This window comes from Acinetobacter thutiue, assembly GCF_030385805.1.
GTDB classification, from domain to species: Bacteria; Pseudomonadota; Gammaproteobacteria; order Pseudomonadales; family Moraxellaceae; genus Acinetobacter; species Acinetobacter corruptisaponis.
The window spans coordinates 1-57671 of sequence record NZ_JAUDZE010000006.1 but is presented as its reverse complement, the minus strand read 5'-3'; the positions used below and the strand labels follow the sequence as shown (position 1 = coordinate 57671).

Genomic DNA, 57671 nt, shown 5'->3' with positions numbered 1-57671 from the left:
GCATGGATGCAGGACCTGAATGGAGAAGATAACGCAACGGCTTCAGGCCATCACCAACTGGAAAAACTGAACCAGCAATTCAATGATCACCATGCCAGTCAGGCTAAATACTTTAAGGCCTATAGCAGTGTGCGTGACACACAGGTTGGGTATTGGTTTAGCTTGCATGACCACCCTGAAATCGGCCAGCACGAGGGGGCTGATCAGGAGTTTCTGATTACAGGTAAGCATTTCTATAACCAGAATAATTTACCCAAGGACCTCCAGCAACAGGTTGGTCAGCTTTTGACTCAAAGTCGTTGGGATAAACATGGCGATAATGATGTTGAGCGACAGGGCAATGAACTGATCCTGATTCGCCGCTACATCAAGACAGTGCCTGAATATGATCCACAGCAGCATCGTCCAGTTGTCTATCCCCAGCGTGCCAAGGTGGTGGGCCCAGAGGGCGAAACCATCCATGTGGATGAATGGGGGAGAATCAAGGTGCGTTTCTTATTCACCCGAGTCGATGATCATGGGCATGATGGTGGAGCAGGCAGCAATGACAACGACACAGATTCAGCATGGATCGATGTGCTGACTCCTTGGGCGGGTGAGGGCTATGGCGCACGCTTCCTACCGCGTATTGGTGAGGTTGTGGTCATCGACTTTTTTGATGGCAACATTGACCGTCCTTTTGTTACGGGTCGAATCCATGAGGCACAACGCTCTCCGACTAAATTTGATGTGAAAGGACAACTGCCAGACACCAAAAAACTCAGTGGCATCCGCAGTCAGGAGGTCAATGGCAGTGGTTTTAACCAACTACGATTTGACGATACCACAGGCCAGATCAGTACCCAACTGCAAAGCAGCCATGCGGCAACACAGCTGAACCTGGGCAACCTTAGCCATCCCAAGGAACAGGCAACCAGTAATGGTCGTGGTGAGGGCTTTGAGCTTAGAACCGATGCTTGGGGGGCGGTGCGGGCTGGTAAGGGAATGCTGATTAGTACTTATGCGCAGGAACAGGCCATTGCTGACCATCTGGAGGCAGCCCAGGCGCAGTCTCTACTGTCACAGGGTTACGAGAGTATGAAAATGCTGAGTGAGATCGCTGCAAAACAGCAGACTGATGCATTAAATGTGATTAACCGCTTGCCGAAATTTATCCAGTCACTTGAATTAAAAACCACAGGACAGGCATTGGACAGCACGCTGAATCTGTTTAAAGAAAGCGTGAATAAAGATCCAATCCATGCCTTAAAGGATTGTGGGGGTTTTATTGAGGATATTGGTGCACTGGGGGGAGATGCGAAAGGAATCGCGGACGAGTTCAATGCCTTTTTTAATAATGCCAAGGATGCGGTTGAGAACCTGAAAGAGTTTATCGAAAACGTTGAAGAACACGGCACAGATACTGTCAAGGGCAAGCTTGCAAGTATCAAGGATCGAATCTTCCAAAATCCGTTTGAAAGCATTAAGGAAGTTGGAAAAGTTCTGGCCAATGTGGAAATTAAAGACTTTGACTTGATGAGTTCGTGTGGAACGTTTAACAAGGGAAATAAATTAGAGGTTACCCCCTCAAAAGCGTTGAGTTCTCTACAGGGATTTATGGAGGGATATACACAAGGTCTGGAAAACAGCTCAGATACCAAGCAGCAAGAACAGGGTAAAATCTTTAGACAGGCCCTGATGCTTTTGGCATCACCAAATGGGATTGCATTGACCACACCTGAGAATATCATCTTGCAGGCCTCACAGGACATCGCGGAAAGTGCCAGCGGTTCGATTAACCTGAGTGCGCAAAAGAATATCATAGGCCATGCCCAGGACAAGATTAGTCTGTTCGCCGCCCAAAAGGGTTTAAGGGCTTATGCGGCAAAAGGGAAGTTAGAGTTCCAGGCACAGGATGATGCCATTGAAGCAATTGCCAGAAAAGTGATTAAACTCATATCTACTGAAGAAAAGATTGAAATCACCAGTCCAAAAGAGATTGTGTTAACTGCTGGTGGTTCTCAGCTCAAGATTAATGCAGAGGGCGTATTTTCAACAACAGGTGGTAAGTTTGAAAGTAAGGCAGGGCAGCATTTGTTTACTGCGGGGGCAAAAGTTTCATATGAGGTGCCCGAATTGCCTAATACTCCAACTTTTAGTAATCGTTTAGACATTTACGATTTATTTTGGGAAAGTGATTTCAGTCAGCTTAGCTATAAAGTTTTTATTCCTGAAACGAATTCATTTACCTCTGGAACAATAGATGAGCATGGTCGTACAGGAAAAATTAGCACATCAGACCCAACGAAAGTCCAAGTTCTGGTTGGCTCTGATGATGAATGGGGATTGGTAATTGACAGTTTTGATGAAGATGACTTTTTAGAAGATAAAAATGTTGGAAGTAGAGAGTTGAAAATTGATAATAATATAGAAGACAAGGGTTAAAAATGAATAAAAAATCATTAGTTACAATACAAATCCTAGATTTATTTGGTAGCCCAATCTCAAAAGCACAATATGAAGTAAAAAACCAGAGAACTGGTCAAGTTATTGCTGCTGGAGCAACCAACTCTTCTGGGTGTATTGTTGAAATTAGTCGAGATAAGGGCACCACCTTAGATGTTTATATTAAAAGTATGTTTAATGGTTTGATGGTCAAGGTACAAAGTTTTGTAATGTCCAAAGACTGCATGCTGGTAAAAATTACAAGCCCAAAAGTTCTTTTAGATTTAAAAACATTAACAACTCAAGGTAATAATGGGCAATATCAAAGAAAAACTCATGTTGTAAAAAAGGGTGAAACCCTTTTTGGAATAGCTCAAAAAAATCATACAACTGTTCGAGCATTAGAGCGTTTGAATAAAATAGATGACCCAAACAAGATTGGTATTGGGCAAGTTATTAAATTACCAGTGAATATTCCTGCTATAGGAAATAACTCACATCAAGAAAAATCAAAGCCGAAGCTAGAAAATAAACAACCAAAACAAACAGGAGTTACTCCACAAGGCTCTAAAAAACCATTAGCTACAACACAAACAGAAAAAAAGAATGAAGGAATTTTAGGAACAATACAAGAATACGGCAATAAAGCTTTAGATCAAGCAAATGACTTATATGAAGAAGCTAAAAAAGCATTAAATGAAGCAACAGCTACAAAAATAGCTACCGTAGAAGACCGTAGTCAAGAGGGTGGGACTCCTAAAGTAGATACGCCGAATTTATGTAAAACCAATCCACAATGCATTTCAAGCGGAAAGAGTGAGTTAATCCGAGAGATTAATATCCGTTTAGCAGGATTTGGAGGGGCTTTGCCAACTGATGATTTTACAGAGTTGACTGCAAAATGCATTAAGCAGTTTCAACGAGATTATATGGGTGTACCAGAGACGGGGAAAATTTGTGGGTCTGTATTGGTAGCTTTAGATAAGTTTTATGAAGAATACCCTATTGCTAGTTTTATGGGGAAAGCTGCTTGTAATTGTGGCAAATGTTCGGGTTTTGGTAATGGTAAGATGGGGATTGCATCTGGTTCAAACAAAGCAAATGAATATCCAGGACTGCATCGAAGTTTAATATGGATATTAAAGGCTATAAATTTCTATTTAAAAAAAGAATTCAAGGAAAAGAAAATAGAAGTGGCTTATATAGAATCTGGTTATAGATGTATTGAAAATAATAAAGCACATGGAAGAACATCGGTTAATCATATGGGGTTAGCTCTGGATATTCATTTTAATAAGAATGGGAGTAGAACTCGTGAAGTCAATGATATGGAGTTTATCAGAAAAGAGATTATGGCTAAAAAAATGGGAGCATCTGAACAAAGGACAACTAATAAAATTTATTTAGAACCAAAGATTTTTAATAGTGGAGCATCAGGAGCAACTACATGGGTACATTTTGATGTTACAGCATTTGCAGATATATATCTGAATAATGAAAAATTTAAGAAAACTATAGTAGAGTTAAATGGTATTAAATTAGTTGCTCTTGTAAATAGTTTGAAAATTTCTAATATTCTAAGTTGTAGTGGTGTGGTTTCAATACCAAAACTACAAAATAATCTAGTAGATGAATTAGTACTAAGTAATGATGATATTATAGATATTATGAAAGTAACTGAAACTGAAGTGATAAAATTTAAAACAGAGAAATATTTTACCGATCAAGCTGCTGGTGTTGTAGATACTATTATGAATAGAGCCAAGTCAGGTGTATGGGGAAACAGTGTCAGAAGTGTAGTTAATGCTGATAGGCAGTTTTCTAAAATTACAGGTCCTAAAAGTTTAGACCCTTATGGTAGTGTTGAGAAGATGCCAATTTCGGCTATAAGTAATAGAATTAGGAATTTTGTTAATAATTATCTTATCGAGAGAGCGAATGGTAAATCCTCTATCATTGGGGAAAATCTAAACTATGCAAATAAATATTATTCAGATGCAAAAAATAGAAAGGCATGGGTAGATAAATTTCATGATGAAGCAGTAAAAAAAGGTATGATACTTGGTAATGGAACAGCTATACACGCTCATGGTACTACGACTGAACTCAAAAGTAAAATGCCAAAATCTTTTAAAATTGTTCTCCCTAAAAACTTCAAAGGAATTTAATATGTTTAGTAAATATATAGTTAGTACAGGATTGCTATTATTGACATTTGGTTTAACAATATCAGCATGTGCGGATAGTTCATCAGTAAATTGTAATAAAAATACTGTTTATGAAAGTATACAATGTATAGAAAAGGAGAATAAAAAATTAATTATTAAACTTGATAATGAAAAAAATAGAGAAAAAAATGATTATAATGAATGGGTGAAAAAAATAAAAAATAATTGTGAAAGGAAAATAAATTATGTGGCTGGGGAGGGTGCAGGTCTAATTAGAAATCAATGTTATAGAGATGAATATTTATCCAGATTGTCATTTTTAACCACTGGGAAAATAACAAAGGAAGAAAGAAATGTTCATGGTTTGGCAGTAACATATTTACCCTACAATTCAGTTGATCATCTTAAATGCCTTTTGAACAAAGATAAAAATATTTGTTCTAAATTTCATTTGGTGAGTTCATCTGATCTACTTGAATATTATTCGTCTATTTCTCGAAGTTATGGAGATAGTATTATTCTTCCTGAAACAGAAAATGGTAAACAAATTATTATTTCTCCATTTGAAGATAATGAGAATGAGGGTCCAAAACTTGCTATTACAATCATTAATGCTTTTGGTGTGGTGGAAAACAAATTTATTCCAGCAAATAAAAATGTATTAATTGATAAAAATTATAATTTAATTTATATGGAAAATAATAAAGAGAAGCGAGTATCATTAAAATAATAATTTTAGTGAAATACCCGTAATACTCTTTGATAATAAAGATAGTAGTGAGCAAACGGACGTATTATTGGGTGACCAAGTAGTATATGACTCAAAAAAGGGGTAGTATATATATCTTACAAATATTAAAACTTATAAGGATGGAAAAGTTTCTCCATTCCAAGCTGTTTTGAATGTTGATCTAAAATGTATTTCATCGACCTTAGGTTGTGAGAAGACAGTATTTTGATCTGCTGTTAAGAGTAAACCAAGTTCATTTAAAAAGCTCGGCCATAGCCGAGCTTTTTGCTTTAGGTCTCAACAATTCCATCGAGGTCTTCGAAAGTATAATTGTGTGGTACATTCACCATATGTGTTTGAACGCCTTCTTCAATCACTTCACCCACTTCAGGGTATAGCCAGCGGGTAATCTGTTCCGCAACACTGGAATGATACTGAATTTCAAAGTGATTCAGTCCATAAAACACAGCTTTATGTGTTTCGGGTAATTTAAGCTGGAAACGAGGGTTTGGATGTTCTCCCAAAGCACTCTTGACACTGACCAGTGAATCTCCAATCACCTTGAGTGCCTTGTTGCGCAACTTCTCAAACTCCAGTGTTCCCGCGATTAGGAATGTGTTGATATGAGACGGTAATGGTGCAGGTTTGCGGTTGTCGTCCGCAAACCCGATACGTGCGTTATTATGTTCCCAGTCGTCATCACGGACACTACCATAGCGTAGATCCAGAATACCGTTACTACGGATATTGACCAACTGACCAATCAGGTTAATAAAAGGAAATGCGCCAAGTTTATCCTGTAATACAAAACCGAAACGCTCAAGCGCTGCGCCATGGTGAGGTGAACCAATGCAGACCAGATTCTCAACCATATGAACCCATTGATACAGGTTCTGTTTGCCATAGAACAGCGCGCTGCGTGAAACCAGCCCACCCATACTGTGACCAATCAGGTCGATACTGGTGATACGTGGATTGCGTTGCACCAGATCTTCAAGCGTATTGGCAAAACTACGGCCATTGGCGGAAATGCGTCGTCCTGTATTGTAGTTCAGGTACAGCATGGTGTTGTTATCACGCTGTGCCAGTAACCGCTCACCAATGCCGCCATAACGCTGGTTTGACCAGGTTAAATGGTTCATGCACAGACCGTGGGCCAAAATCACCACACGCCCAGTCAACTCACCTTGCTGTAGTGATCCATAATGGTCATACAGCACCATCGGCAAAGCCATTGGATTATGCTGCTTAAGGAAAAAATCCCCAAAGATCCCATTCAGCGCCCCCACCACGAAATGTAGGGTCGGGGTCAGTGGTTTGTCATGTAGGACTGGGAATCGCTCAATGATGCGGCGCAGACTTGGTGCAAGAAAACAGCGACCATATTTCTGGATGGCATCATAGGAAAAATGATAAAACTTTTGTAATTGTGGAAGTTTTTGTAAATTTCTGGCTTTTTGTGCACTTAAACCGAGCGTAGTCCGTAACACTTCAGTTTGTACCAACTGCACCAATTCATGAACCCCACTCAAACTGGTGCTCACAAGTTGTGCCAAACCTTCCAAAACATCTGCCTGACTTGGGGGTGTACGATCCCACTTACAGTAGGTTTCATGCAGAGGTGTTAAACTTGGCATATTAATTTCCCCATCCTTTTGTATATACCGAAGGTTTGATGTTATTCAGTTTAATACTGTTTAGATAAACTACAACAAACGCTTACATCTTATGTCTTTCATAAGTAATTTTTTTAGAATACTGATGAACGGAATACAGTATCGTTTTTTGTGTCCGACAATATGAAGCTTATATGTAATTTATATTGTTATTTGATTAACTGTTGTGCTTAATAATGTGATTTATTTCACTATAAGTCAAGCTGCTGTCTATTTTGGTGCATATGCAAATTATCTATCTACATGGTTTCCGTAGCAACCCCATGTCTAAAAAAGGGCAGCAATTGAGACAATATTGTGCAAACCACGATCAGTCTCAGGTGCATTTACCTGATCTGAACCTATCACCTGATGAAGTGCTGCAAAAAATCTCTGGGTTGATCGTAAGTCTGCCACGTGACCAAGTGGTATTGGTTGGAAGCAGTTTGGGGGGATTTTATGCGACATATTTTGTCGCAAAATATGGATGTCCTGCTGTACTGATCAATCCAGCCATGCAACCATGGCAACTGTTTCAGGATTTGTTTGGAATTGAGCAAATCCCACTCAAGGTGACTGAATCATGGACACTTGATACTGATCAATTGCAGCAACTACAATCAATTGCCAACACCAGACTCAATCATGCTGATAAAATTCTGGTGCTGTTGCAACAAGGCGATGAAGTCTTGGATTATCGTCAGGCACAACGCTATTATAGTGCAGCACAGCCATCCTCGTTGATTCTAACCGACATGGGTGGCAATCATGCAATGGATGATTTTGAAGAAAAACTACCCTTAGTCCTCGAATTTTTATCGGCAGCCCTCCAATAAGGAAGTCAGACCAAGTGACACAATACACGGCACAATCCCTTGAAGTTCTTTCTGGTTTAGACCCAGTTCGTCGTCGTCCAGGCATGTATACCGATACCTCGCGTCCGAACCATTTGGCGCAGGAGGTGATTGATAATGCGGTGGATGAAGCGCTTGCAGGACATGCCAACCAGATCTGTGTCACGGTATATGAAGATGGTTCCCTGTCAGTTGAGGATAATGGCCGTGGCATGCCTGTCGATATCCATCCTGAATATGGACAAAGCGGGATCGAGATTATCCTGACCAAGCTGCATGCGGGCGGAAAGTTCAGTACCGATAACTACCAATTTTCTGGTGGTCTGCATGGTGTAGGTATTTCCGTGGTCAATGCCTTATCCACACGGGTTGAGGTGGCGGTACAACGTCAGGGCAATCTGTATCAGATGGTGTTTGAGCAGGGTGAACCTGTGGCACCTTTATCGGTACTAGAGGGGAAAGTGGCAAAACGTGCCACAGGCACAACCGTTCGCTTTTGGCCAGAAGCCAAGTATTTTGACAGTCCGAAGTTTGCCTTAAAAGCCCTGAAGCATAATTTAAAAGCCAAAGCGGTGTTGGCGGCAGGTTTAAAAATTATTTATATCGATCAAATTAATAATGAAAAGATTGAATGGCAGTTTGAGAATGGTCTAGTCGACTATCTGATGGATGAACTGGAGGATCGGGAGATTTTGCCTGATCCAGCTTTTGTTAGCAGTGGTCAGGCTGAACGTGCAGCCTGTGAGTTTGCGATCTGCTGGAATGTTGAGGGTGGTGAGTCGATTCAGGAAAGTTATGTCAACCTGATTCCAACCGCGCAGGGTGGAACCCATGTCAATGGTTTACGTTCGGGTGTGACTGAGGCCTTGCGTGAGTTCTGTGAGTTACGCAATTTATTACCGCGTAATATGAAACTTTCTGCCGAAGATGTCTGGGATGGGGTGAATTTCATCCTGTCGCTGAAATTTCAGGAGCCGCAATTTTCAGGGCAAACCAAAGAACGTTTGTCCAGCCGTGAAGCATCCAATATCGTGCTGAATATTGCCAAGGATGCATTTGCGCTATGGCTCAACCAGCATGCTGAAATTGCCACGCAACTGGCTGAAATGGCAATTGCCAAGGCTGGACGTCGTTTAAAGGCTGCGAAAAAGGTTGAGCGTAAAAAGATTGTGGCAGGCCCAGCATTACCTGGCAAACTGGCGGATTGTGTGGGTTTGACCCGTGAAGAAAGTGAATTGTTTATTGTCGAGGGTGATTCTGCAGGCGGTAGTGCTAAACAGGCACGTGATAAGAATTTTCAGGCGATTATGCCAATTCGAGGCAAAATCCTAAATACGTGGGAAGTGTCTTCGGATGAAGTGTTGGCTTCACAGGAAGTCCATGATATTGCGATTGCGATTGGGGTTGATCCTGGCAGTGATGATTTATCCGAGTTGCGTTATGGCAAGATTTGTATCCTTGCCGATGCAGATTCGGATGGCCTCCATATTGCGACCTTGCTGTGTGCATTATTCGTAAAGCATTTTCCTGCTTTGGTGGAAGATGGGCATCTGTTTGTGGCAATGCCACCGCTTTATCGTATTGATATTGGTAAGGATGTACATTACGCGCTGGATGATGATGAGCTTGAAACGATTTTGAAAAAGGTCAAGGGCAATAAGAATCCGCAGATCACCCGATTCAAGGGACTGGGTGAGATGAATGCCAGCCAGTTGCGTGAAACCACGATGGACCCAAATACGCGCCGTTTGGTGCAACTCGATCTGGATGATGCACATTTAACAGCAGGTTTGCTGGATAAGTTGCTTGCGAAAAAACGTGCGGCTGACCGTAAGCATTGGTTAGAGCAGAAAGGAAATCTGGCGGATATAGCGGTTTAAATGATTAGTTTAATGGATTAGTCAGCCAAGCTTGCATGCTTGGCTTTTCTTTATCTAGGGTCTAGCTCTATTTAGGATAAATTAATGTGCATCATTTTAGTTCACCACGTATTTTTTGTATGCAATGTTGTATACAAGATGCTGTGATTGTCGAACAATTTTAAATAAAATATAAGTAAAACAATATGTTGAATTGTTGGCATAGAAATTGAATAACTCCACTCAGTAAAAATCACAATATCCATGTGTGGGGAGAAACAAGATGCAAAATAAATTATCAATGTCCGTTCTTATGGCAGCCATGATGGGGGTAGGTCTGGCAGGTTGTTCTAAACCAGCCGAAAAAACAGAAGCAGCAAAAACAGAAACCAAGGCGGCAGCACCAGCCGCAAGCGGTGACACGATTAAGGTGGGGATTCTACATTCACTGTCAGGCACGATGGCGATTTCTGAAACTTCATTAAAAGATACCGCCTTGATGACCATTAATGAAATCAATGCCAATGGTGGGGTACTAGGTAAGAAACTGGAACCTGTGATCGTTGATCCAGCTTCGGATTGGCCGTTGTTTGCAGAGAAAGCGCGTCAGTTGATTACCCAGGATAAAGTCGCGGTGATTTTCGGTTGCTGGACTTCAGTATCACGTAAATCAGTGCTTCCTGTGGTGGAAGAGCTCAATGGCCTATTGTTCTATCCAGTGCAGTATGAGGGTCAGGAACAGTCTAAAAATATTTTCTATACAGGTGCAGCACCGAACCAGCAAGCGATTCCTGCGGTGGAATATTTAATGGGTGATGAGGGTGGCAAGGCACAACGTTTTGTGTTGCTCGGTACTGATTATGTTTATCCACGTACCACCAATAAAATCTTGCGTGCATTCCTGAAATCTAAAGGTGTTGCCGATGCAGACATCATGGAAGAATACACACCATTTGGTCATAGCAACTATCAAACCATCGTTTCCAATATTAAAAAATTCTCTGCGGGTAAAAAGACTGCGGTGATCTCCACCATCAACGGTGATTCAAACGTGCCGTTCTATCGTGAGTTGGGCAATCAGGGTATCAAAGCCTCTGATATTCCTGTGATGGCATTCTCGGTGGGCGAAGAAGAACTACGTGGTATTGATACCAAGCCACTGGTGGGGCATTTGGCGGCATGGAACTATTTCATGTCAGTGAAGAATCCGAAAAATACCGATTTTATTAATAAATTCAAGCAATATGCGGTGGAATACAAACTTCCGAATGCCGACAAGGTTGTGACCAATGATCCGATGGAAGCCACCTATGTCGGTATCAATATGTGGAAGCAGGCGGTTGAAAAAGCAGGTTCGACAGAGGTTGATAAAGTCCGCGATGCTATGGCAGGTCAGACTTTTGCTGCGCCATCGGGTTATACCCTGAAAATGGATGAAACTAATCACCACTTACATAAACCTGTGATGATCGGGCAAATCCGTGGTGATGGCCAATTCGATGTGGTTTACAAAACACCTGAAACGATTAAAGCAGAGCCTTGGAGCCCTTATATTCCTAAATAACTTGCGCATACAACCTGCTGTTTCGGCAGCAGGTTTTTCTTGGTTTTATTTTTTTGATTGATTTAAATAGAAAATATAAGGGGAGTCCTATGGCGAAACACTATGTTTTGGCACTGCTCTGCATCATGGCACAGATGATTTTGAGTCCTGCATGGGCAGAAGCCACATCCGCAACAACCGTGACGTCTACAACTTCTCAGGATGCGATTCAAACTTTTGTAAAATCTGACTTTGCCGCTCGTCGTGCCATGCTGAATCAATGGCCTGCCAGTATTGAACAACTGGATCAGTTGGTGGCGTATTTTGACCAAAATGAGTTATATACCGATGGTTCAGGCAATACCTATATCTTAAAAAACGATGAAAAACTATTAAGTTACCCACAACAACAAGTTTTGGAAACCTGGCCATCAGATTTGTCTCAAGTAACCTTGGTCAATACCTTGCGTAAGGCGCTGAATTTTGGACAGGCCAAAGCCAAACTCAATTCAGATGATGCTTCGCAGCGTTTGGCTGCGGTGGATATTTTAGAAAACAATCTGGATGAGCTGGATGTTGCAACGGTAAAACAGTTGTATCTCAATGAAAAGAGTGAAGCGGTCAAAGCACGTCTCGCACAACTGAAAGCCCGTTTGGATTTTAATAGCCCAGATGAATTTACCAAAATCGAAGCGGTGAAAGTGTTGGCGGATTCCAACCGTCCCGATGTATTGGCATTGATCAATCAAAGTCTGGAACAACCCCAAAACAATGCGACATTAAAAGCGGCTTTGGTCGAAGCACAAAACAAAATTAAAACCCGCATTCAAATCAGTGAGTGGTCTGGGCATATCTTTTCAGGGCTCAGTACCGCCAGTATTTTACTTTTAGCAGCGCTTGGTCTTGCGATTACCTACGGTTTGCTTGGGGTCATCAATATGGCCCATGGTGAGCTGATCATGATCGGGGCATATACCACCTATATGGTGCAAAGCTTTTTTAAAACCCATTTTGCTGGCGTGGTGGATTGGTATTTACTGGCAGCAATTCCAGCGGCATTCCTAGTCAGTGCCTTAATTGGCATGTTGATTGAACGTACAGTGATTCGTCCATTGTATGGTCGCCAACTGGAAACTTTATTAGCCACTTTTGGGGTGAGCTTGATCCTCATGCAAGCGGTTCGCATGATGTTTGGGGCACAAAACGTTGAGGTGTCCAATGTGGCATGGTTGAGTGGCGGGATTGCGATTACACCAAGCCTGATGCTGCCGTATAACCGTATCGCAATTATTGGCTTTACCATTGCGGTGCTGTTGCTGTTGGTATTCTTGCTCAATAAAACACGATTTGGTTTGTTTGTCCGTGCGGTGACGCAAAACCGTCAAATGGCGCGTGCAGTGGGGATTCGTTCGGCACGTATCGATATGCTGGCATTTGGTTTGGGTTCTGGCTTGGCTGGACTGGCAGGCTGTGCCTTGGCGCAGGTGGGTAATGTTGGCCCCGACCTTGGACAAAACTACATTATTGATGCTTTCCTTGTTGTTGTGGTGGGCGGTGTGGGTCAGGTGTGGGGTGCGGTACTTGCAGCATTAGGACTGGGCATCAGCGGTACAGTGTTGGAGATTGGTTTAGGTGCGGTTTTAGCCAAAATTATTCTGTTGGTTCTTGTGATTTTGTTTATCCAAAAGCGTCCACAAGGTTTGTTTGCCATCAAAGGTCGTTTTGTGGAGTAAGCCAATGAAAATCACTTCTTTATTTGCAGATAAGCCCTATAGCGCAATCGCCATTGCAATTTGTTTTGCAGTGTTGCTGACTTTGCCGTGGTTGCATTTGTTATCGCCTGATTCGGCATTTTATCTGTCAGCGTATTGGATTACCCTGATCGGCAAGATCATGTGTCTGGCGTTGGTTGCGCTGGCACTGGATTTGGTCTGGGGCTATGCAGGTATTTTAAGTTTGGGGCATGGTCTATATTTTGCCTTGGGCGGTTATGCCTTTGGCATGTATCTGATGCGCCAATCCGCAGGTGATGGACTGCCTGATTTTATGCGCTTCCTGAGTTGGACGGAATTGCCGTGGTATTGGGTCGGGACTGAACATTTTGCCTGGGCAATGGTTTTGGTGTTACTCATCCCTGCATTAGTTGCCTTTATTTTTGGTTTCTTTGCCTTTCGCTCAAAAATCAAGGGCGTGTATTTCTCGATTATTACCCAAGCCATGACCTTTGCTGCGGCACTGTTGTTTTTCCGCAATGAAACAGGTTTTGGTGGCAATAATGGTTTTACAGGCTTTAAAACGCTGTTGGGCTTTGACATCACTTCTGCACCAATGCGTGCAACACTTTGTTTTGTTACGGCATTAACGTTGATGCTGTGTTTTATCGGTTTGCGTCAATTGATGAACCGTCCTTATGGTCGGGTGCTTGGCGCAATTCGTGACAGCGAAAACCGTTTGCAATATTTGGGTTATCGCACGCTGTGGTACAAGCTATCAGCGTGGGTATTATCTGCCGTGATTGCGGGTATTGCAGGTGCGTTGTATGTGCCACAGGTTGGCATTATCAACCCAAGTGAAATGAATCCAGTCAACTCGATTGAAATGGCGGTGTGGGTTGCCGCAGGGGGGCGTGGCACCTTGATTGGACCGATTCTCGGTGCAGGTTTGATTAATGCGGTGAAAACCTATTTTACCGTGGCAGCACCAGAAGCATGGTTATTGATCTTGGGCGCATTATTTATTGTGGTGACCTTGTTCCTACCGAAAGGTGTAATTGGTGTGTTTGACCGTTTTAAAAAGGAGCGCAGCGAATGAGTGATTTATTAACCAACTCAGCTCAACATGGCGGTCAACTTGGTGAGGGTTATGGGCGGGCCAAAACACAGGGCGCGGATTTTAGTCATGGCATTGCCTTGTATCTGGAAAAAGTCAGTGTCTGGTTTGATTCTTTCCGCGCATTGAATGATTTATCGCTGTATATCGCAGAGGGTGAATTACGTTGCATCATTGGACCAAATGGTGCAGGGAAAACCACGCTCATGGATGTGATTACAGGCAAAACCCGCCCAACCACGGGCACAGCATTTTTTGGGCAGAATTACGATCTTGCCAAAATGAGTACCGAACAAATTGCCGAAGCGGGTATTGGGCGTAAATTCCAAAAACCAACGGTATTTGAAAATTTCAGCGTAATGGAAAATTTACTGTTGGCTGCACCCAGAGATAAACGAGTCAAGAAAAGCTTATTTTCTCGTTTAGACCCAGAAGCACAGTTGGCACTGGATGAAACACTGGAACAAATTCGGTTAAAGGAATTTGTGCAAAAACCAGCAGGATTATTGTCACATGGTCAAAAGCAGTGGCTGGAAATTGGCATGTTGTTGATGCAACGTCCGAAACTGATTTTACTGGATGAACCTGTGGCAGGCATGACCGATGCGGAAACCGAACGTACGGCTGAACTATGTTTGGAACTCAAGAAAAATCATACCCTTGTGGTGGTGGAACATGACATGAGCTTTATTGACACCATCAGCGAAAAGGTCACGGTGTTGGCACAGGGCGCAATCTTGGCAGAGGGCACATTGGCAGAGGTGCAGGCCAATGAAGATGTGATTGAAAAGTATTTAGGACGCTAGGAGACTGCCATGTTAGAAGTGAAAGAAATTAACCAGTTTTATGGTGGCAGTCATATTCTGCGTGACGTGTCTTTATCTGCGCCTGTAGGGGAATGCAGCGTTGTTTTAGGACGTAATGGCGTAGGTAAAACCACATTGCTGAAATGCTTGATGGGGATTTTACCGATTAAGTCAGGACAGATTTTGTTAGACGGCAAAGATATTGCCAAGATGTCTCCTGAGCAACGAGTACGTGCAGGATTGGCCTATGTACCGCAAGGACGAGATATTTTTTCAACTTTGACGGTAGAGGAAAACATCCTGATTGGCATGGCAAAATTTTCAGGCGCAAAAACCCGAAAAGTACCGAGTCATCTCTACGAAATTTTTCCTGTACTTGATGAAATGAAACATCGCCGTGGTGGGGATTTATCGGGTGGTCAGCAGCAGCAGCTTGCGATTGCCCGAGCGTTGGCTTCTGAGCCTAGTGTCTTGATTTTAGATGAACCAACGGAGGGTATTCAGCCCTCGATTATTAAAGATATTGGTCGGGTCATTCGTAAATTAGCAGATCAAGGGGAAATGGCGATAGTCTTGGTAGAGCAGTTTTATGATTTTGCTGAGGAATTAGCAGATAACTATACGGTAATGGCGCGTGGGCAGGTGATTGCACAGGGGCAAGGGGTAGAAATGCCTGAAAAGGGGATTCGGGAGTTGGTGGCGATTTAGTATTACTCATCCTTAGCCATTAAATTAAGATTTATGTAAGGGCTGATCTTAATCAGCCTATTGAGATTAAAGTTTTCATTTTTTCCATTTTGGTATTACTAGAGCGCCAATAATTGGTAGCCATGGTAAAGTTAGTATTGCTGTGTTCCATGTATAAATTCGAATTGGAATAGAGTCTTCCGAGTAGAATCCTTTCCACCAAATAAGTTCTAAAATGCCAATCATAATTAAAGTGGTGAATACAATACTAAATATATAATTAGCATGATAACCATAAATTTTTGAAATGATTAAATCAAGCATCATAAATATTGCAAGAAAGAATACATGACCTATTAAGAACCCAATGATGATAAAAATAGGTGAAATAAATGTTATTAAAGCTATTCCCAATGCATATGAACCACTTGCATTATTAGGCATATGAGGATGACTCAGGTCTTTAATGAATATGAAACAAATGAAAGGGAGAAGATAAACACAAATCCAGAAGCTACGTTTCATAAATGTCTGAATTTTGGAGTTGTTGTATTTTTTGTCGAATGAAGTTTTAATGAAAATCATAAAACCCAAAATGATTGCCAAAATAAAAATTGTTGTAATCAAAGTTTTTCCTCATTATTTGCCAGTATTTTTGTTTTTTGGCGATTAAAAAATAATAAAATAAAATCCTTTATTTTATTATTTTAGACCTATTTCTTCTCCACTTTATAGAATGTCCCACCAGCATAAACATTGTGTCCAAAGCCACAAGAAGATTCGCCATTGTTCTGTTCCACCTCAATTTTTTGACCTAGATTAGGGTCATTAGCAAATTGGAGTTTGATCTGACAGTCTTCATAACGGTAGTTTGCCTGTTTTGCAATGATTGGCATGCTGGTTTCGAACTGCCCCATATTTGGACCATAGATCAGGCCTCTAAGTCCAAAGTAATAGCCATCAAAAGCGATCTGATACTTATTTTGCTTTTTACTGACCTTAATGTAATCCCATTGCCCAAAATCATTGGCTCGAACATAAGTGCCTTGTAGGTCTTTAGATATTTGGGGCTTTGCTAGCTGTTTCAGGTTGTATTGGCTAGTTTTAGAGTCTTTATCTCTTAAAAACCAAACTCTTGCCCATTGGGGTTTGCCTAACTTTGCATAACTCAATCCCACATTATTATTGGCAATTTCAATGTCTCGGTCAGTCACCTGAATACCACTTTCGTCAGCATTCATTTGGCAGAACTGAGCCCATGCAGCTTGATCTTCAAATTGTTTTACTGCTTTGGCATATTGCTTTTGATCGTAAAACTTTTTGCCTGCTTGGGCATATTGTTTCACTTTGGCACAGCCTTGTTGTAATTCTTGTTCAAATGAATCTTCAGCAAAAGTTGAGGCTGAGCCAATTGCTGTCATAACCATCAGGCAAAGTTGAGTTGTTCTCATCATTTTCGATATTTCTAAAGCTGCTTGATATTCATTTTAAACAATCATTGGAAATATATGCTGTGATCTAATTGTTAGCTTGAGAGTTTCAACTGCATCCAGAGCAAATCACGCCATTGACCAAACTTCTGCCCAACCTGTGGCATATAGCCTGTCTGGATAAAGCCAAGCTGTTCATGCAGGACAATAGAACCTGTATTTTCGCTATCAATCGCAGCCACCATGATATGCATGTTTTGTTGTGCTGCGAGATGGATCAACTGCTGCATCAGGGCCTTACCCAAACCTTGGCGTGCATGGCCTGGGACAATAAAAACAGAATGCTCGATACTTTGACGATAACCGCTAATCGCCCGAAAGGCTGAGTAATAGGCATAACCAGCAACTTTGTTATTGAGTTGATCTTCAACCACAATCATTGGAAATTGCTGTTGTTGCATGCTTTGAAAGCGTTGTTGGTATTGTTCTAGACTCACTGCCTGATCATTCCAGTTGGCTGTCCCTGTGAGGATTTCATGATTATAGATCGCGAGAATCTGTGCTAAATCATCCACTGTGGCAAAACGAATCTGATAACGGGGATTCAAGGAGTGTGCTGCAAGCTTAAGACCGAATGACATGAGAAAATAAAAGAAAGTTCACATATTCCGAATATGCGTGATTACAAAAAAAACAGCAAGACGGAGCTTGCTGTTTTTAAACATATTGACTGTTTAGAAGTGGTATTTAACCAAGGCGCTGACATTGTTTTCGTCGCTGCCTTTAATACCAAACTTGTTATTCCAAACCGAGTGTTCAATACCGAGGTACAAACGTGTTTCAGGTGAAATGTGTTTACCGACATTCCACTTATATTGCGTTGTCCAGTTCAGTTCACTGGCATGATCTTTCTCGCCTGTAGACCAGTCAAGGAAACCATCTACGAGGAAATCTTCATTTGATAGTTTAAATGGCAATGCATAAGCAATGGTCATTTGATAGTCATCAGTGGTGTTTTCGTTGTTGGCACGGTAGAAGTTGATGTTCGCATACTGGAAATATGGAATAGCAAGATCGAAGCCTACACCATATAAGAAGTTGTCAAAACTAGAAAAGTCATCGTTATTGCTTTCCCACGTTGTTGAGATCAACACATCTTTAATTGGACCAAAAGCAAGTTTTTGACCCGAAACTTCACCCAGGCTTAAACGTGGAGAGAGTTCGAAATAGGTGCTTTTATGGTCGTCGCCACCGCGCATGCGGTCCATAAAGAAAAATACATCGGCATATTTTACTTTTGCCGCATATTCAACGGTTACAGTTGTCTGTTGCTCATCAACAACTTCATAATTTTCACCGTATAAACCCGTCAGGCTGAAATCCTGCCAGATCGGCTTCGCTTGGGCGAACGCCGCTGTAGATACCAATAAACATGCCGCTGTAAGTTGCTTCAATTGCATTTAAAAATCTCCCCCCAAAAAGGCGTGTAAAGCATACAGGGTATTAAGCAAAAATAAAGCCAAATTTGACCAAATGCTCAAAAGATTTGTATGGAACGGCAAATCAGGAATGAGATGGTATTAGGCCGCTTTTTGATCAGGTTTTCATCAAAATGTCAAAAATCAGCTTGCATATTTGTGATGAAAGACAGATATTGGAATGATAGAAGATCTTCTCCACGACTAAAATGCAACCGATGCAAAGCAAGGAGACCACAGGCATTTACATAATCAGAATATACAACTGCACTGAATGAATGCATGCTCAAAGTGTGCCAGATAACAAAGTTTTGTAGCACCGTCTCACTAGAAAAGAGAGGAAGATATTTATGAATATTGAAATCCGTACAGATAAGAACATTCATGGTAGCGAACGTTTAATCAGTTATGTCCGTGCAGAACTTACGCAAGAATTCCAACGTTATAGCGAACGTATTACACATTTTTCGGTTCATATTAGTGATGAAAATGGGGAGAAATCGGGCGATCATGACAAGCGTTGCATGATCGAGGCTCGTCCAGCAGGCCTAAAACCTGTTGCGGTAACGCATAAAGCGACCAATATTGATGCATCCATTCATGGTGCGATTGATAAGCTGAAACGCAGTCTGGAACATTTATATGAGAAAAAAGACCACCACCGTGGTGGCTTGCCAGAATATGTTGATGTCGATGATGACATAGACCTCAAAGAAGCATAGGCAGATATGCATAAAAAAAGCCCAAAGTGGGCTTTTTTTATGTGTGTATCAAATTTATACATGATTTTTGGGCTGTTTTATAAAATCCTGTTGGGATATTCGGCATAATAGAGCCATTCAAATATTGTGAGAGCTGGTCATGTTAAGTAAGCAACAGCAGGCCTTGGTGCAAGCCATACAACAACTCGATCTGGACCAGGTGCAGTCTTTACTTGCTGATGGGCTTGACCCGAACTTTATTGACCCAGAGCATGGATTTCCTGTTTCCATTTTATGTGATGGTCTGTTTGTCTGGTGGGAGAATGTCTGTGAGGCCTACGAGGCTGGCAAACCGTTTACTGATGCAGAGAAGCAACATCAGCTGAAAGTTTATCTGGAGATTTTAGAGGCGCTGATTCAGGCCAAGGCAAACCTGCATTTATGGGATGCCGAGGAATTTTATGGACCACTGTGGGATGCGGCAAGCTCGGCCTGTGTGCCTGTGGTACAGCGTCTACTGGATGAAAAGGTTGATCCGAATACCCGTGATGAAGAGGGCCTCACCATTTTGTCATCCATTAGCCAGTTATTCTTTGACTGCGATTTTGATGAAATTGACTGGTCGGAGTCCTTGCAGGAAGAGCGCGAAACACTAGAATTACTACGTCGCCATGGCGCAAAAATGTCAAAAGAGTTAACGGCATAAGCCTAGCCAGTAGAATGAAAAAGGGGAGAATGATGAAAACACTTCAAACATTGGGCTTTATTGCAGCCTCAATGATGGTCAGTACAACTTTTGCGGCGGATTTTTCTTTTGATCGCCCTGGGGCTGGCATGGGCACGGGGATTACACCAGTGGGCCATCTGGCCTGGGAACAGGGATTGCCCTCTGTCAGCTATCAGCAGGACAATGTCGCTGGGGCAAAAGACAAAACCCTGACACTCAATGCTGACATGCTGTTGCGCACAGGTTTAACCGATGGCCTTGAACTCCAGTTGGGCTGGCAGGGACCTGTCTGGCAGCAAAACAAATATGCGGGCATGAAAAAGGAAACCCATGGTTTGGGTGATGTCAGCATTGGCTTGAAAAAGGCTATTGACCTCAAGGATGACCGTTTAAGCATGGCCTTGCTGGCTGAGGCGGTTATTGCAACGGGCAATGACGAGTTCACTGCACATGACGACATCTATAGCCTGACTTCGGCAGTGGCGTATGAGCTGAGTGACTTGGTTGGTACCTCCATTACCATGCGTTATGAGGCGCAGAACAGTGATTGGGCAGTCACCGCCGTTCCGACCATTGACTATAAAATTGCAGGTAAATTGTCTGGTTTCTCAGAATTTATCTACCGTAAGGCGGAAAGCCAGGACTATGAATATGGTTTAGGCACGGGTCTGGTTTATGCCATCAATGACCGTGCCCAGCTGGATGCCAGTGTCGGGGTCGATTTAAATGGCAGTGGCAAAAGCTACAACGGTGGTTTTGGCGTTTCGGTCCTATTCTAATCAAACCTCTCTCCATGTGCCTCCCTTGAATTCCTGTTGACCTCATAGGGAGTGCTGGAGAGACAGCAGAGAAAACATAATGAAAAAGTGTGTTCAGGGCGGCTACAGTTTCCAGCTGATCCGTTATTTTCTTGGCAGTTTACTGTTGTTATGTGGGACGGTCATCCATGCCCAAGACAATGTTTCAGCGCCATTGCTCAGCCCAGAACAGGCATTTACATTTTCGGTTGAATCGACCAAAAACAATGAAGCGCGTCTGCACTGGACCATTCAGCCCAACTATTATTTGTATCAACACAAATTTGAAGTTCAGCAGGGCAATAAAGCGGTCGCCTTGAATTTACCCAAGGCGGTTGACCAGTATGATGAGAATTTTGGTCATACCCAAGTGTATTACCAGCAGGTTGAATTCAGTATTGCTACACAGGCATCGCAACATTATCGGGTGAGCTGGCAAGGCTGTGCCAAAGACCGTATCTGCTATCCACCGCAAAACATTGAGTTCCAGACCGATGCTGATGGTTTGGTCAGCGTGGAAAATACAGGTTTAAACTCACAAAAACGCTTTCTGGATGTCGCCCGTTCCGCCAATGCCTTAAATGCCCAGACAGCCGCAAATGACAGGGTGGAAACATCAGATGCTACCGTGTCTGTATCTTCCAACAATTCAACTGGCATGGCGCAAGACCAGAAATGGTCAAGCACGCTGGAACAACATTCCCTTGCCTATAGCCTGTTGTTGTTTCTGGGTTTGGGTATTTTACTGGCGTTTACACCGTGTTCGTTGCCGATGCTGCCGATTCTCACCTCATTGATTATCCGTGAGCATAAAGGGGTGAAGGCATGGACAATTGCACTGACCTTTGTGGTGAGTATGGCGATGGTCTATGCGGTGCTTGGCCTGATCGCCTCGGCGGCTGGACTGAACTTTCAGCGCTGGTTGCAGCAGCCTGCCACACTGGTGGCCTTTAGCCTGTTGTTTGTACTGTTCGCCTTAAACCTGTTTGGCCTGTTTGAGATCAAGCTACCGCAAAAACTGCTTAATCGGCTGGACCATATGCAGTCGGTACAGCAGGGTGGAACCCTGATTGGCGCCAGTGTCATGGGCATGATCTCTGCCTTGCTGGTCGGGCCGTGTATGACCGCACCCTTGGCAGGAACACTCCTGTTTATTTCCCAGACCCAAAACCAGTGGCAGGGCGCATTATTGCTGTTTACGCTGGGTTTTGGCATGGGGATTCCACTGTTGCTTGCCAGCGTGTTAGGTGCGAAAGCCTTGCCGAAAGCGGGGGAGTGGATGCATCAGATTAAGGTGATTTTCGCCTTTCTGATGCTGGCACTGAGTATTTATTTTATTCGTCCCTTGTTGCCAGAGTTGGCAATTCAGGTAATTAGTCTGATTTTAGGTTTGGCCTTTATTGGTTATGCTGTGTACCGTCTCTTTGTGAAAAAGGGACAATTGCAGTGGTTGTATGCATTGCTGCTCATCATTGCAATTCCGTTTCTTGCCTTTAACCAATATCAGCATATGCAAAACCTGAGCACAGTGCAGGCAGAGAAACTGGCGGAATGGCATGTGGCACAAACCGCCGATGAATTTCAGCAGATACTGGCCAATGCGCCAAAAGATCGCGGTATGATTATTGACGTGTATGCCGACTGGTGTGTGGCATGTCAGCCGATTGAACATCGCATCTTAAAGGATGCTGAGGTGCAACAGGCTTTAGCTCCTTACTATTTGATTAAACTGGATTTAAGCCATTATGATGCCTCACATCAGGCACTGCTCAATCAATGGGATATTTTAGGTCCACCGACCTATCTATTCCTGAATCTGCAACAACAGGAAATCCGCCCGCTCCGTTTGACAGGCGCATTTAAAAAGAACGAATTATTACAACAACTCACGGCATTTAAAGGAAAATTATAAGCATGTATACCTTATTGATTGGCAATAAAAACTATTCAACCTGGTCAATGCGTCCATGGATTTTATTGAAGCAGGCGGGTATTTCCTTTCAGGAGCATTGGGTTCAATTCGACAGCTTTGAAGCGGATAGCCAGTTTAAGACAGAAATTTTAAAGCTGAACCCAACAGGTAAGGTTCCCGTGCTGGTGGATGGGGAACTGGTGGTTTGGGACAGTCTGGCCATCTGTGAATATGTGGCTGAGCAACACCCCGAAAAGGCGCTGTTACCGCAGGATAAAACATTACGGGCAAAGGCGCGTTGCATCAGTGCTGAGATGCACAGCAGTTTCCAGACCTTACGCAATCTTTGTCCAATGAATGTTGAGGCGGATTTGGCACATATTGGCAGGCAGCTTTGGGTGGACAATGCCCAGCTCCGTGCAGATGTGGCACGGATTGAGCAAATCTGGTCTGAACGTCCAGCTGAGGACAGCTTTTTATGTGGTGAGTTTAGCCTTGCCGATGCGTTTTATGTACCTGTGGTGATGCGCTTTGAGTGTTTTAAGCTGCCATTATCGGCGTCAAGCCAAGCCTATATGCAAAAGATATTGTCTTTGGCATCCGTGCAGCAATGGATTGCGGAAGCCAGACAGGAGCAGATGTTTGTGGCGTTTGATGAGCCTTATCGAAAACGTCGTGGTGAATATCTAAAGCCCTAGAAATCTGGAAAGATTGATAAATAAAATTCATAAGTCATGCTGGACTATTTATATTATGGTACTCGCTCTCGCCATATAGAGGGGTATTGTGTTGGTGTTTTTAGCAATATATAAAGAAATATGGAACGCATCGAACAGATTTTATAATAATTCAAAACAACATTTATTGGTGATCATTGGCTTGGTCTGTGTAGTGAGTTTAATCAATTCGCTGTTACCCTATCTGATTAAACTGATTATTGATGGCACACAACATGGCAAGGGCATCCATTATATTTATATTCTGGTTGTTTCGTATTGCTTCGCCTGGCTGTTGTCCCAGATTCTTGAGTGGACCAGAAATTTCTTTCATGTTGTGGTCATGTCTAGACTGGAGTCTTCCGTTCTGATTACTGGACTGGAAAATTATTTAAAAATAGAGAAGTTACAACAGGACAAGATTGATACGGGCGTATTCAATTCTGAGGCAATGCGCGCCAGCAGCTCGTTTTCGTCACTAACCCTTTCGCTATTATTTGTATTTCTACCCGCAATCTTTCAACTGTTTTTTATTAGCTACATTTTATATATCAATATTAATGCGTTTTTTGCATTGGGTTTTATTGGGACGGCATTACTTATGTTTGCCATTTCCTATTTTATTACCCGAAAAAGCAAGGAATATTATGAACCCCTGTATTCTGTAAAAAGTATCCTGAACAGTAAGTTTCTGGAAAAAGTGAATAACAGCTATGAAATTAAGGCGAATAACGCGGTTGATTTTGAGGTGAATCGCTTTGAGCGCAATGTCAAAAGCTATATTGGGCAAATGTCGCATAGCCACATGAAGATCGCCAGCCTTATGGTATTGCAAATCATTTTAATTTTTGTCTTTTTACTGACGTTCCTGCTGATGTCCACCAAGTTATTTTCTCTCGGAAAGATAACCACGGGGGATATGGTGATGATCAGCTCCTACATCATGATGCTGACCATTCCTTTCTTGATGATTTCCCAACAAGTCAACCTGATTTCAGGGCAGGTGGTGGCGATTAAAAAATTTCACAACTATTTCAGGATGAAAAAAGACCAGAACAGCCAGCAGCATTATTCAGACAGCCATCTATTGTTTGCATTCGCTGATGTAGTACTGGAGGTGGGCGGACGCGTCATACAGCAATTTAACCTGAAGCTCTATAAAAATAAAACCTATGTCCTGATTGGGAAAACAGGTTCTGGAAAATCCACCCTGATCAATTATCTGCTGGGTTTCTACAAAATCAGGGCTGGAAAATTATTCTATAAGGATCTGGATATTAGCCAGAATTATTCAGAAAAGATTTTCGATGAAATCGCATTTGTTGGGCAAAACTATTCCATTTTTACAGGTTCCTTGCGGGAGAATCTGGTCTATAACTCAAGGCATTGCTATGCTGATGAGGAGATCAAGCAGCTACTGGGCCTTTTTGACCTGCAACACCTGCTTGTAGATAAAAACCTGTCACTAGATGATGACATCAATGAATACCTGAAAAGCTTTTCAGGAGGAGAAAAACAGCGTTTAAATATATTGCGCGCAATTCTAAAGAAACCCAGGGTCCTTATTCTAGATGAACCCACTTCAGCACTGGATTCAAAGACTGCCATTCAAATCCTGAACTACCTGAAAACCAATGTTGAAACCCTGATCGTAATTACCCATTCACAAGAATGTCGGGACTTGGCGGATGAAATCATCAATGTGGAACAGTTATTTCAATCCGCCTAATTCTAAAAGTTTCCAGCCATTTCCCCTAAATGGCTGGAAATAGCTTTAATCAATGGCAAGGTCAGTAAAGATTTTCACCTGATTCCGTCCATTGGCCTTGACCGCATACAATGCCTGATCGGCCTGACTAATGATTAAATGGGGTTCATCCGCACTCACTGAACTGCTAATGCCAAAGCTGGCACTGACCGAAAATTCCTGCTGATATTCCGTGATAAAGTTCAGGTGGGAGATTGCCAGACGGCAGCGTTCCGCCACACTTTGTGCCTGTGCCGTCGTGGTGTTCGGCAGTAGCAAAATAAACTCCTCACCACCAAAACGCCCAATCACATCCAGGTCACGTATGTTGTTTGCCAGACATCTTGCCACCTGAACCAGCACCTGATCGCCCATGCTGTGCCCAAACTGGTCATTAATATTTTTAAAGTGATCTAAATCGAGTAGCACAATTGAATATAACGGGTCAGGCTGCTGGTGCAGCTTTTCCAGATAGCTGCTGATGCTGCGTCGGTTCAGCACATTGGTGAGGGGGTCAAGACGGCTGAGGACCTGAATGGCGGTTTCCCGTGTGCGCCACTGGGTCAGCAAGACCTCAAACAGGAATAGGCAGGCAAGCAGGATGGGAACAAGGAAGAACATCATGCTGCCCACCCAGAATGGATGCATGGCAACCTTGTTAATTTCCGCCATATTAAACAGTGGGGCGTAGGTGAGTGCTCCGATGATGCTCATATAATTGCAGAACAACAGGGCAATGGTGGCAGGCACAAGGGCGCAGTAAATCATTTTACGGTTAAACAGGATCAAGCCCACACCCACCACGCTGACATAACCCACCATGGTTGCTGGACTAAAGCTTCCCACCAGATAGCTGTTGTGGCAAAGCATTGCGGTAAAGACTTGCACCGTAATGAGGGGAAGAAACTCCTTTGCCCATTTCCGATCCCTATAAAAGTGGCAGGGAAAAATGAGGGCAACTAAAACCACAAGCATAATCAGGCTGGTCCATAACTGAGACCAGACCAGGTTTAAATGTACCCATGCTGAATATGCTGGATGGGTGAGGACAAAAATATCCCAGCTGATCCAGAACAGGTTCATAACAGCAGCAAGTATCAGTAATAAAATACTTTTTTTAAGTATGGTCCAATTGACTACAATTTGATGTTCCAAAAAAAGCCTGAGGCCCCATCTTTTTGTGTCAGTTGACCTATTAAAACGAATCTTGACCATTGGCATGCATCCTTATATGCAATGAGATTCCGTAGGAACTGTAGAGTTGTCGTCAAAATATTGAAGAATAATAATTAAAATAACAATAACATCTTTGGAATGAGAAAAAAGTCTAGCTCTGGGCTTTTTAATGCAAATTATAACGGGAAAATTTTTTGAAAAAGGGGCTATGATCTGAATATTCAATCAAATTTATTTTATGATGACAAAATTAAATTAAGAGTGACAATGGTCAGACATAGCTGACCATTTTTGCTTAAAATTTAAGCGGCCTAGTCACGGTCAAGTGAATGGGCGAAATCCGCAATATCCGCCAGTGCCTGTTTTGCCTCAGGAAACCATGCATTGAACATCTGGAAATTATGCCACATGCCTGTGTAGAGCTTGAACCGAACCTTGACACCCGCCTGCTCCGCCTTTTCCCTAAAGCGTTTTGAATCATCCAGCAGAATCTCTTTTGAACCCACCTGAACCAGTGTCGGTGGCAGACCCTTGAGGTCATCAAACAAGGGTGAGACACGTGGATCATCTGGCTGGGTACCATCTTTTAAATAATGGTTGATACCTGCCTGCAACGCCTCTATGGAGAGCAGGGCATCATGTTTCTGGTTAAAACGCAGCGATTCACTGGTTAAGGTCAGGTCCAGATAAGGTGACATCAAAATTAAGCCGCTTGGCATCAGCTCTGGCTGCTGCTTTAGGCGTAGACACAGGGCCAGCGCAAGATTGGCACCACAGGAATCACCAGAAACAATAATGTCTTTCGGTTGAATTCCCTGTACCAGAAGCGCCTGATAGACATCAAAAATGGCGTCGATTGCCTCAGGATAGGGATGTTCAGGCGCAAGCGGATAATCCACGTGGATGACCTGCATTTGTGTACGCGCTGCAATATCCGTCATTAGGGCGCGGTGCGTATTCAGGTTACCCAGAAAAAATGCACCCCCATGAATGTGGAGAATCAGTTGGGTGGCAGAAGCCTGTGCCTTGATCTCTTCACCACGTACACCCGCCAGACGTAATGGACGGATTTGTACGGTTTGGTCCTTTGGAAATACACGGCAAAGTTGGTCAAGCAACGGTCGTAAAGCATTTGGGGCCAAATTAAACTGACTCGGCGTGCGAATGGTCGCTTTTAGTAGCGATTCAGTAAAATAATATTTCCAGACAGTACCAAATTTCATAGTTTTTCCATATTGTTAGGTCAGTATAATAATAAGAGAGTTCAGGCACTTGAGCTTTATTTTATAGGTGAATAAAGCGTTGGGCTTATACCCCTCAAGATTCTTACTCAGGTTATACCAAATAGTCATAATCAAGAATTGCAATATTGATGAAAGTTCCCAATACTCGTGGTCTTGAAAGACCCCTTAAGGATATTACAAAAATGAAGAAAATTGCTTTAGCACTAGGATTACTCGGTTTAACTGCTTTTGCCAATGCGGCAGATGCATTGAACGGTAGCGTTTGGCAGACAATCGATGATGAAACGAAGCAGCCAAAAGCGATTGTGAAGTTTACTGAGCAAAAGGACGGTTCGTTAACAGCGTCTATTCAAAAATATTTAGTTCCAGGTCAGGAAGATGCCTGCTCTAAATGTGAAGGAACCTATCACAACAAATCACTTAAAGGTGTGACTATTGTGCATGGCCTGAAAAATGTCGGTGGTGTGAATTACGATGGTGGTTCAATTATCGACCCTAAAAATGGCAAGACCTATAAGTTGAAAGCTGAAATCATCGAGGGTGGTAAAAAGCTTAAACTGCGTGGTTATATTGGTGTGGCCGCTCTAGGCCGTAACCAGACTTGGGTTCGTGCTAACTAATTTGAGTTTGAACTGAAAAAAACCGAGTCCTGAGACTCGGTTTTTTATTTTTATCTGTTTAAGCGGAGAGATTCTGGTAAGTCGCCTCATCAAAGCCAATCACAAAGCCCTGTGGAGTTTGCAGCACTGGACGTTTTATCAGGCTAGGTTGGGCAATGAGGGTCTCAATCAGGTTTTGCTCATTGCTGCTGGCATGGGCCTGTTCCGTTTCGGATAACTTGCGCCAAGTTGTACCTTTTTTATTCAGCACCTTATCCGCACCCATTTCTTTCAGCCAAAGCGCTAAAGTTGCAGCATCAATCCCTTGTTTTTTGTAGTCATGAAATTCATAGGCAATACCCTTTGCCTGTAAGGCATCAAAGGCCTTTTTCATCGAATTGCAGTTTTTAATACCATAAATTTTAAACATGCTGTAAACCATAGAAAACAAGAAAAGATATGGCTGAAAGCCTAACGCAAAAAGAGGGTGATTTGCCAGTTGAGTTTTTTAGCCTATAACTCAATGCATGTTTGAAATGGTCAACAGACCCTGTTTATCAAGTAAATTGATGCAGTGTGTTGAGCAAAATTAAAATGATCAAATCAATCATGCTTTTTGATGAAAAAAGCTACAGACAAACGGGGTGAAAAATATCTAAGATTAAAAAAGAGAAAACCCGCATTTAATCTTCCTGATCATGCGGGTCTCATTTCAACGTCCAATGTCTCATCCATGCAAATAAACTTAAACTAAGTTTATTTTGTCTTCCTACGGCTTCCTATCCTTTTTTGGTCATCCTGACCGCTTCCCTGTGCCGTGGTGCTATAATGCCGTTACAGCCTATAAATAAAAATACACAAAAAACGACACAATCTGTCAGCCAAAGAGGCGGTCAAAGTGAACAAGTGTTCACTTATTCGTGTATTTTATAGTCAATGATGACAGGAGCATGGTCGCTAAACCATTGTTCTTTATATACCCATGCGTTCGCAGTCCGCATTTTCCAGTCAGGTGAACAGGCCTGATAGTCAATCCGCCAACCCACATTTTTTGCACGGGCCTGCCCACGATTTGACCACCATGAATACAATTCCGCCTCTTTTCGCACTTCGCGGAATGTATCGACATAACCCAGTTCATCATAAATATGGTCAAGCCATGCTCGCTCATGCGGTAAGCAGCCTGAAGATTTCTGGTTGCCTGTCCAGTTTTTAATATCAATGCGCTTATGCACGATGTTGTAGTCACCACAGACGATGATTGATTTATTCTCATCCCGCCATTGTTTTAATATTTGGGCGTATTCCTGTAGAAATAAATCTTTACGCGCCTGCGCTTCATCACCACTTGAACCTGATGGCAAGTATAGTGAGGCAATATGAACAGGCTGTGACAATCCCAGATCGAATTCAGCCGTAATAAAACGTCCCTGCGAATCGGCCAGTTCAAAACCCAAACCGTTTTGTACTGAAACAAATGGGAGGCGGCTGTAAATCGCCGTACCTGCATAGCCCGCACGTTCGGCAGGGAACAGGTGGGTATGCCAGCCCTCAGGCTTGAATTTATCGGTCCACTGTTCATGGGTAATGCGGCTTTCCTGCATACACACCACATCCGCACCCGACTGTTCCAACCATTCCAGCAGTCCCTTGGTCACGGAAGAACGCAGTCCGTTGACGTTAATTGAAATGACGCGAAGAATTTTTACATCACTTGGATAGCTATCCTTTGGTATCATGCGTATGTTTAACCTCAATTGAAGAATTTGGAGCACCTTATGACAACGCCTGTGTCATTTCATCCGCAAGCTTTTATCGAACTCGCATTATCACGTGGTGTGCTTAAATTTGGTGAGTTTACCTTAAAATCAGGTCGTATCAGTCCTTATTTCTTTAACGCGGGTTTACTGAATGATGGTGAGGCACTGTCGCTTTTAGCACAGGGCTATGCGGATAAACTGGTTCAGTGTGACAACGTGGGTGTGATTTTTGGTCCAGCTTATAAAGGCATCCCGTTTGTTGCTGCAACTGCGGTGGCGTTGTCTCAGGTGCATGGCAAAAGTGTACCTTGGGGTTTTAACCGTAAAGAAGCCAAAGATCATGGTGAAGGTGGTGTATTGGTTGGTGCATCAGTTGCGGGTCAGAAAGTCTGGATCATTGACGATGTGATCACTGCTGGGACTGCAATCCGCGAAGTGGTGACCATCTTAAAAAATGCGGGTGCAAGTATTGCAGGGGTTTTGGTAGCACTTGACCGTCAGGAACGTGGTCAGGGCGAGCTTTCTGCGATTCAGGAAGTGCAGCAAGAACTAGAAATTCCTGTGCATGCTTTAATCACCATGAAAGATTTGATGGATTATCTGGATGTAAAAGGTGAGAAAGAAGCCTTGGCAAATATGCAAGCCTATCGTGAGAAATATGGGATCTAAGTTGAAAGGAAGCGAAAGCTTCCTTTCTTATTGAGTTTAATTAATGAATTATTGGAAATAATGATTGAAAAATAAGCGTGGAACGTGAAAAATCATGTAAAAGCCGTTCCAGTGCGCTGAACCCTAGAACGGCTTACTTTAAGATATTGATGCGAAAAGGAAAAGTTCAAGTATTTCGTATAAGCTGTATTATGTTAATTTTAGAAACTCTTAATTTAATAGCTGTCTTTCACTTAGTTTTTTTAAAATTGATGGCTGAATAATATTTTTTAAAGTACCTATATCTGTTAATAATTGAAGTTCATTTTTTTCTCGTGACTCTATCTGTTTTTTAAGAACATCATTAGAGCTCTGAGCGATCATTCCTGATAAGGCTGCTATGCCTAAAGCTGCAATTGGAGATCCAACAGCTAAACCCATTATTGCACCGACTCCCATTACCACAGGAATATTATTTGTTTTATCAATATGCACTGCTTTACTTTTCGTATTTGCAACAAAAATTCCTTTTTTATTAATAAGTTCAATTGATTCCTCAAGTAAAACCATAAATTCAGAAGATTTTAATCCAAACTGTTGCCCAAATATAAATATTTGCTCAATGCTAATATTAGTCTCGCCTTTCTCAAGCTTAGATAATCCAGATGTACTCATTCCTGTACTCTCAGCTAATGATGTTTGCGTTATACCTTTAAACTCCCTTAAGCAATGGAGTAATGCTCCTGTCACATGAGAAACAGTAGTTGAAAAATTATAATTTAGTTCGCGCACCATGCTTTGCTCTAATTTGAAATAAATTTATTATAGCATAATTTCAAATAATCTATTGATTTCCTGATTTAGAGGAAATACAATGTTTTTGAAAAATTGAAACTACTTCAATTTATATGGAAATAGCAAAATGAAGCCACTTCTTATCCAATTCGGTCTTAAAATTTTAACTTTATTCTTAGATCATGCTTATCAACTGATAAAAATGAAATTAGAAGAATCTCGACGCTTAAAAGCTCAATCTACAATGAAAACTCTCAATTAATTGAGAGTTTTTCTTTATGCGAAAGGCTCACTTCACAAGCCTTTTATATAAGCCGTATTATGCTAATTTCATTATTAGTTCAATATTTTAAAAGCTATCATTTTTTTATTAGTCGGAAATAAAATGAGTTTTAAATCAAAAAACAACCTAGATAAACTTAAATTTATCAGATACATGAGAAGTGAAAATGAAGTAAGTGATGATTTTTTTGATATCAAAAAATTTCTGTCAGAAAAGCTTCATCCTTTAGAAATTAAAGCTAATGATACTGCTGAATTATGGAAGGTTATTCAATATCTCCAAAAAACACACACGGATTTTTTGAAAGATGATTATTTCAAAGATGAATCAGCACGTATTAAATTTATATTAAAACATGGTGATCCAAATCAAAGGATTACCCTTCTTAAATTAGATACTCCTGATCCAAAATATTGGAAAAAATTAACCCAAATTGTAAAAAATGAGGATAGCGAAGCCTTTTTAGAACTTAAAAGATTAGAAAAACTCGCTAATACAGACTTTGAGGAGTAATTATCATGGATAAAGATTCTACAAATGAAATTATTCCTATTGAAGAGCTTAAAGGTAAGGATCAAATTAATTTTTCTGAAAAGATATCATCTGTACCTCAAAAAGATGCAGATAAGATCAAAAATAGCTTGCGTAGAAATGCAGTAATAAATTCGCAAACAGGAGAGACAGGTGTTGCTACCAAAGCCTTACCTACAATTTTAAATACAGATCCTGAAACTGCTAGAACCTACGCACTAACACAACCTAAAGAAAATTTTTTTGAAGATAATAAGGGAAATCAATATATAAAGACACCAACGTTAATTGCTGAAACTAGTAAACGAGCAGAAGAACCAAGACCACCAACACAAAGGGATATATTAAGACAATCTCGAACTTATTTGACAGATGTTTCTGATTCACCTGTAGCTGATAAAACCAGAGATCACCATCGAAAACAATTAGAAACTCAAATGAAAAAAGAAAAAAGAAATGTAAAAAGAGAAGCTATTAGAACTGGTAAATTAGATCCATCTAGCCCAATAGATGTTCACCATAAAGAATCAGTTAGTTCTGCACCAAGAAAAATGGCTGATCCCAAAAATCTTGACCCAGTTGATAGGGCATTACATCAAAAATGGCACAAGCAAGGAGGAGGAACAGCAGCTGAATGGGAAAGATTTAAAAAAGATGAAAGACATTAAGAATTTGATTTAACATAATGGCTGTTATGCGAATCACTCTTCCTCACACTTCTTACATTCCAGCATCGCCCCTAACTTTTCTTTACGCCCTTGTTCCGTCAACACCCAAGGGCGATTTTGCCAAGGTGGATCATGGCGCACATGCTGACCATGACCACAGGCGAGGTCAGCCACCCAATGATTTTCCTCATCCAGATGAAATCCAACAATGGCCTGTTGCATTTATTCACTCATGCTTTCGAGTTTAGAACTTTCCAAACCCTTTAAGAAACGATGACACAGATTATGAATCGCCACTAAATCATTGGGATCAACACCCAAAGAGCAGGCCAGTTTAAAAGGTATCAGGGTAACTTCATCTTTTGCCGAAAGCGCTTTTTCCAGCAAAATGACCTTTTTCATGCGCTCATCTTCCTTAACCGCAACACGCTTTAAAAACTGCTTTTCTTCCAGTTTTTTAATAATCGGCGTTAAGGTTCCTGAGTCAAAAAAAGTCTTTTGCCCAATTTCAGACAAGGTCACATTGTCTTTTTCATACAACGCCAGCAACACAATAAACTGTGGATAGGTCAGGTCATATTCCTGAAGCAATGGACGATATTGGCGAATCATGGCATTGGTCGCCGAGTACATGGCAAAACAGACTTGGTTATCCAGGTAAGCAATCTCAGTCATGATCCCATCCTTAATGTCGCAATATCGATAAAGCAGTATAAATTGAAAAACACAAAAAGTATATTGCGCATAATTAACTTGCACACAATATAATTGTGTGCAATATTATTTGTGCCGTAGCTTAACAAATAAACAAGGCTACTTTGGGAATGACACAAGTTTTATTGCAGAGAGAATTCTTATGACCAAGATTTATGATTTTCAGGCTGAACTTTTAGAGGGCGAACAAAAGAACCTCGCAGACTATCAAGGCAAAGTGCTGCTGGTGGTGAATACCGCAAGCCAGTGTGGTTTAACCCCACAGTTTGAGGGCTTGGAAAAGCTATATCAGGACTATCAGCAGCAGGGCTTGGTGATTTTGGGCTTTCCATGTAACCAGTTTGCCAACCAAGACCCGTCAAGCAATGAGGAAATTGGCAGCTTCTGTCAGCGCAACTATGGCGTGTCATTTCCCATGTTTGCCAAGGTTGATGTCAATGGGCCAACTGCCCATCCGCTTTATCAGTATTTAACCTCAGAGGCCAAAGGACTTTTGGGAAGCAGTATAAAGTGGAATTTCACCAAGTTTTTGATCAATCAAAAAGGTGAGGTGGTGAAACGTTATGCGCCAATCACCAAACCAGAAAAAATTGCCAAGGATATTCAACGTTTATTGTCATAAGGCAGTATTCGCATGTTGGGAAATGTATCTGGCTGGAACTCAAACGAGTCAAACATTTCCCAAACCTGCCCACAATTGAAAAAGAAAGATGATGCTGTTGTAGATAATTGAATAAAATAGATTTTTTATTATTTAATATTTACATAACTTGTTCAGCCATAAGCAGAAAACTTGGTTATACTTTTCGGCAAGATTAAAAATACGAGCGTCAGGTTATGCGTGTACTTGTGGTGATGGACCCAATTGAAACAGTCAATCTCAAGAAAGATTCAACCATGGCAATGCTATGGGCGGCAAGCCGTCGTGGACATGAGCTGGGTTATGCACTGCAACAGGATTTATATATCGAACAAGGCAAGGCATTCGGCCTGATTTCACCATTAAAGGTGTTTGAAGACTACAGTCATTATTATGAGCTGGGCGAGAAACAAAAAGAGTCGCTCGCCGCCTATGACGTGGTGCTGATGCGTAAAGACCCACCATTTGACATGAACTTTGTCTATACCACCTACATTCTGGAACAGGCGGAGCGTGAGAGGGTATGGATCATCAATAGACCGCAATCACTGCGTGACTGTAATGAAAAGCTGTTTGCGACCCAGTTTCCAGAACTTCAGGTTCCGACCTTGGTAACATCCCAACAAAGCCTGATTCGTGAGTTTATCAAGGAGCATGGTGATGTCATCGTGAAACCTCTGGATGGCATGGGGGGCATGGGGATTTTCCGCCTCTATCAGGATGGTGTGAACATTGGTTCGACCCTGGAAATGCTCACGGAAATGGGAACACGTCCAATCATGGCACAGCGTTATATCCCTGAAATTGTCGAAGGCGATAAACGCATCCTGATGGTCAATGGTGAGCCAGTTCCTTATTGTCTGGCGCGTATTCCGCAAAATGGTGAGGTACGTGGCAATCTGGCGGCAGGTGGTTTGGGGCAGGCACGTCCACTGACTGAAAATGACAAAATGATTGCTGCAAAGGTTGGACCTTTCCTGCGTGAAAAGGGTCTAGTGTTTGTCGGGCTGGATGTGATTGGAAATTATGTCACTGAAATTAATGTCACCAGCCCAACCTGTATTCGGGAAATTGATGCCCAGTTTGGCACCTCAATTGCCGATGATTTGTTTACTGTGCTTGAGGCTGGACGACAGAACTAGACTCCCTGTTTGTTGGCCGAATTGCCCATTTGTTTTTGATGCTGATTGCAAGGCAAATGGGCAATCGGATGTAGTGCTCCCCTGTTTCTAACAAACAATTGAAAAAAGCGGGGCTTTCTGTTGTAAACAGGTGAAATTCGCTTTTCGTGAATGAAGCTTTAGGATTAAAATAACTTCCGAAAACAATAGACGATAACTTTTTTTTTGAGTTGAAGAATTAGACCGTGACCAATTCACCGCAGAACAAACCCAAACATGTCATGATGATGGCCGCTGGTACAGGTGGGCATGTTTTTCCAGCACTGGCTGTTGCAAAACAACTTCAACAGGAAGGCTGTCAGGTGTCGTGGCTTGCGACACCTACAGGTATGGAAAATCGGTTACTCAAAGACCAAAATATTCCGATTTATCAAATTGACATTCAGGGCGTGCGTGGCAATGGCTTGTTGCGTAAACTCAGTGCACCTTTTAAGATTCTCAAGGCGACCATGAGCGCAATGCGCTATATGCGGCAGCTCAAGGTTGATGCGGTGGCGGGCTTTGGTGGCTATGTGGCTGGACCAGGTGGGTTGGCTGCACGTATTTTGGGGATTCCGATCCTGATTCATGAGCAAAATGCCATTGCTGGATTTACCAATACGCAATTGGCGCGTATTGCCACGACAGTTTGTCAGGCTTTTCCAAATACTTTCCCAACTAGTGATAAAGTGGTGACCACAGGCAATCCTGTGCGTGCGGAAATTTCTGCGATTTTGAATCCATCATGGCGTTACCAGACCCGTGAACAGGAGCATCAGCCCCTTAGTGTTCTGATTGTCGGGGGGTCACTGGGTGCGCAGGCCTTAAATGAGCGTTTGCCTGAGGCGTTAAGCAAGGTGAATATTCCTTTAAAGGTGTTTCACCAATGTGGGCAGAATCAGCAGGATTTAACCCGTGTTCGTTACCATGATGCACCTAAAAGCCTACAGGTGCAGGTTGAGCCGTTTATTCATGATATGGCAAAGGCTTATAGTGAGGCTGACCTGATTATCTGTCGTGCAGGTGCGTTAACGGTAACGGAAGTGGCGACTGCGGGCCTTGCGGCGATTTTTGTGCCTTTGCCGATTGCGGTGGATGACCATCAGACCGCCAATGCCAAATTTCTGGCAAATGTGGGTGCTGCCAAGATTTGCCAGCAAGCCAATATGACACCGTCCTTTCTGGGAGAACTGCTGGGCGCTTTGCTCAACCGTCAGTTGCTCTCTGAAATGGCAATTAATGCACGCCAACAAGCACAACCGAATGCCACCCAGCATGTGGTTGACCTGATCAAGAAATTGTAATTCGAGTTTATCTATGTCTCCTACCAATCCAAACCAAGCCAAAAAGCTGATTAAAGTGCCAGAAATGCGCCGTATTAAACATATCCACTTTGTTGGTATTGGTGGTGCGGGGATGTGTGGTATTGCTGAAGTTCTAAAAAATCAGGGCTATAAAATTTCGGGTTCGGACATTAAGGAATCCAAAACCACCACGCATCTCGAAGCAAATGGCATCAAGGTTTATATTGGGCATTCAGCCGACAATATTAAGAATGCCAATGTATTGGTGGTTTCAACGGCAATCGACCCTGAAAATCCAGAGATCAAGGCGGCCATTGAGCAACGTACCCCGATTGTGCGCCGTGCGGAAATGCTGGGTGAGCTGATGCGTTACCGTCATGGCATTGCGGTTGCAGGTACGCATGGTAAAACCACCACTACCAGCTTGTTGACCACCATGCTGGCTGAGGAAAACCTTGACCCAACCTATGTGATTGGTGGTTTGCTCAATAGTACAGGGGTTAATGCGGCACTGGGCGAAAGTCGCTTTATCGTGGCGGAAGCCGATGAGTCGGATGCATCATTCCTGTATTTGCAGCCAATGGCGGCCATTGTCACCAATATTGATGCCGACCACATGGATACCTATGAGGGTAGCTTTGACAAGTTAAAGGATACGTTCATCCAGTTTCTACATAACCTACCATTCTATGGTTTGGCTGTGGTCTGTGGTGATGATGCCAATATCCGCGAGATTCTGCCACGTATTGGCCGTCCAATCCTGACCTATGGTTTTGGTGAGGATAATGATATTCGTGCAGTTGAAGTGGTGCAGGATGGCATGCAGTCGCACTTTACTGTGTTGCGTAAAGACCGTGAGCCATTGCGCGTCACCATCAACCAGCCAGGTCTGCATAATGTCCTGAATGCATTGGCGGCCATTGGTGTGGCAACCGATGAGGGTGTTTCTGATGGGGCGATTTGTCGCGCATTGGAGGGCTTTAGCGGTGTCGGCCGTCGCTTCCAGGTTCAGGGTGAGTTTGAAGTTGGCGAGGGTTTGGTGAAATTGGTGGATGACTATGGTCATCATCCGAAAGAAGTTGAAGCGACTATTAAGGCGGCCCGTGCCAGCCACCCAGACCGCCGTTTGGTGATGATGTTCCAGCCACACCGTTTTAGCCGTACACGTGACTGTTTCGATGACTTTGTGGATGTGTTGTCGCAGGTGGATCAACTGTTATTGTTAGAAGTCTATCCAGCGGGTGAAAAACCGATTGTGGGGGCAGATAGCCGTGCGCTGGCACGCAGCATTCGACTGCGGGGTGAGGTGGAGCCGATTCTGGTTGATCCTGTGGATGGCAATTTACCAAATGTTTTACAAAAAGTGTTACAAGCAAATGACCTGTTATTAACACAAGGTGCGGGTAACGTGGGTGCAATTTCGGTAGAATTGGCCCAGCATCGCCTGTATGCCAAATAATGTGTGTTGTGAATATTAAAAGTTTTACAGTTTTAAGGATATAAACGTGTCAAATGCTGCAAAATTCGGCAAAGTTGCCGTGTTGTTTGGTGGGAAATCAGCTGAACGTGCTGTGTCACTGGATAGTGGTCAGGCTGTTTTAGAGGCGCTGCTGCGTTCGGGTGTACAGGCAGAGGCATTTGACCCGCAGGAACGTAGCGTGACGGAACTGGTTGGCTATGACCGTGCCTTTATTGTACTGCATGGCCGTGGTGGTGAGGATGGCCAGATTCAGGGTGTTCTTGAATGGCTAAACATTCCATATACGGGAACTGGCGTACAGGGTTCCGCAATTGGCATGGACAAGGTGAAGACTAAGCAAATCTGGCAGGGCAGTGACTTGCCAACCGCACCTTATCGCATCGTCACCAAGGATTCTGACTTAAATGCGGTGATTGCAGATTTAGGCCTGCCTGTGATTATCAAGCCTGTGCATGAAGGCTCAAGTGTCGGCATGAGCAAGGTTGAGAAAGCAGAGGATTTTGCCAACGCAATTGAAAAAGCCACACAGCATGATGCGGTGGTGATGGCCGAAAAATGGATTACAGGCCGTGAATTTACCATTTCATTCCTGAATGGTCAGCCATTGCCTGTGATTCGCTTGCAACCGCCAGCAGATGTTGCCTTTTATGACTATGAGGCGAAATACCAGCGTGACGATGTGCAGTATGGGATTCCCTGTGGTTTAAGCGAGGCTGAGGAGAAAAGCCTACAGGCGCTTTGCCTGCGTGCGTTTCAGGCGGTTGGTGCAGAGGGCTGGGGACGTATTGATGCCATGCAGGACCAGGATGGAAACTTCTGGTTGCTGGAGGTGAATACCGTACCAGGCATGACCAGCCACTCTTTGGTGCCTAAGGCGGCACAGGCGGTGGGTTATGGTTTTGATCAACTGTGTGTTGCGATCCTAGAGCAAACCCTGGCGAAGTCGGCTTAATTCATGGCTCAACTTCCTGCATCCATGCGCCGCAAACCACGGGCAGCAATCAGTTCCATCCACGAGAAACCGCCATCACCCAAGCAAAAAATGGTGAATGCGGGAGGGTGGATATTGTTGCTGATCGCTTTCGCTGTGCTCGCAATCGGTCTTTATGGCTTGTATAAAGTGATGACTGATGCAACTGTGGCGCAATTGCAGATTGTTGGGACCAATTCAGATGTTGAAAATCAACAGCTGGTACAGCACTTAAATCCGATTATTAAAGACAACTACTTTACTTCAGATTTAGAACAAATTCGAGACCAGGCTTTAAAGGTCTCATGGGTTGACCGTGTGGTGGTGTCACGTGCTTGGCCAAATGCGATTCGGGTGCGGGTGATGCCACGCCACGCGATTGCACGTTGGGGAACAGGGCGTTTGCTTAGTGACAACGGTGAGGTGTTTAGCGAGGCGGTGCCTAAAACACATCCAAACCTGCCGCTGCTTCATGGTCCAGTCAGCCAATCCAAAATGATGATGCGTCGCTATAATGAAATCAACCAGTTGTTTCATCCAGCGAACCTGCGTTTAAAAGAGCTGTATTTAACCGAGCGCATGACATGGTTTATGCAGTTTGATTCGGGTCTGCGTATCATTGTGGATCAGGACCAGACCATGAACAAGTTGCAGCGACTCAGCCATTTGGCACAAACGGATCTTAAACCTGTATGGTCAAACATCTCGGCGATTGACCTGCGTTACCGCAATGGCCTAGCCATTCAGTGGAAGAACGCGGCACCGCCCAAGATTGTCAACGGTCAGTTAGTTGTAACGATTGATGACACAAAGCTTGCAGGTGCAATTCAGGCGAAGCCATAATACGTGGCTTAAAAATAACGGGAGATTTTCCCCCGTATACACAACAAAAGATATGGTATTGAAGTAATGAGTGAAGCTGTTCCCTCAGTTGTTGCGATTGATATTGGGACCCATAAGGTCTCAGTCTTGATTGGTAAGATCCATGCGCCAGATAAGATTCAGGTCATTGGCATGGCAACTGCTCGCAACCGAGGTATGGTTAAAGGCAAGATTGTCAGTCTGGACAAGGTGATTGCCGCCATTAAAAATGCGGTGTCTGAGGCCGAGGATATGGCAGAGTGCCGTATCCACAGTGCGTGGGTGTCCATTCCAAGTACAGAGTTGCAGAGTTTTTATGCTTCGGGCCGTACCCCTGTGGCCAACCATGATCATATTATTACAACCAATGAAGTGGTACGGGCTTTGGAACTGGCAAAAGCCAGCCATGTCTCGCCAGACTATTATCTGGCCAGTGCCGTGCCGCTTGGTTTTGAGCTGGGCGACTCTGGTGAATGGGTGCAAAACCCTGTAAACATGTCGGCGCATAGCATGACAGGGCATTATCAGTTGATGATGATGCCAATCAGTACCATGCAAAACCTTGACCGTGCCATGAAAGGGGCCAATATCGGGGTGGAAAAAATGGTGGTGTCCTGTTTGGCAACTGCTGAAGCCAGCCTGCTCAAGGATGAAAAAGAATATGGTGTCTGTTTAGTTGACATTGGCGCTGGCATTACCAATCTCGCCGTCTATCTTGATGGGCGTTTGGCACTGGCGCGTACATTGCAGCGTGGTGGTGAAAATGTGACTCGCGATATTGCCGCTGTTTTACAGACCACCACTGAAGAAGCCGAACGTATCAAGATTCTGCATGGCTGTGTAGACCTAAGTGTGGTGAAACCAGACCACATGATCCAGGTACAGGGCATCGATGGTACACAAACCATCAGTCGCATTGAGCTTGCAGAAATCATCATTGCACGTTATGAAGAAATCTTCGCCTCAATTCGTGATGAGCTGGAACATAGTGGCGCAATTCATGGTTTGTATCATGGAGTGGTGCTTACAGGCGATGCCTGCCAGATTGAGGGTATGGTCAATTTGGCACGCCGTATGCTTGGAGTGTCTGCACACTTGGGCAATCCACCCTTGCAGGTTTATGCCGATGACCAGCACTTGCCAGCCTTGCGCCGTTCCATGTACGCAACGGCTGCGGGTTTGCTGATGTTTAGCCAGAGTGACTTGCAGGATGCGGTGGAGGAGCCGGAAGAGGCAAATGACCGCAGCTTTATGGATCGGGTTGCCAATGGCTGGAACGCACTGAACAGCAAGTTGAAAGCGATCTTTTAACTTGTAGGTATTTTGGGGAAAAATTGTTAGGAAGTTGTAATCGTAAGTCACTGGACTTGACAAGCTGGGTATTATTGAACAGCATCCTAAACATCAGTTGTTTTAAAAATCAGGGCAGTAACGGGCTGAAGTAACTGCCATTTATATATTAGGAAATCTAAAGGTCATGGCCTCATTTGAATTTATAGAAGATGAACTAGACGATGGCAACGGTCAAGCCCGTTTCACTGTATTTGGAGTTGGTGGTGCTGGTGGTAATGCTGTCCAGCATATGGTGCAAGCCAATATTCAAGGGGTGAAGTTTATTTGCGCCAATACAGATAAACAGGCACTGGATAGCATGAATGCACCGTTTAAGATTCAGCTTGGTGAGCAAAGTACCCGTGGTTTGGGTGCAGGTGGAAATCCAGAAGTAGGTCGCATTGCAGCGGAAGAAAGCCGTGACATGATTCGTCAGCACCTTGAAGGTACGGACATGGTGTTCGTTACCGCAGGTATGGGCGGTGGTACAGGTACAGGTGCTGCACCAGTCGTTGCTGAGGTTGCTCAGGAGATGGGCATCTTGACAGTGGGTGTAGTCACAACCCCATTTAACTTTGAAGGGCGCAAGCGTCTTAGATCGGCAGAAAAAGGCATTGAAGCCTTAGAAGCGCATGTGGACTCTTTAATTATTATTCCAAATCAGCGTTTGTTAAGCGTTTATGGTGATATCTCCATGAAAGACGCTTATAAAAAGGCAGATGACGTGTTGTTAAGTGCGGTGCGTAGTATTTTTGACTTGGTTGTTAATCGTGGTCATATCAACCTTGACTTTGCTGATTTAAAAGCCGCAATGAGTACCCGTGGTTATGCGATGATGGGTGCGGGTCTAGGTCGTGGTGAAGACCGTGCCCGTCAGGCGGCTGAACAGGCAATTCGTAGCCCATTGCTGGATAATGTCAATATTATCAACGCTAAAGGCGTGCTGATCAACATCACGGGTGGGGATGATATTACTCTGCGTGAAACCGAGATTATCACTGATGTCGTCAATCAGATTGTTGATCTGGATGAGGGTGAGATTTTCTACGGTACAGTGTTTGATCCAGATGCGCGTGACGAACTGCGTGTGACCGTGATTGCCACTGGCCTGACCCGTAATGCGTCTGAGGTTGAGCATAAAAAACGTACTGTAACCGCGCATCATGCACCCGTTCAGGCAGCTGCCCAGCAGCCTGTGGACGAAGATGATGTACCTGCGATCAGTAAGCGTACCACTACTGAGGCGCCTGCAACCGCGGCACCGAGTTCGACTCCACGTTCATCACCTATGAGTATTCAGGATTACCTGAAAAATCAACAGCGTAAATAATAAAATCATATGCTTAGAAAAAGGGTATAAGCAATTATGCCCTTTTTTATTTTTTGGGATAAGATGCGGGTTGACATTTCTGCCAACAACCGATTCGATTTATCAAGTGTCAAAACGCCCTAAATATGCTAAGTTATAGCGGTTTTTGCAAATGAAGTTAGCATGGCATGGTGAAACAACGTACTCTCAAGCGTGTGGTGAAAGCGAGCGGTATTGGTCTGCACAGTGGTCAAAAAGTGCTGATCAATTTTGTTCCACACCATATTGATGGAGGCATTGTCTTTCGCCGCATTGACCTGAACCCACCTGTTGACATCCCTGCAAATGCCTTGCTGATCCAGGAAGCATTCATGTGCTCCAACCTTGTTCGTGAAGACATTAAGGTGGGAACCATTGAGCATGTCATGAGTGCGATAGCAGGGCTTGGCATCGACAACCTGATTGTTGAGGTGTCTGCCTCTGAAGTGCCCATCATGGATGGCAGTGCGGGGCCATTTATCTATTTGCTCATGCAGGGTGAACTTGCCGAGCAAGACGCCGCCAAAAAGTTTATTCGCATTTTAAAACCTGTTGAGGCATTGCTTGATGACAAGCGTGCGATCTTTACCCCCCATGCAGGTTTTCAGCTGAATTTTACCATTGATTTTGACCATCCTGCCTTTGCCAAGGAATACCAGTCGGCCACCATTGATTTCTCAACGGAAACATTTGTTTATGAGGTGAGTGAGGCGAGAACCTTTGGTTTTATGAAAGACCTGGATTACTTGAAAGCCAACAATCTGGCCTTGGGCGCAAGTCTGGAAAATGCCATTGGTGTTGATGATACAGGCGTGGTCAATGAAGAAGGACTGCGTTTCGCGGATGAGTTCGTGCGACATAAAATTCTGGATGCGGTTGGTGATCTATACCTGCTGGGACATCAGGTGATTGCCAAGTTTGATGGCTATAAATCGGGGCATGCGCTGAATAACCAGTTGTTGCGCAATGTTCAAAATGATCCAGACTGCTATGAAATTGTAACATTTAATAACGAGAATGACTGTCCGATTCCTTATGTGAGTGTGACATAAGTCATTGTCTTTTATTGGCAACGTTATATTGTAACAATGTAAACTGAGATTTTTATCACATAAAACAGTTTTATATTTCAGGGCTTAAGATAAGCTGTTTACTTTTTATTGCTTGCCAAACGCAGTAGAGCTTGGCTAAGCTTAGGGTCGCTCACATATTCAGCGGCGCTGCGTAATAGCTCTTGGGTCTCTGAAGTTAGTGCTTTAGACGGGGGGGATGGTTCAGTCGGGACAGTGGTTTTATGTCTTAACCGAACCTGAATTTTTCGTAATTCCCTGAGGCTTTCAAGTTGGGCTAACTGCGCAACATAGTTGCTTTGTAAATAGCTGAGTTGACTAATCATTGCCTGATTTTCACCAGTTATGGTCAAGACACCATGTTGATAACAAACAACCTGCCATTGCTCTGGTTGGGGCAGTAAGGGTTGAATAATTTTCGTAAGTTGTTTCCATTGTGTAACTTGCGTCGTTAGAAACGTTAAGTTTCCAGTTTTTATGTGTTGTCCTTTCTGTTGAAAAACGTTGGTAGGCTCAGACATATTCGCTTCCTCGGAGGTTGTGTGTCCATCTTAAGCGTTCAGTTCAACTGTGATCAAGGAAGAGATGATAAAGGAACTTTTTAAGGACGGTTTCAAGAGGTTTTTTATGCATCATACGCGTCGTATTTTACTCGCATTTTCATTGGCTGCGTCAGCTGCTTCGGTTGCTTTTGCAGACTACCAGAATATTACCCAGACTACAGAAAGTGATCGTTTGGAACAGTTGTCACAAACTCTGGCACAAGGTTCATACACCCATCCAGATGATCTGGACCTGCCAGCCATTTCAAACGTGTCGGTTAAACTACGTGAAAAAACCATTGAACTGAACAACGCCACCATTGAAAAGAAATATGGTCGTTCGGCAATCTCCACTCAGGACAATGCCCCAGCATTCTCTGCGAACACGGGCTATTCCTGGCTGGTTAGCCATCCATTACAGGAAGGGCGGGTGAGCTCTACCTGGGGAACCCGAACCTTGCTGGGTTCAACCCGCCATCATTCAGGTGTGGATCTTGCGGCGCCATCAGGTACCCCGATTTATGCCACAGGTCCAGGTGTGGTGACCAAATCAGGTTGGGGCTCAGGTTATGGCCAATATGTTGAAATTGACCATGGCAATGGTTACATCACCCGTTATGCACACGCATCACGTCTGTTGGTGAATGCGGGTGACCGTGTCAACGCAGGTGAGCATATTGCCAATGTCGGTTGCACAGGCCGTTGTACTGGACCACATTTACACTTTGAAGTGGTTAAGGACGGTCAGCGTAAAAATCCTTCAACCTATTTAGCAATGTTGCCATAATGTAATTTGTTAACAGTTGTATAGAAATATTGTGAAAAATCGCCTTTATTGGCGATTTTTTTATATTTTTGTTTGAATTAGGTCAATGACTATTTAGTGGAGAAATAATAAAGGGTTTTATATTCACCTAGGGCAATACCCTTATCAAAGTAAAACATGATAGAAATAGTACCGACAAAATAACTTAAGGGAAAAGGTGAATTGTATGGCGTTTTATGGCGACTCTGACGCGCAGGAAACCCAGGAATGGCAAGAAGCATTTGATTCAGTATTACAACACATGGGCACGGAACGCGCTGCTTTTCTACTAGAAAAACTATATCAACGCGCAATTGCAAAACACGTTCCAATCCAGCGCCTAAATACGCCTTACCTCAACACCATTTCAGTTGAAGAGCAACCTGCAATGCCTGGTGATCAGGACATGGAGCGCCGTATTCGCGCCCTGATTCGCTGGAACGCCCTGGCGATGGTGCTGCGCGCCAATAAAACTGGGGATGACCTCGGTGGCCACCTCGCCAGTTTCGCATCCTCTGCCACCTTGTATGATGTTGGTTTTAACCATTTCTTCCGTGCCGCCTCGGACAATTTTGGCGGTGACATGATTTATTATCAGGGCCATTGTGCGCCTGGTATCTATGCGCGTTCTTTTTTGGAAGGCCGTTTAACCGAAGAACAGCTCAATAATTTCCGCCGTGAAGTGGGTGGCAATGGGCTTCCAAGTTATCCGCATCCCTACCTGATGCCTGACTACTGGCAGTTCCCAACCGTGTCGATGGGCTTGGGCCCAATTATGTCGATCTATCAGGCCCATATCCAAAAATACCTGATGAATCGTGGCCTGATTAAGGAAGAGGACCGCAAGGTCTGGGCCTATCTCGGTGATGGTGAAATGGATGAGCCTGAAAGCCTGGGAGCCATTTCACTGGCAGGCCGTGAGAAACTGGATAACCTGATCTGGGTGGTGAACTGTAACTTGCAGCGTCTGGATGGCCCAGTGCGTGGCAATGGCAAGATCATTCAGGAACTGGAGTCGATTTTCCGTGGTGCGGGCTGGCGTGTGATTAAGGTGGTCTGGGGCCGTCACTGGGATCCACTATTGGCGCAGGACTATTCTGGTGCATTAAAGGCACGTATGGAAGAAGCGGTGGATGGCGATTACCAGCGCTATCAGGTGAAAGGTGGTGCCTATGCCCGCGAGAATTTCTTTGGCAAGTATCCAGAAGCGGCTGAACTGGTCAGGAACCTCAGTGATGAAGACATTGATGCACTCAACCGTGGTGGGCATGATCCCTACAAGGTCTACGCCGCCTATGCGGAGGCAACCAAGAGCAAGGGGCAGCCAACTGTCATTTTAGCCAAGACAGTCAAGGGCTATGGGTTGTCTGATGAAATCGAGGCGGTCAATAAAACCCACCAGATCAAGAAAATGCAGCTTGATTCATTGAAGTATGTGCGTGACCGTTTTAACCTGCCGATCAATGATGAACAGCTTGAAGAACTGCCATTCTATCGTCCAGCGGAAAACTCGCCTGAATTGAAGTATATGAAGGCGCGTCGTGAGGCGCTGGGTGGCTATCTGCCTGCGCGCCGTAAAGACAGTAGCCCCCTGCCAATTCCAGAGCTTTCCATTTTTGATGCTGTACTGAAAGGCAGTGGTGAGAAGCAGCAGTCCACCACTATGCTGATGGTGCGCCTGATCTCGGCATTATTGAAGGAAAAAGCCATCAAGGACCATGTGGTGCCGATTGTGCCTGATGAGGCACGGACCTTTGGTCTGGAAGGCATGTTCCGCCAGTTGGGCATATATGCGGCACATGGGCAGAAATATACGCCTGAAGACAATGAGCAGCTCATGAACTACCGTGAGGCCAAAGATGGGCATATGCTACAGGAAGGCATCAACGAGGCGGGTGCAATGAGCGCATGGGCGGCATTGGGTACCAGTTATTCAACCAATAACCTGCCGATGATTCCAATGTATATGTACTACTCCATGTTTGGTTTTCAGCGTATTGGTGACATTGCATGGGCAGCGGGTGATGCACAGGCGCAGGGCTTCCTGCTTGGCGCGACCGCTGGCCGTACCACACTGAACGGTGAGGGTTTGCAGCATCAGGATGGCCATTCGCATATTCTGGCAGGTACCATTCCAAACTGTGTTGCCTATGACCCCTGCTTTGGTTATGAGCTTGCGGTGATTGTGCATGATGGCCTGAAACGCATGTATCAGGATCAGGAGCGGGTGTTCTATTACCTCACGGTCATGAATGAAAACTATGAGCATCCTGAAATGCCAGCGGGGGTTGAAGAGGGCATTAAACGCGGGATGTATTTATTAGAAAAAGATGAGCAGGCAACTGTTCAATTGCTCGGTTCAGGTGTGATTTTGCGTGAAGTGATTAAAGCCGCGAAAATTTTGCGTGATGAATACCAAATCCATTCCAATGTATGGAGTGTCACCAGCTTTAATGAGCTGGCGCGTGATGGTATGGCATGTGATGAATACAACCGCTTGCATCCATTGGCGGATACTGCAAAAGAGTCATGGGTGTCACAGCAGTTACGTAATACCGATGGCATTGTGGTTTCTGCAACAGACCATATGCGTGCCTACAGCGAGCAAATCCGTGCCTATCTGCCAGACAACCGTCCATACGTGACTTTGGGTACCGATGGTTATGGCCGTTCGGATACCCGTGGCAACCTGCGTAGTTATTTTGGCGTTGATGCGGCCCATATCGTGGTGGCAACCCTGAAGAAACTGGCGGATGAAGGTGAGGTTGAAAACCGTCTGGTCAAGGACGCGATTTCTTCTTTTGAACTGGATACAGATCGTCCAGTGGCATGGGCACCCCAGACACATCCTCAGGTGCAGGCGGTGGCTGAATATCATGAACATCAAACAGGTGAGGGGAACTGATTATGCAAATCCAAACACCTGATATTGGCGTAGACAAGGCGCTGGTTGCAGAAATTCTGGTGAAGGTTGGCGATCATGTTGCCGTTGATGACAGCCTTTTGGTGCTGGAATCAGACAAGGCAACGGTTGAGGTGCCAAGCACTGCGGCAGGCATTGTCAAAAATATTTTGGTTCAGCAGGGCGATGAGGTTAAGGAAGGCGTTGTACTGGTTGAACTGGAAGATGAATCCCAAACGGCTGAAACGCCTGTGCAGGAGAAGCCAGCGTCAGACACCCCTAAAGCACAAGATAAGCCTGCGGATGCAGAACCACAGACCAAGCCAGCAGCTGAATCTACCCAAACAGCAACGTCCAGCCAAGTGGTTGATGTGAAGGTTCCAGATATTGGTGTGGAAAAGGCGCTGGTCGCGGAAGTGCTGGTTAAAGTGGGTGACCAGATTGAACCTGAGCAGAGCATTGTGGTGGTTGAGTCAGACAAGGCCACGGTGGAAGTACCCAGTACAGTTGCTGGTGTTGTTGAGGCGGTCCAGATCAAGGAGGGTGACAGCGTTAAGGAGGGTGTGGTATTGATTCAGGTCAAGACTACACACACAGATACGCCACCTGAACCAGAGGCCAAACCAGATAAAACGCAGGAAACTGACTCGTCCAGTACAGAAACAGGTGAGCTGGAAATTACCGTGCCTGATCTGGGTGTGGAAAAGGCATTGGTTTCAGAAATTCTGGTGAATGTGGGTGACCATGTCGAAGCACAGCAAAGCTTGTGTGTGGTTGAGTCTGATAAGGCCTCGGTTGAGGTGCCAAGCTCATCTGCGGGTATTGTGAAAGCCATCCATGTGTCACCGAATCAGGAAGTCCGTCAGGGCATGGCGCTGGCAACCATTGAGGTGAGTGGCGAGGAAGTTGCCCCAGCAAAGCCCAAGGCTCAGGCAGCGGTTCCAGCAGAAAGTAAAGCCACAGCGAAGCCGCAACCGACAGCATCGACACCAGCCACTCCTGTGCAGGCAGAGAAACTGACCAAGGCACAGGAAGAAGATAACGCTAAAGTCTATGCAGGCCCCGCCGTGCGTAAACTGGCGCGTGAACTGGGAGTGGTGCTTGCTCAGGTAAAAGCTTCGGGTGAGCATGGCCGTGTGATTAAGGAAGATGTGTTTGCCTATGTGAAAACACGATTAACCGCGCCACAGGCCGCTTCCTCATCCCAGGCGGCGGCAGTCACTGCTGGTTTGCCAGCATTGCCAGACTTTAGTGCCTTTGGCGGTGGTGAAGTGAAAGCAATGACCCGTTTACAGCAGGTGTCTGTGCCGCAATTGTCATTGAATAATTTCATCCCTCAAGTGACACAGTTTGACTTGGCAGATATCACGGAATTAGAAGCGTGGCGTGGCGAGCTTAAAGACGGCTTTAAAAAGCAGGGCATTAGCCTAACTATCCTGGCCTTTATTGCCAAAGCGGTTGCACATTTGCTGAAAGAGGAGCCTTATTTTGCTGGGCATTTGGCAGATGACCAGAAGTCGGTGCTGCTGCGTAACGAAATTCATATGGGCATTGCGGTGGCAACGCCAGATGGCTTAACGGTTCCTGTATTGCGTAATCCTGACCAGAAATCCATTAAGCAGATTGCCACTGAGTTGGCTGAGCTGAGCCAGAAGGCACGTGACCGTAAGTTGTCACCAAAAGACCTGCAAGGTGCCAACTTTACCATTACCAGTCTGGGCAGTATTGGTGGAACAGCGTTTACGCCATTGGTGAACTGGCCGCAAGTAGCAATTTTGGGTATCTCACCTGCAACCATGCAGCCTGTGTGGAACGGTAAGGACTTTGATCCAAGATTAATGCTGCCATTGTCACTGTCCTATGACCATCGGGTGATTAATGGTGCGGATGCGGCGCGTTTTACCAATAAATTGACCAAACTGTTAAAGGATATTCGAAGTTTGTTGCTGTAAAGATTTTTAAATTTAGAATACCTCGCCTAAGCGGGGTTTTCTTTTTATGATGATCATTTATCTGGCAATTGCGATAAAATAAAAATTCATTATTCAAAACACTTTTTAGAATTGGTGCAGGGATGTTGGTGATTTATCGGGTGATGCTGCCATTGCTACTCATCGTTTTTGTCCTGATGGGGTTGTGGGTCAGCTATTTGCATTTTCCGTGGGCTTGGGTGATGTATGTTGTAATGGGGTTGGAAATGCTGGTGGCGACAGTGGTCATGGCAATGGAATATCAGGCCCAGCATGTGGGTGGCGCAAGTGGCTGGGGCAGCTTTGGTTTTCTTGGCCTCAGTGTCTATTTGGCCTTTTTACTGGGCATCGTCCGTGTGCTGATTTGGGCTTACCAAAAATTTTGAGTCTAGCGATTTAAAACGATTTAATTCTTTGGTAAAATAAAACCACTTCATTGGGGAGTAGCCGCTCTTTACGCAAAGTAGAGAGGTGATGATCAACATAATTGTTCAACAGAACATGGTCATCATAGCAAAGAACCAAAAACAGCTTTTCAGCTGTGCTTTTGTTGGCAAGACCTTTGATTTATCACTCTGCAATCAATCCATTTGATTTTGGCTAGCAGGAGGGATAGGTCATCGGTATATTTTGCTAGCCAGAGCATTCAACCATGTATGAATTTCTCATCTCCACCTCAGTTGTTGCCCTTGCTGAAATGGGCGATAAAACCCAACTGCTGGCATTGCTGCTTGCGGCGCGTTTCCGTAAACCGATTCCCATCTTAATTGCCATTTTACTGGCCACCACCATCAATCATGGTCTTTCGGCTGTGTTGGGACAATGGATCACTACAGTATTGAGTCCTGAAATTCTATTGTGGATTCTTGCGCTTGGTTTTATTGGCATGGCGATCTGGATGCTGATCCCCGATGAACTGGGCGATGAAACTGAAAGCATCAATAAATGGCAGAGATTTGGTGTGTTTGGTGCAACCTTTATCCTGTTTTTTCTGGCAGAAATCGGTGATAAAACCCAGATTGCCACGGTTGCCCTGGCGGCACGTTTTGACAGTGTGTTTTGGGTGATGTGTGGTACAACGGTAGGGATGATGATTGCCAATGCGCCAGCGGTATTTATTGGCGACAAACTGGCAGATAAGCTCCCCATCTCATTGATTCATAAAATTGGTGCTGCGATCTTCCTTGTGGTCGGTATTTCGGCATTGGTGCAGCATTATTATTTCTAGTACCCATTTCCAGACATATAAACAAGACCCATACCTCGTTATGGGTTTTTTCTTATAAATTACGATAAAAGTCCAATATTAGATTGAAACATGGGCTAAATCCCATTATTTTGTTATGGAATTAAAATATTTCATATTTAAAGGTTTTTTTTGGGGTTGTTATGAGCTTTGAGCGGACTACATCGCAAATACTATTTGATAATGGCACACATAAATGCATTAGTTTTACCAGTTTGGTGAAAGGTGAGGGCATTCAGGCCAACCAGTTCCTGATTATTGACCATGACCGCGCCGCAGTGCTCGATCCAGGCGGCGACCTGACCTATGTGCCCTTAACCATGGAGTTAAACCGCTATACCAAACTGAAAAACCTGGACTATGTGATGGCATCACATCAGGACCCTGACATCATCACCTCAATGCCGCGCTGGCTGGTCTATACCGATGCCAAGGTGGTGGCATCCAAGCTATGGGCACGCTTTTTACCGCACCTAAACTCTGCATTTATGAGCGACCGCATGAAAGGAGACTGGGAGGAACGACTGATTGAGCTGCCTGATACAGGTCAGGTGATTGCATTGGGTGAGTCTGCGATTGTTGCCATTCCAGCCCATTTCCTGCATTCGGTAGGCAACTTCCAGTTTTATGATCCAGTCGCCAAAATTCTTTTTTCAGGGGATATGGGTGCCTCAATTGTTGATGATGCCAGCCAGCCGATTGCCGATTTTGAAGCTCACATCAAGAAGATGAAAGGCTTCCACCAGCGTTATATGTGTTCCAACAAGGTCATCCGTTTGTGGGTGAATATGGTTCGCCAGATAGACCTCGACATGATTGTGCCGCAGCATGGCACCGCATTTGTTGGAAAAGAGATGATCAACCAGTTTCTGGACTGGATTGAGGGTCTGGAATGTGGGGTGGACCTGATGAATGAATATGTGTTCAGTATTCCAGCCGAGATCAGTTAGAATTTTTTAAGGCAGGACAGGGACAGTCAGTGCCTATAAATTATTTTCATCATAGAAAATGAAAATCACGGCAAAATTTGTTTATAATAGCTCACGGAAATTACCAGTGAGATTGTTATGCTGACCATCGTTCAAGAAGCCTTGACCTTCGATGATGTCTTATTACTTCCTGCCTACTCAACTGTTCTCCCAAAAGATGTCTCCTTAAAGACACGTTTAACTCGCGGCATCCAACTGAATATCCCCCTCGTTTCTGCTGCAATGGATACAGTGACTGAGTCACGTATGGCGATTGCGATGGCGCAGAATGGTGGTATTGGTATTTTGCATAAAAACATGGACATTGCAGCGCAAGCCGCTGAAGTGCGCCGTGTGAAAAAATTTGAAGCGGGTATGGTGAAAGACCCAATCACCGTTACCCCTGAAACCACTGTGCGTGAGCTGATTGCGATTACCCAGGCGAATAATATTAGCGGTGTGCCTGTGGTTAAGGATGGCAAGGTTGTGGGTATCGTGACAGGTCGTGATACACGTTTTGAAACCAACCTTGAACAACCTGTCAGCAACATCATGACAGGTCAGGACCGTCTGGTGACTGTTCGTGAGGGCGAATCTAAAGAAAACATTCAGGCATTGCTGCAAAAACACCGTATTGAAAAAGTGTTGGTCGTTGGTGAACACAACGAACTCAAGGGCTTGATTACGGTGACTGATTTCCGTAAAGCTGAAAGCTATCCAAACAGTTGTAAAGATGACCTTGGCCGTCTACGTGTGGGCGCCGCGGTGGGTACAGGTGCGGAGACACCAAGCCGTGTGGAAGCATTGGTTGATGCTGGCGTGGATGTGATTGTGGTGGATACCGCACATGGTCACTCAGCAGGTGTGATTGAACGCGTTCGTTGGGTAAAGGCAAACTATCCACAGGTTCAGGTGATTGGTGGAAACATTGCGACGGGTGATGCGGCGTTGGCCTTGCTTGATGCAGGTGCGGATGCGGTAAAAGTGGGGATCGGTCCTGGTTCAATCTGTACCACTCGTATTGTGGCGGGTATTGGTATGCCACAAATTTCTGCAATTGACAGTGTCGCGAATGCATTGAAAGACCAAATTCCCCTGATTGCGGATGGTGGTATTCGTTTCTCTGGCGACATGGCGAAAGCGATTGGCGCGGGTGCCAGCACCATCATGGTCGGTTCACTCCTTGCAGGGACTGAAGAGGCGCCAGGTGAGGTTGAATTCTTCCAGGGTCGTTACTATAAAGCGTATCGTGGTATGGGGTCTTTGGGGGCAATGGCGGGTGCAACAGGTTCCGCTGACCGTTATTTCCAGGACTCTAAAGCGGGTGCTGAGAAGTTGGTGCCAGAAGGAATCGAAGGCAGAGTTCCATACAAAGGCCCGATGGGTAACATCGTACACCAAATGATGGGTGGCTTACGTTCTTCTATGGGCTATACAGGTTCATCCGTGATTGAAGAGCTTCGTCAAAATGCGAAATTTGTGAAAATTACCTCAGCAGGTATGTCGGAATCACATGTACATGACGTGACCATTACCAAGGAAGCGCCGAACTATCGAGTTGGTTGATTTTTGGTAATTTAGCCGTTGGAAAAACCGTCAGTTCACTGACGGTTTTTTTGTTTTGGTGTAAAGTGAAAGCATGAATAAAGATATGGCACAGCGTCATATAAAACATAAGAAAGTGAGTAAAAAATGAGTTATTTTGGCACTGATGGTATTCGTGGCAAATTCGGGCAAATGCCGATTACCCCTGAGTTTGCATTAAAACTGGGTTTTGCGGCAGGAAAAGTATTAAAAAGAAACAGCCCTAAAAACAAGCCAATTGTTGTGTTGGGCAAAGATACCCGTTTATCTGGCTATATTCTGGAGGCGGCGTTGCAGTCGGGCCTGAATGCCGCGGGTGTCTATGTGCATTTACTGGGACCCTTGCCAACACCAGCGATTGCCCATTTAACCCGTGCCCTGCATGCACATGCGGGCATTGTGATTTCGGCATCGCACAACCCTTATTTTGATAATGGCATTAAATTCTTTTCCAGCGAGGGTAAAAAACTTCCCGATCACTTGCAGGATGAAATTAATCAGGAACTGGAAAAAGAACTGCTCATAGATGATACAGCGAACCTGGGTAAAAGTGTTCGTGTCAAGGATGCCAATGGACGCTATATTGAATTCTGTAAATCCTCATTTCCCTATCATTTTGATTTAAATGACTTAAAGATTGTGGTGGACTGTGCCCATGGTGCAGCTTATAGCGTGGGACCATCTGTATTCCGTGAGCTTGGAGCGAAAGTTATTTCACTTTATAACGAGCCAGATGGTTTAAACATTAATGAAAACTGTGGCTCAACCCACCCTGAACAATTGCAGAAAGCGGTGGTCGAGCATCAGGCTGACCTTGGGATTGCCTTTGATGGTGACGCAGACCGTGTGGTGATGGTGGATAAAAATGGTCAGTTGATTGATGGCGACCATATCCTTTACATCCTTGCGACACAGGCGAAAAACAAGCCAGCGGGTGTGGTGGGCACCGTGATGAGCAATATGGCGCTGGAGCTGGCCTTGCAGCAAGCCAATGTAGGCTTTGTACGTGCCAAAGTCGGTGACCGTTATGTGTTACAGGCACTTGAAGAAAATGCGTGGGCGATTGGTGGGGAACCGTCAGGGCATATTCTAACGCTGGATAAAAGCACCACTGGCGATGCCATTATTGCTGCATTGCAGGTATTAACGGTGATGGTGGAACAGGGCAAGGCACTGCATGAACTGGTGGCGGGTTTTGAACTGTTCCCGCAGGTGCTGGTCAACGTACGTTTGCAACAGATGATTGACCCATACTCAATTCCTGCGCTGGTTGAAGAGTTTGAGAAAGCGGAACAACAACTTCAGGGCCGTGGACGGCTGTTGATCCGTAAGTCTGGAACCGAACCTGTGATTCGGGTCATGGTTGAGGGTGATCAACTTGAGGAAGTTGAAGCACTGGCAAATCATCTGGCAGATGCGGTACGCACCCAGGCTCAGGCAGCATAAATATCGGTAGGGGCGTATTGTATACGCCCGATGCTCAATTGTTTCACGTCAGAGGGAAAGTATGAGTGATCTAGTCAAAGACCTGAGTGAATTGCGTTTAAGCTATGAGCAAGGTGAACTACATGAAGCACAGGTTAGCGGGAATCCACATCTACAGTTCCTGAACTGGTTTAACCATGCGCTTGCTGCAAATCTGCATGAACCTTATGCCATGTCATTGGCGACTGCAAATGCACAGGGTCGTCCGCATGTACGTACTGTGTTGCTGCGTGGTGCCACAGAAGCAGGCTATGACTTCTATACCAATTATGACAGCCAGAAAGGGATGGATCTTGCCGAGAATCCTTATGCCGAGTTGCTGTTTTACTGGCCGAGCCTGGAACGGCAGGTACGGATCGGTGGCAAAGTCATCAAGATTTCCGAACAGGAATCGACTGACTATTATTTGAAACGTCCGCGTGACAGCCAGATTGCGGCACATATCAGCACACCGCAAAGTGGTGTGATCAGCAGCCGTGACGTGTTACAACAGCGTTTTCAGGACTTGCAGCAGCAGGTGGCTGATCAGGACGAGCTTAGCAAGCCTGAGTTTTGGGGCGGTTATCGTCTGCAAGCTGACTATTATGAGTTCTGGCAGGGGCGGCCAAACCGTTTGCATGACCGTCTAAATTATGAAAAACATAACGGACTTTGGACCATACAGCGTTTGATGCCATAAATGACCCAGATAAAAATTCAACAAAGACCCTTACTTACACGCCCTGAACAGTTTCAGGGCGTGCCAGCTTTCATTGCTGAAATATTGGCACGACGTGGCGTTCAGTCTGAACAGGAACTTGAGCTTAAACTCAAGCATCTGCTTGCACCCAGTCTCAAGGGACTGGACACGGCGGTTGAACTGATCGACCAGGCGATTGACCAGCAGCAGAAGATTGTCATTATTGGTGATTATGATGCCGATGGTGCGACCAGTACTGCCCTGATGGTTTTGGTGCTGCAAGAGATGGGCGCAGTGGTTGAATATCTGGTGCCTGACCGTTTCAAGTATGGTTATGGGCTCACGCCTAAAATTGCCGAACTGGCACAGCAGACTTATCAGCCAGATTTACTGATTACGGTGGATAATGGCATCTCCAGCCATGCAGGGGTTGAAACGGCACAGGCCTTGGGGATGCAGGTGATTATCACCGACCACCACCTGACCACCAAGCAAACACCATCCGCAGAGGCCGTGGTGAATCCCAACCAGTTGGGCTGTGACTTTCCAAGCAAGGCATTGGCAGGCGTGGGGGTGGCGTTTTATGTGCTGGCGAAGTTGTCATCTCATCGCGGTCAACAGGGTAAAAGCAGCAGCAAAGTGACGCAGTATCTGGATTTGGTTGCTTTGGGCACCTATGCTGATGTGGCAACACTGGACTATAACAACCGCATCTTGATTGATTCGGGCCTCAAGCGGATTCAGCAGCACCAGTGTCGAGCAGGAATTCTGGCCCTACTGGATATTGCAGGGCGGGATGCTGCAAGCCTGCGCGCGCAGGATTTGGGTTTTGTGCTTGGACCACGTATCAATGCGGCGGGTCGCATGGAAAGCATGCGGATCGGAATTGAATGTCTGCTTGCGCCCGATATGGCAAGTGCCTATCCAATTGCCCAGCAATTAAACCAGTTAAATATCGAGCGCCGTCAGGTTGAGGGCGCGATGAAGCAGCAGGCGCTCAGTGCTTTACAACATATTCAGTTGGAAACGGAACATTTACCTGCCGCATTGGTGATGTTTGATGAACAGTGGCATCAGGGCGTGATTGGCATTGTCGCTGGGCGATTAAAGGAACAGTTTCATCGTCCAAGTCTGGTGTTTGCCCCTGATGAGGATGGGATTCATATCAAGGGTTCGGCGCGTTCAATCGAGGGCATTCATATTCGCGACATCATTGAACAGGTGGCGGAGCAGTATCCCCATTTGGTCAGTCATTTTGGTGGACATGCCGCCGCCGCTGGCCTTACCCTGAATAAAGCTCATTTTGAGGAATTTAGGCAGATCTTCACCCAATATATTGCGGAAATGGATCAGGAGCTGTTTCAGGCAACCTTGTGGACGGATGGTGAACTACCTGATACAGCATTGGACCTTGCGACCCTGAACTGGATTGAGCAACTTGGTCCGTGGGGACAGAAATTTCCGCTGCCGCAGTTTGAGGGAAACTTTAAGGTCATTGACTATCGCTGGTTGAAAGACCAGCATTTAAAGCTAAAGCTGGCGCTCGGACAGCAGGTTGTAGATGCCATTGCCTTTAATGCGGCAGATCGTTTTGAGTTCAACCCGATGCTTGGCTACGTTGACCTGGTGTATACACTGGAACGCAATGTCTTTAATGGCACCACCAGCCTGCAACTTCAGGTTGTACATTTAAGCCAATAAAAAATCCACCCATCAGTGATCTGACCCCAATAAGTTGGACAGTTTGATTAAGTGGTTTCTAAGGACTGATTTCTGTACTGTACAGGACTCAGTCCTTTTAGTTTCACCTTGATTCGATCATGGTTGTAATAGTGGATGTATTT

General features: G+C 44.4%; 53 protein-coding genes, 1 pseudogene and 1 riboswitch (1 of these 55 running past the window's edge). Of the genes and pseudogenes, 40 read left to right on the top strand and 14 right to left on the bottom strand.

Annotated elements, in window-relative coordinates; genetic code table 11:
* The 4 genes and pseudogenes from QTA56_RS12715 to QTA56_RS12700 all read left to right on the top strand — a co-directional run.
* Positions 1-2424, top strand: the 3' portion of a protein-coding gene (locus tag QTA56_RS12715; protein WP_267981310.1) for a type VI secretion system Vgr family protein. The gene continues 903 nt to the left of window position 1, outside the view; 2424 of the gene's 3327 nt are visible here — the last part of the coding sequence; its start codon lies off the left edge, out of view; it ends in the stop codon at positions 2422-2424.
* A gap of 2 nt (positions 2425-2426) precedes the next feature.
* Entirely contained in the window at positions 2427-4592 is a 2166-nt protein-coding gene (locus QTA56_RS12710) for a LysM peptidoglycan-binding domain-containing protein (RefSeq protein WP_267981309.1), read from the top strand.
* A 1-nt stretch (position 4593) separates the two neighbouring features.
* Positions 4594-5322, top strand: coding sequence for a hypothetical protein (locus tag QTA56_RS12705; protein WP_267981308.1), 729 nt, complete (start codon positions 4594-4596; stop codon positions 5320-5322).
* A pseudogene (locus QTA56_RS12700) lies at positions 5318-5551 on the top strand (hypothetical protein); the annotation flags it as partial. The gene QTA56_RS12705 and the pseudogene QTA56_RS12700, both read left to right, overlap by 5 nt.
* Before the next feature lie 61 nt (positions 5552-5612).
* Here the strand turns inward: QTA56_RS12700 and QTA56_RS12695 are convergent.
* Positions 5613-6959: a PGAP1-like alpha/beta domain-containing protein gene (locus tag QTA56_RS12695; protein WP_267981307.1), complete on the bottom strand. Its 1347-nt coding sequence runs from the start codon at positions 6957-6959 to the stop codon at positions 5613-5615.
* Between the two features lie 263 nt (positions 6960-7222).
* Between QTA56_RS12695 and QTA56_RS12690 the strand changes: the two genes are divergently transcribed.
* The 7 genes from QTA56_RS12690 to urtE all read left to right on the top strand — a co-directional run bounded on the left by QTA56_RS12690 (position 7223) and on the right by urtE (position 15576).
* Positions 7223-7813, top strand: coding sequence for a YqiA/YcfP family alpha/beta fold hydrolase (locus QTA56_RS12690; protein WP_267981306.1), 591 nt, complete (start codon positions 7223-7225; stop codon positions 7811-7813).
* 14 nt (positions 7814-7827) lie between these two features.
* Positions 7828-9711, top strand: a complete 1884-nt coding sequence (gene parE / locus QTA56_RS12685; RefSeq protein WP_267981305.1) for a DNA topoisomerase IV subunit B — start codon at positions 7828-7830, stop codon at positions 9709-9711.
* Between the two features lie 262 nt (positions 9712-9973).
* The gene (urtA, locus tag QTA56_RS12680) at positions 9974-11254 is read left to right on the top strand and encodes an urea ABC transporter substrate-binding protein (RefSeq protein ID WP_267981304.1); all 1281 of its coding nucleotides are present in this window, start codon (positions 9974-9976) and stop codon (positions 11252-11254) included.
* 89 nt (positions 11255-11343) lie between these two features.
* Positions 11344-12966, top strand: coding sequence for an urea ABC transporter permease subunit UrtB (gene urtB / locus QTA56_RS12675; RefSeq protein ID WP_267981303.1), 1623 nt, complete (start codon positions 11344-11346; stop codon positions 12964-12966).
* A 4-nt stretch (positions 12967-12970) separates the two neighbouring features.
* On the top strand, positions 12971-14044 hold the full coding sequence (gene urtC, locus QTA56_RS12670) for an urea ABC transporter permease subunit UrtC (RefSeq protein ID WP_267981302.1): 1074 nt from the start codon (positions 12971-12973) through the stop codon (positions 14042-14044).
* Positions 14041-14868, top strand: a complete 828-nt coding sequence (gene urtD, locus QTA56_RS12665; protein WP_267981301.1) for an urea ABC transporter ATP-binding protein UrtD — start codon at positions 14041-14043, stop codon at positions 14866-14868. Before urtC ends, urtD begins: the two co-directional genes overlap by 4 nt.
* Positions 14869-14877: 9 nt before the next feature.
* Positions 14878-15576, top strand: coding sequence for an urea ABC transporter ATP-binding subunit UrtE (gene urtE, locus QTA56_RS12660; protein ID WP_267981300.1), 699 nt, complete (start codon positions 14878-14880; stop codon positions 15574-15576).
* A 75-nt stretch (positions 15577-15651) separates the two neighbouring features.
* Here urtE and QTA56_RS12655 read toward each other — a convergent pair whose 3' ends face one another.
* From QTA56_RS12655 to QTA56_RS12640, 4 genes are all read right to left on the bottom strand, one after another.
* A complete protein-coding gene (locus tag QTA56_RS12655) occupies positions 15652-15999 on the bottom strand; it encodes a hypothetical protein (protein WP_267981299.1) in 348 nt (115 codons plus the stop codon).
* Between the two features lie 269 nt (positions 16000-16268).
* Positions 16269-17009: a hypothetical protein gene (locus QTA56_RS12650; protein WP_267981298.1), complete on the bottom strand. Its 741-nt coding sequence runs from the start codon at positions 17007-17009 to the stop codon at positions 16269-16271.
* 71 nt (positions 17010-17080) lie between these two features.
* Positions 17081-17626 carry a GNAT family N-acetyltransferase gene (locus QTA56_RS12645; RefSeq protein WP_267981297.1) on the bottom strand — a complete coding sequence of 182 codons (546 nt, stop codon included), beginning with the start codon at positions 17624-17626 and terminating at the stop codon, positions 17081-17083.
* A 93-nt stretch (positions 17627-17719) separates the two neighbouring features.
* Positions 17720-18445: an outer membrane protein OmpK gene (locus QTA56_RS12640; protein WP_267981296.1), complete on the bottom strand. Its 726-nt coding sequence runs from the start codon at positions 18443-18445 to the stop codon at positions 17720-17722.
* A 368-nt stretch (positions 18446-18813) separates the two neighbouring features.
* Here QTA56_RS12640 and QTA56_RS12635 point away from each other — a divergent pair, with 368 nt between their 5' ends.
* The 6 genes from QTA56_RS12635 (at position 18814) to QTA56_RS12610 (ending at position 25045) form a co-directional block, all read left to right on the top strand.
* Positions 18814-19185: an HPF/RaiA family ribosome-associated protein gene (locus tag QTA56_RS12635; protein WP_267981295.1), complete on the top strand. Its 372-nt coding sequence runs from the start codon at positions 18814-18816 to the stop codon at positions 19183-19185.
* Between the two features lie 139 nt (positions 19186-19324).
* Positions 19325-19870 (top strand): ankyrin repeat domain-containing protein, encoded by a 546-nt coding sequence (locus QTA56_RS12630; RefSeq protein ID WP_267981294.1) that lies wholly within the window; start codon positions 19325-19327, stop codon positions 19868-19870.
* A gap of 32 nt (positions 19871-19902) precedes the next feature.
* A complete protein-coding gene (locus QTA56_RS12625) occupies positions 19903-20670 on the top strand; it encodes a transporter (protein WP_267981293.1) in 768 nt (255 codons plus the stop codon).
* A gap of 79 nt (positions 20671-20749) precedes the next feature.
* On the top strand, positions 20750-22600 hold the full coding sequence (gene dsbD / locus QTA56_RS12620) for a protein-disulfide reductase DsbD (protein ID WP_267981292.1): 1851 nt from the start codon (positions 20750-20752) through the stop codon (positions 22598-22600).
* Positions 22601-22602: 2 nt separating this feature from the next.
* Positions 22603-23298, top strand: a complete 696-nt coding sequence (locus tag QTA56_RS12615) for a glutathione S-transferase family protein (protein ID WP_267981291.1) — start codon at positions 22603-22605, stop codon at positions 23296-23298.
* Between the two features lie 88 nt (positions 23299-23386).
* Positions 23387-25045, top strand: a complete 1659-nt coding sequence (locus QTA56_RS12610; RefSeq protein WP_326498161.1) for an ABC transporter ATP-binding protein — start codon at positions 23387-23389, stop codon at positions 25043-25045.
* A gap of 45 nt (positions 25046-25090) precedes the next feature.
* Here the strand turns inward: QTA56_RS12610 and QTA56_RS12605 are convergent, their stop codons facing one another.
* Both QTA56_RS12605 and QTA56_RS12600 read right to left on the bottom strand, forming a co-directional pair.
* Positions 25091-26278, bottom strand: a complete 1188-nt coding sequence (locus QTA56_RS12605; RefSeq protein ID WP_267981289.1) for a GGDEF domain-containing protein — start codon at positions 26276-26278, stop codon at positions 25091-25093.
* Between the two features lie 272 nt (positions 26279-26550).
* A complete protein-coding gene (locus QTA56_RS12600; RefSeq protein WP_267981288.1) occupies positions 26551-27462 on the bottom strand; it encodes an alpha/beta hydrolase in 912 nt (303 codons plus the stop codon).
* A gap of 203 nt (positions 27463-27665) precedes the next feature.
* On the opposite strand from QTA56_RS12600, the gene QTA56_RS12595 reads away from it, so the two are divergent.
* Complete coding sequence (locus tag QTA56_RS12595) at positions 27666-28103, top strand: DUF2147 domain-containing protein (protein WP_267981287.1); 438 nt, start codon at positions 27666-27668, stop codon at positions 28101-28103.
* 58 nt (positions 28104-28161) lie between these two features.
* Here QTA56_RS12595 and QTA56_RS12590 read toward each other — a convergent pair whose 3' ends face one another.
* Both QTA56_RS12590 and QTA56_RS12585 read right to left on the bottom strand, forming a co-directional pair.
* Positions 28162-28512, bottom strand: coding sequence for an arsenate reductase (locus tag QTA56_RS12590; protein WP_267981286.1), 351 nt, complete (start codon positions 28510-28512; stop codon positions 28162-28164).
* Between the two features lie 484 nt (positions 28513-28996).
* Complete coding sequence (locus tag QTA56_RS12585; RefSeq protein ID WP_267981285.1) at positions 28997-29821, bottom strand: exodeoxyribonuclease III; 825 nt, start codon at positions 29819-29821, stop codon at positions 28997-28999.
* A gap of 39 nt (positions 29822-29860) precedes the next feature.
* Here QTA56_RS12585 and pyrE point away from each other — a divergent pair, with 39 nt between their 5' ends.
* Positions 29861-30511: an orotate phosphoribosyltransferase gene (pyrE, locus tag QTA56_RS12580; RefSeq protein WP_267981284.1), complete on the top strand. Its 651-nt coding sequence runs from the start codon at positions 29861-29863 to the stop codon at positions 30509-30511.
* 210 nt (positions 30512-30721) lie between these two features.
* Here the strand turns inward: pyrE and QTA56_RS12575 are convergent, their stop codons facing one another.
* Positions 30722-31285 carry a helix-turn-helix domain-containing protein gene (locus tag QTA56_RS12575; RefSeq protein ID WP_096902761.1) on the bottom strand — a complete coding sequence of 188 codons (564 nt, stop codon included), beginning with the start codon at positions 31283-31285 and terminating at the stop codon, positions 30722-30724.
* Between the two features lie 385 nt (positions 31286-31670).
* On the opposite strand from QTA56_RS12575, the gene QTA56_RS12570 reads away from it, so the two are divergent.
* Positions 31671-32081 (top strand): hypothetical protein, encoded by a 411-nt coding sequence (locus tag QTA56_RS12570; protein WP_267981283.1) that lies wholly within the window; start codon positions 31671-31673, stop codon positions 32079-32081.
* Between the two features lie 5 nt (positions 32082-32086).
* Entirely contained in the window at positions 32087-32767 is a 681-nt protein-coding gene (locus tag QTA56_RS12565; RefSeq protein WP_267981282.1) for a hypothetical protein, read from the top strand.
* A 33-nt stretch (positions 32768-32800) separates the two neighbouring features.
* Here the strand turns inward: QTA56_RS12565 and QTA56_RS12560 are convergent, their stop codons facing one another.
* Together QTA56_RS12560 and QTA56_RS12555 are read right to left on the bottom strand one after the other, a co-directional pair.
* Complete coding sequence (locus QTA56_RS12560) at positions 32801-32989, bottom strand: DUF3565 domain-containing protein (RefSeq protein ID WP_267981281.1); 189 nt, start codon at positions 32987-32989, stop codon at positions 32801-32803.
* A complete protein-coding gene (locus QTA56_RS12555) occupies positions 32990-33442 on the bottom strand; it encodes a MarR family winged helix-turn-helix transcriptional regulator (RefSeq protein WP_267981280.1) in 453 nt (150 codons plus the stop codon).
* Between the two features lie 181 nt (positions 33443-33623).
* Here QTA56_RS12555 and QTA56_RS12550 point away from each other — a divergent pair, with 181 nt between their 5' ends.
* From QTA56_RS12550 to lpxC, 9 genes are all read left to right on the top strand, one after another.
* The gene (locus tag QTA56_RS12550) at positions 33624-34103 is read left to right on the top strand and encodes a glutathione peroxidase (RefSeq protein ID WP_267981279.1); all 480 of its coding nucleotides are present in this window, start codon (positions 33624-33626) and stop codon (positions 34101-34103) included.
* Between the two features lie 215 nt (positions 34104-34318).
* Positions 34319-35263, top strand: coding sequence for a glutathione synthase (gshB, locus tag QTA56_RS12545; RefSeq protein WP_267981278.1), 945 nt, complete (start codon positions 34319-34321; stop codon positions 35261-35263).
* A 224-nt stretch (positions 35264-35487) separates the two neighbouring features.
* Positions 35488-36585 carry an undecaprenyldiphospho-muramoylpentapeptide beta-N-acetylglucosaminyltransferase gene (gene murG / locus QTA56_RS12540; protein WP_267981277.1) on the top strand — a complete coding sequence of 366 codons (1098 nt, stop codon included), beginning with the start codon at positions 35488-35490 and terminating at the stop codon, positions 36583-36585.
* 13 nt (positions 36586-36598) lie between these two features.
* Complete coding sequence (murC, locus tag QTA56_RS12535) at positions 36599-38044, top strand: UDP-N-acetylmuramate--L-alanine ligase (protein ID WP_267981276.1); 1446 nt, start codon at positions 36599-36601, stop codon at positions 38042-38044.
* A gap of 46 nt (positions 38045-38090) precedes the next feature.
* On the top strand, positions 38091-39017 hold the full coding sequence (locus tag QTA56_RS12530) for a D-alanine--D-alanine ligase (RefSeq protein WP_267981275.1): 927 nt from the start codon (positions 38091-38093) through the stop codon (positions 39015-39017).
* 3 nt (positions 39018-39020) lie between these two features.
* The gene (locus QTA56_RS12525; protein ID WP_267981274.1) at positions 39021-39878 is read left to right on the top strand and encodes a cell division protein FtsQ/DivIB; all 858 of its coding nucleotides are present in this window, start codon (positions 39021-39023) and stop codon (positions 39876-39878) included.
* 66 nt (positions 39879-39944) lie between these two features.
* Positions 39945-41207: a cell division protein FtsA gene (gene ftsA / locus QTA56_RS12520; protein ID WP_267981273.1), complete on the top strand. Its 1263-nt coding sequence runs from the start codon at positions 39945-39947 to the stop codon at positions 41205-41207.
* Positions 41208-41373: 166 nt separating this feature from the next.
* On the top strand, positions 41374-42558 hold the full coding sequence (ftsZ, locus tag QTA56_RS12515; protein ID WP_267981272.1) for a cell division protein FtsZ: 1185 nt from the start codon (positions 41374-41376) through the stop codon (positions 42556-42558).
* A gap of 167 nt (positions 42559-42725) precedes the next feature.
* Positions 42726-43628 (top strand): UDP-3-O-acyl-N-acetylglucosamine deacetylase, encoded by a 903-nt coding sequence (gene lpxC / locus QTA56_RS12510; RefSeq protein ID WP_004760429.1) that lies wholly within the window; start codon positions 42726-42728, stop codon positions 43626-43628.
* A 98-nt stretch (positions 43629-43726) separates the two neighbouring features.
* Here lpxC and QTA56_RS12505 read toward each other — a convergent pair whose 3' ends face one another.
* Positions 43727-44167, bottom strand: a complete 441-nt coding sequence (locus QTA56_RS12505) for a DUF721 domain-containing protein (protein WP_267981271.1) — start codon at positions 44165-44167, stop codon at positions 43727-43729.
* Positions 44168-44273: 106 nt separating this feature from the next.
* On the opposite strand from QTA56_RS12505, the gene QTA56_RS12500 reads away from it, so the two are divergent.
* The 10 genes from QTA56_RS12500 to recJ all read left to right on the top strand — a co-directional run bounded on the left by QTA56_RS12500 (position 44274) and on the right by recJ (position 57528).
* A complete protein-coding gene (locus QTA56_RS12500; protein ID WP_267981270.1) occupies positions 44274-44975 on the top strand; it encodes a M23 family metallopeptidase in 702 nt (233 codons plus the stop codon).
* A 205-nt stretch (positions 44976-45180) separates the two neighbouring features.
* The gene (aceE, locus tag QTA56_RS12495) at positions 45181-47898 is read left to right on the top strand and encodes a pyruvate dehydrogenase (acetyl-transferring), homodimeric type (protein WP_267981269.1); all 2718 of its coding nucleotides are present in this window, start codon (positions 45181-45183) and stop codon (positions 47896-47898) included.
* Positions 47899-47900: 2 nt separating this feature from the next.
* Positions 47901-49847: a 2-oxo acid dehydrogenase subunit E2 gene (locus tag QTA56_RS12490; RefSeq protein ID WP_267981268.1), complete on the top strand. Its 1947-nt coding sequence runs from the start codon at positions 47901-47903 to the stop codon at positions 49845-49847.
* A gap of 122 nt (positions 49848-49969) precedes the next feature.
* Complete coding sequence (locus tag QTA56_RS12485; protein WP_267981267.1) at positions 49970-50251, top strand: hypothetical protein; 282 nt, start codon at positions 49970-49972, stop codon at positions 50249-50251.
* A 40-nt stretch (positions 50252-50291) separates the two neighbouring features.
* A riboswitch (yybP-ykoY riboswitch) is annotated at positions 50292-50433 on the top strand.
* An 84-nt stretch (positions 50434-50517) separates the two neighbouring features.
* Complete coding sequence (locus QTA56_RS12480) at positions 50518-51093, top strand: TMEM165/GDT1 family protein (protein WP_004683535.1); 576 nt, start codon at positions 50518-50520, stop codon at positions 51091-51093.
* 161 nt (positions 51094-51254) lie between these two features.
* Complete coding sequence (locus tag QTA56_RS12475) at positions 51255-52061, top strand: oxygen-binding di-iron domain-containing protein (protein ID WP_267981266.1); 807 nt, start codon at positions 51255-51257, stop codon at positions 52059-52061.
* A 117-nt stretch (positions 52062-52178) separates the two neighbouring features.
* Positions 52179-53645 carry an IMP dehydrogenase gene (gene guaB / locus QTA56_RS12470; RefSeq protein WP_267981265.1) on the top strand — a complete coding sequence of 489 codons (1467 nt, stop codon included), beginning with the start codon at positions 52179-52181 and terminating at the stop codon, positions 53643-53645.
* 126 nt (positions 53646-53771) lie between these two features.
* Positions 53772-55109: a phosphoglucosamine mutase gene (glmM, locus tag QTA56_RS12465; RefSeq protein ID WP_267981264.1), complete on the top strand. Its 1338-nt coding sequence runs from the start codon at positions 53772-53774 to the stop codon at positions 55107-55109.
* A 61-nt stretch (positions 55110-55170) separates the two neighbouring features.
* Positions 55171-55827 carry a pyridoxamine 5'-phosphate oxidase gene (gene pdxH, locus QTA56_RS12460; RefSeq protein WP_267981263.1) on the top strand — a complete coding sequence of 219 codons (657 nt, stop codon included), beginning with the start codon at positions 55171-55173 and terminating at the stop codon, positions 55825-55827.
* Positions 55828-57528, top strand: coding sequence for a single-stranded-DNA-specific exonuclease RecJ (gene recJ, locus QTA56_RS12455; protein ID WP_267981262.1), 1701 nt, complete (start codon positions 55828-55830; stop codon positions 57526-57528). It abuts the gene before it with no gap.
* 47 nt (positions 57529-57575) lie between these two features.
* Here recJ and QTA56_RS12450 read toward each other — a convergent pair.
* A partial coding sequence (locus QTA56_RS12450) for an IS3 family transposase (RefSeq protein ID WP_267981435.1) occupies positions 57576-57671 on the bottom strand: 96 nt, incomplete at its 5' end.

Bases quoted from the DNA above. Each gene is read 5' to 3' on its own strand.
- ftsA (WP_267981273.1), top strand. From the start codon at position 39,945: ATGAGTGAAGCTGTTCCCTCAGTTGTTGCGATTGATATTGGGACCCAT.
- QTA56_RS12485 (WP_267981267.1), top strand. From the start codon at position 49,970: ATGTTGGTGATTTATCGGGTGATGCTGCCATTGCTACTCATCGTTTTT.
- QTA56_RS12605 (WP_267981289.1), bottom strand. From the start codon at position 26,278: ATGGTCAAGATTCGTTTTAATAGGTCAACTGACACAAAAAGATGGGGC.
- urtD (WP_267981301.1), top strand. From the start codon at position 14,041: ATGAGTGATTTATTAACCAACTCAGCTCAACATGGCGGTCAACTTGGT.
- pdxH (WP_267981263.1), top strand. From the start codon at position 55,171: ATGAGTGATCTAGTCAAAGACCTGAGTGAATTGCGTTTAAGCTATGAG.
- QTA56_RS12590 (WP_267981286.1), bottom strand. From the start codon at position 28,512: ATGTTTAAAATTTATGGTATTAAAAACTGCAATTCGATGAAAAAGGCC.
- gshB (WP_267981278.1), top strand. From the start codon at position 34,319: ATGCGTGTACTTGTGGTGATGGACCCAATTGAAACAGTCAATCTCAAG.
- QTA56_RS12625 (WP_267981293.1), top strand. From the start codon at position 19,903: ATGAAAACACTTCAAACATTGGGCTTTATTGCAGCCTCAATGATGGTC.
- guaB (WP_267981265.1), top strand. From the start codon at position 52,179: ATGCTGACCATCGTTCAAGAAGCCTTGACCTTCGATGATGTCTTATTA.
- urtE (WP_267981300.1), top strand. From the start codon at position 14,878: ATGTTAGAAGTGAAAGAAATTAACCAGTTTTATGGTGGCAGTCATATT.
- recJ (WP_267981262.1), top strand. From the start codon at position 55,828: ATGACCCAGATAAAAATTCAACAAAGACCCTTACTTACACGCCCTGAA.
- QTA56_RS12575 (WP_096902761.1), bottom strand. From the start codon at position 31,285: ATGGTGCGCGAACTAAATTATAATTTTTCAACTACTGTTTCTCATGTG.
- urtC (WP_267981302.1), top strand. From the start codon at position 12,971: ATGAAAATCACTTCTTTATTTGCAGATAAGCCCTATAGCGCAATCGCC.
- QTA56_RS12635 (WP_267981295.1), top strand. From the start codon at position 18,814: ATGAATATTGAAATCCGTACAGATAAGAACATTCATGGTAGCGAACGT.
- QTA56_RS12640 (WP_267981296.1), bottom strand. From the start codon at position 18,445: ATGCAATTGAAGCAACTTACAGCGGCATGTTTATTGGTATCTACAGCG.
- QTA56_RS12650 (WP_267981298.1), bottom strand. From the start codon at position 17,009: ATGATGAGAACAACTCAACTTTGCCTGATGGTTATGACAGCAATTGGC.
- QTA56_RS12500 (WP_267981270.1), top strand. From the start codon at position 44,274: ATGCATCATACGCGTCGTATTTTACTCGCATTTTCATTGGCTGCGTCA.
- QTA56_RS12505 (WP_267981271.1), bottom strand. From the start codon at position 44,167: ATGTCTGAGCCTACCAACGTTTTTCAACAGAAAGGACAACACATAAAA.
- QTA56_RS12615 (WP_267981291.1), top strand. From the start codon at position 22,603: ATGTATACCTTATTGATTGGCAATAAAAACTATTCAACCTGGTCAATG.
- QTA56_RS12595 (WP_267981287.1), top strand. From the start codon at position 27,666: ATGAAGAAAATTGCTTTAGCACTAGGATTACTCGGTTTAACTGCTTTT.
- QTA56_RS12560 (WP_267981281.1), bottom strand. From the start codon at position 32,989: ATGCAACAGGCCATTGTTGGATTTCATCTGGATGAGGAAAATCATTGG.
- pyrE (WP_267981284.1), top strand. From the start codon at position 29,861: ATGACAACGCCTGTGTCATTTCATCCGCAAGCTTTTATCGAACTCGCA.
- murC (WP_267981276.1), top strand. From the start codon at position 36,599: ATGTCTCCTACCAATCCAAACCAAGCCAAAAAGCTGATTAAAGTGCCA.
- QTA56_RS12585 (WP_267981285.1), bottom strand. From the start codon at position 29,821: ATGATACCAAAGGATAGCTATCCAAGTGATGTAAAAATTCTTCGCGTC.
- QTA56_RS12555 (WP_267981280.1), bottom strand. From the start codon at position 33,442: ATGACTGAGATTGCTTACCTGGATAACCAAGTCTGTTTTGCCATGTAC.
- QTA56_RS12570 (WP_267981283.1), top strand. From the start codon at position 31,671: ATGAGTTTTAAATCAAAAAACAACCTAGATAAACTTAAATTTATCAGA.
- glmM (WP_267981264.1), top strand. From the start codon at position 53,772: ATGAGTTATTTTGGCACTGATGGTATTCGTGGCAAATTCGGGCAAATG.
- QTA56_RS12710 (WP_267981309.1), top strand. From the start codon at position 2,427: ATGAATAAAAAATCATTAGTTACAATACAAATCCTAGATTTATTTGGT.
- QTA56_RS12475 (WP_267981266.1), top strand. From the start codon at position 51,255: ATGAGCTTTGAGCGGACTACATCGCAAATACTATTTGATAATGGCACA.
- urtA (WP_267981304.1), top strand. From the start codon at position 9,974: ATGCAAAATAAATTATCAATGTCCGTTCTTATGGCAGCCATGATGGGG.
- QTA56_RS12490 (WP_267981268.1), top strand. From the start codon at position 47,901: ATGCAAATCCAAACACCTGATATTGGCGTAGACAAGGCGCTGGTTGCA.
- ftsZ (WP_267981272.1), top strand. From the start codon at position 41,374: ATGGCCTCATTTGAATTTATAGAAGATGAACTAGACGATGGCAACGGT.
- QTA56_RS12565 (WP_267981282.1), top strand. From the start codon at position 32,087: ATGGATAAAGATTCTACAAATGAAATTATTCCTATTGAAGAGCTTAAA.
- QTA56_RS12630 (WP_267981294.1), top strand. From the start codon at position 19,325: ATGTTAAGTAAGCAACAGCAGGCCTTGGTGCAAGCCATACAACAACTC.
- QTA56_RS12645 (WP_267981297.1), bottom strand. From the start codon at position 17,626: ATGTCATTCGGTCTTAAGCTTGCAGCACACTCCTTGAATCCCCGTTAT.
- QTA56_RS12655 (WP_267981299.1), bottom strand. From the start codon at position 15,999: ATGCCTAATAATGCAAGTGGTTCATATGCATTGGGAATAGCTTTAATA.
- lpxC (WP_004760429.1), top strand. From the start codon at position 42,726: ATGGTGAAACAACGTACTCTCAAGCGTGTGGTGAAAGCGAGCGGTATT.
- QTA56_RS12695 (WP_267981307.1), bottom strand. From the start codon at position 6,959: ATGCCAAGTTTAACACCTCTGCATGAAACCTACTGTAAGTGGGATCGT.
- urtB (WP_267981303.1), top strand. From the start codon at position 11,344: ATGGCGAAACACTATGTTTTGGCACTGCTCTGCATCATGGCACAGATG.
- QTA56_RS12525 (WP_267981274.1), top strand. From the start codon at position 39,021: ATGGCTCAACTTCCTGCATCCATGCGCCGCAAACCACGGGCAGCAATC.
- QTA56_RS12705 (WP_267981308.1), top strand. From the start codon at position 4,594: ATGTTTAGTAAATATATAGTTAGTACAGGATTGCTATTATTGACATTT.
- QTA56_RS12550 (WP_267981279.1), top strand. From the start codon at position 33,624: ATGACCAAGATTTATGATTTTCAGGCTGAACTTTTAGAGGGCGAACAA.
- QTA56_RS12480 (WP_004683535.1), top strand. From the start codon at position 50,518: ATGTATGAATTTCTCATCTCCACCTCAGTTGTTGCCCTTGCTGAAATG.
- dsbD (WP_267981292.1), top strand. From the start codon at position 20,750: ATGAAAAAGTGTGTTCAGGGCGGCTACAGTTTCCAGCTGATCCGTTAT.
- QTA56_RS12600 (WP_267981288.1), bottom strand. From the start codon at position 27,462: ATGAAATTTGGTACTGTCTGGAAATATTATTTTACTGAATCGCTACTA.
- QTA56_RS12690 (WP_267981306.1), top strand. From the start codon at position 7,223: ATGCAAATTATCTATCTACATGGTTTCCGTAGCAACCCCATGTCTAAA.
- aceE (WP_267981269.1), top strand. From the start codon at position 45,181: ATGGCGTTTTATGGCGACTCTGACGCGCAGGAAACCCAGGAATGGCAA.